61 protein-coding genes (1 of these 61 running past the window's edge) are annotated in these 57,671 nt (G+C 34.7%); 21 read left to right on the forward strand and 40 right to left on the reverse strand.

Going from position 1 to position 57,671, the window contains the following annotated elements; genetic code table 11:
• From ACERII_RS11520 to ACERII_RS11535, 4 genes are all read right to left on the reverse strand, one after another.
• The coding region (locus ACERII_RS11520; RefSeq protein ID WP_373642493.1) for a TOTE conflict system archaeo-eukaryotic primase domain-containing protein at positions 1-1,579 on the reverse strand (1,579 nt) is incomplete at its 3' end.
• A gap of 350 nt (positions 1,580-1,929) precedes the next feature.
• On the reverse strand, positions 1,930-3,108 hold the full coding sequence (locus ACERII_RS11525; protein ID WP_373642495.1) for a hypothetical protein: 1,179 nt from the start codon (positions 3,106-3,108) through the stop codon (positions 1,930-1,932).
• Positions 3,109-3,235: 127 nt separating this feature from the next.
• Positions 3,236-4,918, reverse strand: coding sequence for a hypothetical protein (locus ACERII_RS11530; protein WP_373642496.1), 1,683 nt, complete (start codon positions 4,916-4,918; stop codon positions 3,236-3,238).
• Between the two features lie 1,542 nt (positions 4,919-6,460).
• Complete coding sequence (locus tag ACERII_RS11535; protein WP_373642497.1) at positions 6,461-7,702, reverse strand: hypothetical protein; 1,242 nt, start codon at positions 7,700-7,702, stop codon at positions 6,461-6,463.
• A 231-nt stretch (positions 7,703-7,933) separates the two neighbouring features.
• Here ACERII_RS11535 and ACERII_RS11540 point away from each other — a divergent pair, with 231 nt between their 5' ends.
• Both ACERII_RS11540 and ACERII_RS11545 read left to right on the forward strand, forming a co-directional pair.
• A complete protein-coding gene (locus ACERII_RS11540) occupies positions 7,934-8,269 on the forward strand; it encodes a hypothetical protein (RefSeq protein ID WP_373642499.1) in 336 nt (111 codons plus the stop codon).
• A gap of 102 nt (positions 8,270-8,371) precedes the next feature.
• On the forward strand, positions 8,372-8,572 hold the full coding sequence (locus ACERII_RS11545) for a type II toxin-antitoxin system HicB family antitoxin (RefSeq protein ID WP_373642501.1): 201 nt from the start codon (positions 8,372-8,374) through the stop codon (positions 8,570-8,572).
• Positions 8,573-8,812: 240 nt separating this feature from the next.
• Here ACERII_RS11545 and ACERII_RS11550 read toward each other — a convergent pair whose 3' ends face one another.
• Positions 8,813-9,796, reverse strand: a complete 984-nt coding sequence (locus ACERII_RS11550; protein ID WP_373642502.1) for a class I SAM-dependent methyltransferase — start codon at positions 9,794-9,796, stop codon at positions 8,813-8,815.
• Positions 9,797-10,129: 333 nt separating this feature from the next.
• On the opposite strand from ACERII_RS11550, the gene ACERII_RS11555 reads away from it, so the two are divergent.
• From ACERII_RS11555 to ACERII_RS11565, 3 genes are all read left to right on the forward strand, one after another.
• Positions 10,130-11,176 carry an arabinan endo-1,5-alpha-L-arabinosidase gene (locus ACERII_RS11555; RefSeq protein WP_373642503.1) on the forward strand — a complete coding sequence of 349 codons (1,047 nt, stop codon included), beginning with the start codon at positions 10,130-10,132 and terminating at the stop codon, positions 11,174-11,176.
• 314 nt (positions 11,177-11,490) lie between these two features.
• A complete protein-coding gene (locus ACERII_RS11560) occupies positions 11,491-11,868 on the forward strand; it encodes an SET domain-containing protein (RefSeq protein ID WP_373642505.1) in 378 nt (125 codons plus the stop codon).
• 20 nt (positions 11,869-11,888) lie between these two features.
• Positions 11,889-12,038 (forward strand): hypothetical protein, encoded by a 150-nt coding sequence (locus tag ACERII_RS11565; protein ID WP_373642507.1) that lies wholly within the window; start codon positions 11,889-11,891, stop codon positions 12,036-12,038.
• 15 nt (positions 12,039-12,053) lie between these two features.
• On the opposite strand, the gene ACERII_RS11570 is transcribed toward ACERII_RS11565, so the two are convergent.
• From ACERII_RS11570 to ACERII_RS11590, 5 genes are all read right to left on the reverse strand, one after another.
• Positions 12,054-12,749, reverse strand: a complete 696-nt coding sequence (locus ACERII_RS11570; RefSeq protein ID WP_373642509.1) for a response regulator transcription factor — start codon at positions 12,747-12,749, stop codon at positions 12,054-12,056.
• 44 nt (positions 12,750-12,793) lie between these two features.
• Complete coding sequence (locus ACERII_RS11575; RefSeq protein WP_373642510.1) at positions 12,794-14,251, reverse strand: YncE family protein; 1,458 nt, start codon at positions 14,249-14,251, stop codon at positions 12,794-12,796.
• A 148-nt stretch (positions 14,252-14,399) separates the two neighbouring features.
• Positions 14,400-14,609 (reverse strand): hypothetical protein, encoded by a 210-nt coding sequence (locus ACERII_RS11580; RefSeq protein WP_373642512.1) that lies wholly within the window; start codon positions 14,607-14,609, stop codon positions 14,400-14,402.
• 35 nt (positions 14,610-14,644) lie between these two features.
• Positions 14,645-14,851: a hypothetical protein gene (locus ACERII_RS11585; RefSeq protein ID WP_373642513.1), complete on the reverse strand. Its 207-nt coding sequence runs from the start codon at positions 14,849-14,851 to the stop codon at positions 14,645-14,647.
• A gap of 53 nt (positions 14,852-14,904) precedes the next feature.
• Positions 14,905-15,105: a DUF2933 domain-containing protein gene (locus tag ACERII_RS11590; RefSeq protein WP_373642514.1), complete on the reverse strand. Its 201-nt coding sequence runs from the start codon at positions 15,103-15,105 to the stop codon at positions 14,905-14,907.
• Between the two features lie 352 nt (positions 15,106-15,457).
• Between ACERII_RS11590 and ACERII_RS11595 the strand changes: the two genes are divergently transcribed.
• The gene (locus ACERII_RS11595) at positions 15,458-16,015 is read left to right on the forward strand and encodes a hypothetical protein (protein WP_373642515.1); all 558 of its coding nucleotides are present in this window, start codon (positions 15,458-15,460) and stop codon (positions 16,013-16,015) included.
• A gap of 149 nt (positions 16,016-16,164) precedes the next feature.
• The gene (gene cyoE / locus ACERII_RS11600; RefSeq protein WP_373642516.1) at positions 16,165-17,106 is read left to right on the forward strand and encodes a heme o synthase; all 942 of its coding nucleotides are present in this window, start codon (positions 16,165-16,167) and stop codon (positions 17,104-17,106) included.
• A gap of 75 nt (positions 17,107-17,181) precedes the next feature.
• On the opposite strand, the gene ACERII_RS11605 is transcribed toward cyoE, so the two are convergent.
• Positions 17,182-18,438: an MFS transporter gene (locus ACERII_RS11605; protein ID WP_373642517.1), complete on the reverse strand. Its 1,257-nt coding sequence runs from the start codon at positions 18,436-18,438 to the stop codon at positions 17,182-17,184.
• Positions 18,439-18,729: 291 nt separating this feature from the next.
• Positions 18,730-19,053: a hypothetical protein gene (locus tag ACERII_RS11610; RefSeq protein ID WP_373642518.1), complete on the reverse strand. Its 324-nt coding sequence runs from the start codon at positions 19,051-19,053 to the stop codon at positions 18,730-18,732.
• 348 nt (positions 19,054-19,401) lie between these two features.
• Here ACERII_RS11610 and ACERII_RS11615 point away from each other — a divergent pair, with 348 nt between their 5' ends.
• From ACERII_RS11615 to ACERII_RS11635, 5 genes are all read left to right on the forward strand, one after another.
• On the forward strand, positions 19,402-19,548 hold the full coding sequence (locus ACERII_RS11615; RefSeq protein WP_373642519.1) for a hypothetical protein: 147 nt from the start codon (positions 19,402-19,404) through the stop codon (positions 19,546-19,548).
• Between the two features lie 13 nt (positions 19,549-19,561).
• A complete protein-coding gene (locus ACERII_RS11620) occupies positions 19,562-20,029 on the forward strand; it encodes a cytochrome c oxidase subunit II (protein ID WP_373642520.1) in 468 nt (155 codons plus the stop codon).
• Between the two features lie 12 nt (positions 20,030-20,041).
• The gene (locus tag ACERII_RS11625; protein ID WP_373642521.1) at positions 20,042-21,721 is read left to right on the forward strand and encodes a cbb3-type cytochrome c oxidase subunit I; all 1,680 of its coding nucleotides are present in this window, start codon (positions 20,042-20,044) and stop codon (positions 21,719-21,721) included.
• Between the two features lie 78 nt (positions 21,722-21,799).
• Entirely contained in the window at positions 21,800-22,435 is a 636-nt protein-coding gene (locus ACERII_RS11630) for an SCO family protein (protein WP_373642522.1), read from the forward strand.
• 4 nt (positions 22,436-22,439) lie between these two features.
• The gene (locus tag ACERII_RS11635) at positions 22,440-22,997 is read left to right on the forward strand and encodes a hypothetical protein (RefSeq protein WP_373642523.1); all 558 of its coding nucleotides are present in this window, start codon (positions 22,440-22,442) and stop codon (positions 22,995-22,997) included.
• A gap of 114 nt (positions 22,998-23,111) precedes the next feature.
• Here the strand turns inward: ACERII_RS11635 and ACERII_RS11640 are convergent, their stop codons facing one another.
• From ACERII_RS11640 to ACERII_RS11650, 3 genes are all read right to left on the reverse strand, one after another.
• A complete protein-coding gene (locus ACERII_RS11640; RefSeq protein ID WP_373642524.1) occupies positions 23,112-23,915 on the reverse strand; it encodes a polysaccharide deacetylase family protein in 804 nt (267 codons plus the stop codon).
• Between the two features lie 181 nt (positions 23,916-24,096).
• The gene (locus tag ACERII_RS11645; protein ID WP_373642525.1) at positions 24,097-24,873 is read right to left on the reverse strand and encodes a hypothetical protein; all 777 of its coding nucleotides are present in this window, start codon (positions 24,871-24,873) and stop codon (positions 24,097-24,099) included.
• A 101-nt stretch (positions 24,874-24,974) separates the two neighbouring features.
• Positions 24,975-25,886, reverse strand: a complete 912-nt coding sequence (locus ACERII_RS11650) for a DUF899 family protein (protein WP_373642526.1) — start codon at positions 25,884-25,886, stop codon at positions 24,975-24,977.
• Positions 25,887-26,521: 635 nt separating this feature from the next.
• Here ACERII_RS11650 and ACERII_RS11660 point away from each other — a divergent pair.
• Positions 26,522-27,373 (forward strand): hypothetical protein, encoded by an 852-nt coding sequence (locus tag ACERII_RS11660; protein ID WP_373642528.1) that lies wholly within the window; start codon positions 26,522-26,524, stop codon positions 27,371-27,373.
• Positions 27,374-27,467: 94 nt separating this feature from the next.
• Here ACERII_RS11660 and ACERII_RS11665 read toward each other — a convergent pair whose 3' ends face one another.
• The 11 genes from ACERII_RS11665 to ACERII_RS11715 form a co-directional block, all read right to left on the reverse strand.
• Positions 27,468-28,454, reverse strand: a complete 987-nt coding sequence (locus tag ACERII_RS11665) for an HD domain-containing protein (protein WP_373642529.1) — start codon at positions 28,452-28,454, stop codon at positions 27,468-27,470.
• Between the two features lie 27 nt (positions 28,455-28,481).
• Positions 28,482-28,904: an NUDIX domain-containing protein gene (locus tag ACERII_RS11670; RefSeq protein WP_373642530.1), complete on the reverse strand. Its 423-nt coding sequence runs from the start codon at positions 28,902-28,904 to the stop codon at positions 28,482-28,484.
• Between the two features lie 65 nt (positions 28,905-28,969).
• Positions 28,970-29,293 carry a VOC family protein gene (locus tag ACERII_RS11675; RefSeq protein ID WP_373642531.1) on the reverse strand — a complete coding sequence of 108 codons (324 nt, stop codon included), beginning with the start codon at positions 29,291-29,293 and terminating at the stop codon, positions 28,970-28,972.
• 388 nt (positions 29,294-29,681) lie between these two features.
• Entirely contained in the window at positions 29,682-30,122 is a 441-nt protein-coding gene (locus ACERII_RS11680; RefSeq protein WP_373642532.1) for a GNAT family N-acetyltransferase, read from the reverse strand.
• Between the two features lie 13 nt (positions 30,123-30,135).
• A complete protein-coding gene (locus ACERII_RS11685; RefSeq protein WP_373642533.1) occupies positions 30,136-30,849 on the reverse strand; it encodes a class I SAM-dependent methyltransferase in 714 nt (237 codons plus the stop codon).
• A 70-nt stretch (positions 30,850-30,919) separates the two neighbouring features.
• Positions 30,920-31,420, reverse strand: a complete 501-nt coding sequence (locus tag ACERII_RS11690; protein ID WP_373642534.1) for a hypothetical protein — start codon at positions 31,418-31,420, stop codon at positions 30,920-30,922.
• A gap of 397 nt (positions 31,421-31,817) precedes the next feature.
• Entirely contained in the window at positions 31,818-32,255 is a 438-nt protein-coding gene (locus ACERII_RS11695; RefSeq protein WP_373642535.1) for a hypothetical protein, read from the reverse strand.
• A gap of 25 nt (positions 32,256-32,280) precedes the next feature.
• Positions 32,281-33,252 carry a YbgA family protein gene (locus ACERII_RS11700; RefSeq protein ID WP_373642536.1) on the reverse strand — a complete coding sequence of 324 codons (972 nt, stop codon included), beginning with the start codon at positions 33,250-33,252 and terminating at the stop codon, positions 32,281-32,283.
• Between the two features lie 50 nt (positions 33,253-33,302).
• Complete coding sequence (locus tag ACERII_RS11705; RefSeq protein ID WP_373642537.1) at positions 33,303-34,142, reverse strand: phytoene/squalene synthase family protein; 840 nt, start codon at positions 34,140-34,142, stop codon at positions 33,303-33,305.
• Positions 34,120-35,598, reverse strand: a complete 1,479-nt coding sequence (locus ACERII_RS11710; RefSeq protein ID WP_373642538.1) for a phytoene desaturase family protein — start codon at positions 35,596-35,598, stop codon at positions 34,120-34,122. The genes ACERII_RS11705 and ACERII_RS11710 overlap by 23 nt, the downstream gene beginning before the upstream one ends.
• Positions 35,595-37,094 (reverse strand): phytoene desaturase family protein, encoded by a 1,500-nt coding sequence (locus ACERII_RS11715; protein WP_373642539.1) that lies wholly within the window; start codon positions 37,092-37,094, stop codon positions 35,595-35,597. The genes ACERII_RS11710 and ACERII_RS11715 overlap by 4 nt, the downstream gene beginning before the upstream one ends.
• A gap of 210 nt (positions 37,095-37,304) precedes the next feature.
• Here ACERII_RS11715 and ACERII_RS11720 point away from each other — a divergent pair, with 210 nt between their 5' ends.
• From ACERII_RS11720 to ACERII_RS11735, 4 genes are read left to right on the forward strand one after another with little or no spacing between them, the layout of a single operon-like run.
• Positions 37,305-38,123 carry a carotenoid biosynthesis protein gene (locus ACERII_RS11720; RefSeq protein WP_373642540.1) on the forward strand — a complete coding sequence of 273 codons (819 nt, stop codon included), beginning with the start codon at positions 37,305-37,307 and terminating at the stop codon, positions 38,121-38,123.
• A complete protein-coding gene (locus tag ACERII_RS11725) occupies positions 38,092-38,811 on the forward strand; it encodes a lysophospholipid acyltransferase family protein (RefSeq protein ID WP_373642541.1) in 720 nt (239 codons plus the stop codon). Before ACERII_RS11720 ends, ACERII_RS11725 begins: the two co-directional genes overlap by 32 nt.
• Before the next feature lie 2 nt (positions 38,812-38,813).
• Entirely contained in the window at positions 38,814-39,908 is a 1,095-nt protein-coding gene (locus ACERII_RS11730) for a glycosyltransferase family 2 protein (RefSeq protein WP_373642542.1), read from the forward strand.
• Positions 39,905-41,365, forward strand: a complete 1,461-nt coding sequence (locus tag ACERII_RS11735) for a phytoene desaturase family protein (RefSeq protein ID WP_373642543.1) — start codon at positions 39,905-39,907, stop codon at positions 41,363-41,365. The genes ACERII_RS11730 and ACERII_RS11735 overlap by 4 nt, the downstream gene beginning before the upstream one ends.
• Before the next feature lie 66 nt (positions 41,366-41,431).
• On the opposite strand, the gene ACERII_RS11740 is transcribed toward ACERII_RS11735, so the two are convergent.
• On the reverse strand, positions 41,432-42,460 hold the full coding sequence (locus ACERII_RS11740) for a hypothetical protein (RefSeq protein ID WP_373642544.1): 1,029 nt from the start codon (positions 42,458-42,460) through the stop codon (positions 41,432-41,434).
• On the reverse strand, positions 42,450-42,983 hold the full coding sequence (locus tag ACERII_RS11745; protein ID WP_373642545.1) for an RNA polymerase sigma factor: 534 nt from the start codon (positions 42,981-42,983) through the stop codon (positions 42,450-42,452). Before ACERII_RS11745 ends, ACERII_RS11740 begins: the two co-directional genes overlap by 11 nt.
• 200 nt (positions 42,984-43,183) lie before the next feature.
• Between ACERII_RS11745 and ACERII_RS11750 the strand changes: the two genes are divergently transcribed.
• From ACERII_RS11750 to ACERII_RS11760, 3 genes are all read left to right on the forward strand, one after another.
• Positions 43,184-44,263, forward strand: a complete 1,080-nt coding sequence (locus ACERII_RS11750) for a polysaccharide deacetylase family protein (protein WP_373642546.1) — start codon at positions 43,184-43,186, stop codon at positions 44,261-44,263.
• Positions 44,264-44,683: 420 nt separating this feature from the next.
• Complete coding sequence (gene pepV, locus ACERII_RS11755; protein WP_373642547.1) at positions 44,684-46,108, forward strand: dipeptidase PepV; 1,425 nt, start codon at positions 44,684-44,686, stop codon at positions 46,106-46,108.
• 75 nt (positions 46,109-46,183) lie between these two features.
• Positions 46,184-46,666 (forward strand): YqeG family HAD IIIA-type phosphatase, encoded by a 483-nt coding sequence (locus tag ACERII_RS11760; RefSeq protein ID WP_373642548.1) that lies wholly within the window; start codon positions 46,184-46,186, stop codon positions 46,664-46,666.
• Between the two features lie 66 nt (positions 46,667-46,732).
• Here the strand turns inward: ACERII_RS11760 and ACERII_RS11765 are convergent, their stop codons facing one another.
• Positions 46,733-46,963: a hypothetical protein gene (locus ACERII_RS11765; RefSeq protein ID WP_373642549.1), complete on the reverse strand. Its 231-nt coding sequence runs from the start codon at positions 46,961-46,963 to the stop codon at positions 46,733-46,735.
• 162 nt (positions 46,964-47,125) lie between these two features.
• Positions 47,126-47,344, reverse strand: a complete 219-nt coding sequence (locus ACERII_RS11770) for a YdbC family protein (protein WP_373642550.1) — start codon at positions 47,342-47,344, stop codon at positions 47,126-47,128.
• A 166-nt stretch (positions 47,345-47,510) separates the two neighbouring features.
• Here ACERII_RS11770 and ACERII_RS11775 point away from each other — a divergent pair, with 166 nt between their 5' ends.
• Positions 47,511-47,945, forward strand: a complete 435-nt coding sequence (locus tag ACERII_RS11775) for a DUF2621 domain-containing protein (RefSeq protein WP_373642551.1) — start codon at positions 47,511-47,513, stop codon at positions 47,943-47,945.
• Between the two features lie 329 nt (positions 47,946-48,274).
• On the opposite strand, the gene ACERII_RS11780 is transcribed toward ACERII_RS11775, so the two are convergent.
• The 10 genes from ACERII_RS11780 to tkt all read right to left on the reverse strand — a co-directional run.
• Positions 48,275-48,886, reverse strand: coding sequence for a hypothetical protein (locus ACERII_RS11780; protein ID WP_373642552.1), 612 nt, complete (start codon positions 48,884-48,886; stop codon positions 48,275-48,277).
• Positions 48,887-49,441, reverse strand: coding sequence for a TlpA family protein disulfide reductase (locus ACERII_RS11785; protein WP_373642553.1), 555 nt, complete (start codon positions 49,439-49,441; stop codon positions 48,887-48,889).
• Between the two features lie 299 nt (positions 49,442-49,740).
• A complete protein-coding gene (gene copZ / locus ACERII_RS11790; RefSeq protein ID WP_373642554.1) occupies positions 49,741-49,950 on the reverse strand; it encodes a copper chaperone CopZ in 210 nt (69 codons plus the stop codon).
• Between the two features lie 67 nt (positions 49,951-50,017).
• The gene (locus ACERII_RS11795; protein ID WP_373642555.1) at positions 50,018-50,338 is read right to left on the reverse strand and encodes a metal-sensitive transcriptional regulator; all 321 of its coding nucleotides are present in this window, start codon (positions 50,336-50,338) and stop codon (positions 50,018-50,020) included.
• Between the two features lie 378 nt (positions 50,339-50,716).
• Positions 50,717-51,136: an SRPBCC family protein gene (locus ACERII_RS11800; protein ID WP_373642556.1), complete on the reverse strand. Its 420-nt coding sequence runs from the start codon at positions 51,134-51,136 to the stop codon at positions 50,717-50,719.
• Positions 51,137-51,164: 28 nt separating this feature from the next.
• The gene (locus ACERII_RS11805; protein WP_373642671.1) at positions 51,165-52,961 is read right to left on the reverse strand and encodes an ABC transporter ATP-binding protein; all 1,797 of its coding nucleotides are present in this window, start codon (positions 52,959-52,961) and stop codon (positions 51,165-51,167) included.
• On the reverse strand, positions 52,961-54,718 hold the full coding sequence (locus tag ACERII_RS11810; protein ID WP_373642557.1) for an ABC transporter transmembrane domain-containing protein: 1,758 nt from the start codon (positions 54,716-54,718) through the stop codon (positions 52,961-52,963). Before ACERII_RS11810 ends, ACERII_RS11805 begins: the two co-directional genes overlap by 1 nt.
• Positions 54,719-54,846: 128 nt before the next feature.
• Positions 54,847-55,065: a YneF family protein gene (locus ACERII_RS11815; RefSeq protein WP_373642558.1), complete on the reverse strand. Its 219-nt coding sequence runs from the start codon at positions 55,063-55,065 to the stop codon at positions 54,847-54,849.
• 369 nt (positions 55,066-55,434) lie between these two features.
• On the reverse strand, positions 55,435-55,887 hold the full coding sequence (gene sirA, locus ACERII_RS11820) for a sporulation inhibitor of replication protein SirA (RefSeq protein ID WP_373642559.1): 453 nt from the start codon (positions 55,885-55,887) through the stop codon (positions 55,435-55,437).
• A 334-nt stretch (positions 55,888-56,221) separates the two neighbouring features.
• On the reverse strand, positions 56,222-57,671 hold the 3' portion of the coding sequence (tkt, locus tag ACERII_RS11825) for a transketolase (RefSeq protein ID WP_373642560.1). Its footprint extends 548 nt past the window's final position; 1,450 of the gene's 1,998 nt are visible here — the last part of the coding sequence; its start codon lies beyond the right edge, outside the window; the stop codon is at positions 56,222-56,224.

Raw genomic sequence — 57,671 nt, forward strand, 5'->3', positions numbered from 1 at the left:
CTTCTATATCTTTAACATATTTTAGCCAAAGACTATTCCAATTAATAAAAATATCATTTTTGTTCATATCATAATTTAGCCTATAACTATAGCTATTACTTGAATACTGACCATATAATATTTTATTAATCTCGAACATTGCATATGTGGTTAGAACTCTATCCTTAGCTGAAAGAGAATATAATTTTCTAACTTTTTCCTTATCTTCTTTTCTTAGATATTCAAACATTTCAGCTTCTGGGTATACCCCCTGTTTTATAGAAATAAAGCATTTCAATAATTCTTCTTCATTTAAACAGCCCAACTCATCGTAAATAAAATTAAGTGGAACTTCATCATTCTGAGTAAGATATTTCTTTTCTGAATTTATTACCCATTGGAAAAAAACTCTTTCTTCACAATTCTCCTCAACCGACAAATCTGAATCTTTTAAAAGTTCAAGGACATTATTTATATTATTATCTCTACAATACGAACAGTTTAAGTTGTATTTTTCTTCCAAATACTTTATGCTCGGAGGATATAAATTACCTAGTATATCTAATTTTTTTTCAGTTACTTCTTCATTGTATATTTTGGAATCACTTGAAAAATATTTAGTTAATAAGTCCTTGCCTAACTGGGGATTCTCTGGGTTACTAATTCTTATTAAAGTACCAGTAATCACCGTTCGGTCAAATTCACTTAAGTTTGGGATTCCTTTAGAAAAAATGTAATCATAAATTTCACACTTTGACAGAGAAGAAATTATGTCATCAAGTTCAAGATTCCTATTCGTAAATCCTACAATATCATCATATTCTTTCACTTCAGACAGATTATTAATTTCTAGTATTTCATATAATTCATGTACATTAACTTCCTTAATTGCAAATATTGCCTCTACCTGTTTTTGTAAAAATTCGTCAGATAAATGTGTTATTTTCTCCAATTCATTAATGTCTTGTATAACATAAGAATATGCATTACTTTTCAAATGAAAAGATAGAGGGATTTTAACCCCCAAACCAATTGAGTTACTTTTTGCCTTACCATTTTTAGGATATTTATCTAAAGTTATTGGACTATCTTCTTTGCCTATACATTTAAAATCTATTTTTTTTATTAACCCTTCTATAAGCAAAAAGCCAACATATTTATTAACTTCTTCATTAAGAAATATCCAAATATGAATCCCTCTGTTCCCGGAAAACTCTAATATATAATCTATATTTAATTCCTTTAATACCACTATAGCTTCTTTTACTTCCTCTTCTAGTAATTTCCTATAACTATTATCATTAAAATAATCAAAATCATCATTTATATAGTTTTTTCTAATGTCAAAATCTAAACAAATCCATCTTAATTTTTCAAACTTTTGTTGATATGTCATTAACCCTTGTTTATTTCTAATCATATATCGAATTGTCGTAGCATCAATCTTTTTATAAACGGTATTATATACAACGTTATCTTCTTCATCTACAAGTTGTTTAGCATAGACATCTAAATTGTAATAAAATCTCAGTAAACTTTTGGATATAAGTGTTTCCAACTCTTTGTTTTCTATTTTTGTTGGATAAGCCTGTACTGACATATTACTCATCCTTTCAATAATATTAGTTTATTTTTATTTGAACAACATGGAATCAAACCCAATATTTACTATTATATCGAAAATTCGCACATTTTGTAATACACAAAACCTTTTATTCAAATATTATAGAAAAAAACTGTTATTCGCCTCCAAAGAATGATGGAGGTTTTCTTCCTCCAAGCAATTTTTCAGGGAGTTACACTGTACTATATTACTTTTTCGAGATATGTTGTGTTATCTATCTCAAATATCTTTTCAATGATTTCATCAAGATAATGGGATGTTATCTTGATGAATATTAAGAACTTTAATACCTCAAAGAAAGCTACCAGTGTATATGGTAGCTTTCTTTATAAATTCGGATTATTCTTTAACAGGTCCCTGTGATTCTCTTCAACCCCCTTCCAAAACTCCTTGGTCAAGTAATACCTCATTACATCTATCCTCGAATGGCTAATGCTAACGCTTACTAGTAAGGAAACTAATTCTTTCTTTGTAAATTCCCTTTTAGCTGCATTTTTAGGATTCTTGAATTTATCCCTAATATTCTTGAGAACATTATTGAATTTACTTTTCAGTTTGGGGTCTTGTCCGGCAATCTTATCTAGCTCTTTCTCCAATTCTTTTTTTGTTTTATGTAATAAGTGAAATGCTTCCTCTTGGGCGAAACCTTTACGCGCGCTGTGGCTAGTCACTGGATTATCAAGCTTACCTTCTTCTATTAATGTATCTGAGGCTGTTTTAATTAACTCCGAAATATGGACCCTCATCTTTTCAATTGATTTATCTTGTCCTGCCTTAGTTCCAAGTTGATACTGAATGGTCAATATTGGCGAACCGTCCCTTTTCCCCTCACATAACTTCGAATAATGTTCAATAGCTTCTGAACGCAAGAATCCAAAGTTATCTTTCCCACCATTATCTCCACAAGAAGTCAAAGAACCTTCCTCTTCATTAAAATTTCCTACTTTATGTCGCAACTGAGCATTTATTCTTCTCCCAGTTAAGAACTCCCCCCATAGAGCATCCGCTGCCACAGAGCCAGCTTGTGTTTTCATCTCTCTAAGGTAGGTACAAACAGCTACAACATCTTTTCTACTCGCCGCCATAACAGAAGAATCTTTCGCTTTTCTATATACATTCATCTCATCCATCAAATGTGATAGTTTCTCTTTTTTAGGGAATTTAAGTTTATATTGAAATTCCCCAGCATTTACACAATAATGATTAAAAGCAGCCATAGCATCGTCTAATCCTCTTAAATGATAAGCTACGCTAGTATTACCTTCATGGTATTCTTTAATTCTTTCATCATAATACCTAAAGTAATCCTTTTGTTTTAACTTTGCAAAATCGGTTACACCCCAATGATTTTCCATATAGTTATACATTGTATGAAGCTCATATTTGTACTTACTATTCGTTCCATTTGAAAATCCAGAACCATTATCTTTTTTCTTTTTAGACATACCTGTTACTTTGTTCGCTTTCATCCATTTAAAAACATTATCTAATTTTGTAAAATCCAAAATTACCACCTCCCTAAAAACATCTGGAATATTATAGTTCATATATCAGAAAGATGGTAAATTAATTAAGAATAGTCGGTTTAGGTATACTCGACGAGAGGAAATATCTACGGGTAATGACTTATACTTATTTTTTTATAGCATTGTATCTAAGAATATTTAGCAATACCATACTAATGCATAAAATTATCCATAAAGAAACAGTCCATCTAAGCGGGTGCAAAGCAAAAAAAACTCCAATACCGAACGGTAAATTCACTAAAAAATCTTCTACTAAATATTTAATTCCCCTATAACCTAGTAAAACTGTTAGAATAGATGTCATTATTAGAATATATGTTTCTGATTGCTTTATCGCAAACTCCCTCGTACTATTTACATCCTCGCGTGCGTTAACAAACAATTTTTCTACTTTTTCTACAATTTTTTCTGTACCAGATTTATCTAATAATTTCCCATAAAGGTTCATAGGGCTACCATACGATTTAAAAAGAAGTTGCTGGTCATAATTTATTTTTAGGGAAGTAAATTCATTTCTGGTAGAATTATAATCTTTTAATGATTTTATTGATTTCTTCGATAGTTTATTAAGTAGCCTAAGTGCATAAAATCTCTTTATGAAGGTAAGTTCATAGAATCTTAGAAATTCAAACATTGTAAATAAACATTCCTCTTTATAAATCTCACCTATCACATCGTCATAAAGACCTTCTTTTTTTAATTCCTTTTCTATTTCTGTTAATCTACTTGTAGCATCTCCATGAAATGCAGAGTACGAAAAACTCAGTAAAGAAATAACTTCAGAACAATAAAAATGCATACTCTTATATTTTTCAATAATAGTATTTTTAAGGTATTCATCGATGCTATCATTAGTCATTCTGTCGACATTTTGTTTTTTACCGTTAATAAGATAAGAAACGTATAAACTTTTATTTTTATCTACAAAATCTATGTGATTAGGTCTCTTGTTACGCTCGAAATCACCGAAAACCCAAGCTATTTGTTTTTGGGAATGTATTTTTAATTCTTGTTTCCGACAGATATATTCTAATTGTTTAGTGTAGTAATCAAGGATTTGGTACACCGATACATTCTGTTTCTTATCTCTAATCCAGAAATCCCTTGATGAATAGGAATCCTTTAATGTATAAAATTCAACATCTTCCAGTTTTACTGAATTAGGGGAATCAAAAGGTAACTCTGGTTTATTTTTTGTGAATCCAATTGAAACTTGAACAGTAATTATTCCAGCACTATAAACGTTAGCTATAACAATGGGTTTAACGAAATTCCCTTCATATTTCCCTAAGAAGGGGAGTAATATAAATCTTTGATAATTACTAAATAAGAAGTCATCATTGAGATATTGCCTATTAAGGTTTTCAAAATTATTATCCAAATCTATTGCTGTATTAAAAACACTATATTCAATTGGTTTAACAATATGAGTAGCTATGTAGGAATTGGCATCTTTAAACTGAATATCGTAATCATATTCGAAATCATCTTTTAATCCATGATTCTCCATAAAATGAAAAATCTGTTCCTGACTTATATCGCTTGGCATTATAGTTGAGTAAATTGTTTTGATGTTTGGGTCCTGATTCTTCTTTGGAGCATTTACCGTATATGCTGTTTGCTTTAGAACCACATAATTTTCATACCTTTTATTAATTGTTCCTGTATCATTTTTTGAATCAATATATGATACATATGCTCTAGAGTCTTTAATTAATTTTATAATATTAGAGTAATTAGAAGGTTCGAATGTTATAATTCCAAATAAATTTATGTTCTCATAAAACATTTATTTTCCCACCTTGAAAATCAGATTTTATAGATTAAGTCTATAAACCAAACATCGCTCAATCTGTGCTACTTAAAATTGTGTTTTGTTTTAATAAAATACATTTCTTTATTTATAAAAGTGATAATCCCCTAAATTTTACAATATTTATAACTATTTTAACATGTACAAACCTTAACAATTCTAAATAGCTTTTATGTAACTTCAACACTAGAGGATAAGCTCTAGTAACATAAATTATTTTAAAGCTTAAAACACATTCAAAGCAATGAGAGTAGATTTTGCTCCAAAATCGCGTGGCAAAAACTACCTTGTCGAAGAATGGTTCAGTCAGACTACAGGGTTCCATAAACTTTTCGGAGAACCTTCGGTTTCCTCAAAAGGTTTATTCCACCCTTCCGACTGACAAAACCTTCTTCTCCCAAGTTCAAGAGATCACATCTTCTTCAGGAAGATGTGAAAAGCTGCCCCCTTTTATCCTACCCACTCTCAAGATGTATCGAAATGTAGTTCCGCGTTCTATTACTTGTCCAATAGAACCATCACCATTGCCAGTAGTGTACCTAATCGTTCATACATTGTTCCTACATAGAAACATTTCTACGTACGAAGACTGTATGAATTCCAAGTGAAATACCCTACTGTTGCGATAGCCAATTTTTACTTAAAATGCACATTGACTGAGCCTATAGGTGCACTACGCCTATAACCCTCCCCTACCCTATGCACAGGTTTTCGCGGGGTAAAACGTCTGATTTATTTTTAGAAACCAGCAAAAACTATGAAAATTTTCGAAATGCATCTTTTTATACCGCATCGTATTTTATCGTCTGGACCGACACAGACACTCTAGATAACATTCCGATACATCAAGGTATTGAATTTTTGTTACTCTAATTATCTTCCAAATCTTATATTGCTCTTCCTCACTCTATTGTTCCGAATCTACGTGTGTTCTACAGTTCGATTCCCTTATTAATTTGGTTGAACAACAAAATGACTTAATTGCTACACTCCTATTCTAAAAATCATTTTTTACAAAAATTACTTTAGTTCAGTCGACTAACCTACACCCTCACTCCAGTTTACATGTTTTATGTTTTTGCTAGAGACTGTTTGTTATTGGGGACTAATATCTGAACTATCTTCTCCTAACAGAAATAGTTAATGTTATGTTTATTACATTCTGATAAGGTACTACGCTATTAAAAGAACTTGTGATGCACACAATTGAGCGTCTCTCAATGATGATTCTAATGTCACATTTTTAAGATGTAACAATGTATGAAACTTCTAATCACTTAGGACAGCTAATTTATTAATCGTCTTGACATTTGTCTGCTTCCTCCAATTAAGATGCAATTATGTGGTTTCAATGAAATATCCTCCATTCTATATTGTCGGTTATTTAGTAAGTAAAACTGAAAAAATATAATCGACTAGGTAAAGTCGAGAAAAGAACGGTATGTTCTTATTAATATAATTCATATAAATTGTATGATGAATTACTAAAAAGTGTAAAAAACCACCAAAAGTTGGTGGTTAATTTAATTTCTTATACTCTTCAAGTACTTTGCCAGGTATATTCTCTAGTTCATCCAAAGTTATGGAATATTTGGTAAAGAAACGCATTTTGTTTATACTAGCTGGGGTGAGGTATATCTTCCACTCTGCTTTATTATTACTAGTATCATCTATAAAAAATCCATCAGTAAAGATTATCTTTAATTCTCCTGGAACTTGTTTATCTTTTGGTTCTCGAAAAGGCATTAAAAATCTTAATTGCTTCTCTGCCTCACTTTTAAGATATAGGAAAAGTTTGTTTCCATTCGTCCCCTGTCCTCTCAAATCCTCAGTAACTTCTAATCTCAATTCAGTCTCATCACCTCGTATCAAATCGCTTTTGGTAATAATTAAATTACCATTAATGTGCCTTAGCATTTTCTTTATATGCTCAATTAAAAAATCGTACTCTTCGATTGTAATATGCGATAGACAAACTTTAACTCCCAAACGTTCCTTGATTTTATTTACTATCTTATTGAAGTAAATAAAGAAATTATCGTAATTTTCTATAGTTGGATAACTTTCAGTCTCCTTCCAAAGCTTACGTGATTCCAAATACCAGTCGTAAAGATTATCGGTGAATTCTTCATCCAACTGACGAACTTTCCTTTCCAACTCCCTAATCATCCCTTCCCTTTCATCCAGGATATCCCATCGCGCATCGTCTTTTGTAGTGTTTTTTGGAAGAGGAATGTAATAAACATCTGGACCCTCGCCTTCTTTATTTAATCGTTTACTTTGATGTACTAAGTTGTAGTCATAAATAAACTCTTTCTTATCGATATTCTTAAAATCAGGTTTTAAATTCTCATAGACTACATCATTAAATTTTCTATCCACATTCTTTATCATTGTCTCTATTTTAAAATAGCCAAATGGTTTAGCGACTTTTTCTGTTACTACTTGTAAAAATACATCTTTTGATGGCAGCTTTTTTACTCCAAAATATCTCTTCTTATATCTGTCTCGCTCCATTTCATTATAATAAAAATATTTATATTTACAGTTATGCTGACTACTAAAATCAAAACAATCGGTAATTAGTTCATCATCAATTTTTAAATCCGATTTCGAAATAATTTCATCTGAGACCTTAACAAACTCAATCTCAAATTTTTTCATCGCCCTAATAGAATCAATTGAATAATTAATTAATTCATCGTCAGTCATCTCCTGCATCTGAGAAACACTAACTAATTTAAACTGGTTATTGCTCAAGTTATTCACCTCCAAAAATTTAACATATTATAATACAGAATCTCATTAACAGTTAGAATAATTCCAAAAAAACTCCAATACCCCCTCCAGACTTGTTCCGATTGGAAAGACCATACCGTGAATGAATATATGCTTAATTCCCTCCCATAATTTTGTGCTTTATAATGAAGTAAAGTGGTTATTTCGGTACTATATCTTTCATATATAAGAATCTTTAAGGGAGGATTTAAAATGGGATTTTACATTGAAGCTAAGACGAAGGACGGTCATACATTCGCAAGTAAATCATTTCGTGTTATGGACCCAAACGTAAAACACTTCTATTCTGCATTCGGTTTAGAAGAACCAGGTCCTGATGATTGGAGTGGAGATGGAAGGAAATTAAAGCTGAGCGTAAATCAACTGAAACAAGCACGAGTATATCTTTCAAAAACTGAATTTTACAATAAAGTGGATAATACTAGATTACATCCTCTCGTATCCTTATTCTCTTCTCTGGATTCGTCAGAAATTGATGGTGAAAAGGATAAGGAATTTAGACTTAAATTTCTAGACGAATGTATTTAAATTGCTACCACTGATGGAACTGTTACCTTAATGTTTGGTTAGGAAGGTAAATATATTATGAGTATAAATAAAAATCTGGATTAATACCTTTCTTTAAATTATTTGGACATTATCGAAGAAAAAGATGGATATTGGTACGGAAGAATATTTGAATTAGATGGTTGTCAAACTACTTTCGATACAAAAGAAGATTGTTTGAAGGAACTAGAACAAGTGAAACGGGATTACTTAGAACTAAAGTTGAAACATGGAGACCCAAACCTATTTTCAAAAACGATAATTATGAAAAAGTTGCTAACTTAATAATTTAATAGGATAAATGAAACAAATGGAGAAGAATACCCAAATCTGTTGCATCATTGACTTGATATTGACCATGAATAGCTTGTTTATTAGGATTCTACCCCACATGGACCACAACCACGTTGTCCTATTTTTGGTTCTCCCTGCCAAAAGGATTATATCTACTTTCGTTATATTTTTTAATCTCTTCTCCTTTTCACACCAAATTTTTTTACAATAACTCTTTTTCCCTTTCGTGTTCTAGCAGTTTTCCATCACTACTAAATACCAACTTCCTTCCTTTATTATCGGATCAAACTGCGTTATTTTCATGTGGGTCACTTCGGCAATTTCTTCTAGTTCCCTTTGGTCTGGAAGGGGATGCAGATTAGAGTGGGCATGAAAAAAGCTGTTAAATGCAGAAGAGAATTCTTTTCCGTATTCAGAATTCTTTACAGGAGAAATAAGGACGATTTTCCCTTTATGATGAATCCACCTGGAAATTCTCGATAAAATATCAATCCTTTTCTCAGGTTTTACATAGTGTAGGAGATTATTTAGCATCACAACGTCATTATTTTTCATCGGTGGATTCCAATGATGTACATCCGCATGAATAATTTCAACATTTGCAGCCGATTCACAAGCCACTTTTGCCTTTTCTGCAACACGAGGATGATTATCAATTCCTGTCATTACTAATTCTGGGTGATCATTTGCCAATTTATGAAGATAGCCTCCAGAACCACATCCAACATCAATTACTGCTGTTGCGTTACTTTCTCTAATTACTTTTTTAAGGCTTGGATACGCAACTGGTTCTATTAATCTAGAAGCTTGCGCAACGGTTCCACCATGTTTTTCATGGTTGAAAACAAGCTTGGAGTCTTCTTTCATTAGCTCTGGATAATCAAGTAAGGATGGGATATGTAGTTCCATCATTTCCTTCATAAGTGCCCCTGAATGAGAGCCTTTTTTAGGAAATAACTTCAATCTTTTCACTTGATATGTTCCAGACTTGTTTTGTTTTAAGTGTTTTAGGACCACACCAACCTCCACCCAAGTTTTCAATAAGTTCCTTGAAACGGCAGCCCTATTCGCAGCTTCCTCAACGGACAAAGGTTTCTTAAATATATCAAAAAGGTTCAATTCAGCACCTACATAAGCATGCCAAGAATAAAGAAATGGAACATTCTTTTTTATCCATTTTCGAGCTTTGATCATTTCCAGCCATTCTGAAAACATCTAATTGCCTCCTCTCGATTACAACTTCCATAATCTATTCGTATAACAAAGGTACTTCACGATTTTACATGTAAATTTTGACCAACAATCCCATCAACACTGATAGAAATATCCATTTTTATAGAGAGTTCACTTTATATGCAAAAGTTACCCTTTTAAAAGGACAATAAAACTTTTATAGCACGTGTGTGCAAACCTCTTTTGGTTTGTAATTACATGAATTCTATGGTAAATAATAATGAATAGTTATTATTAATAAATTTTTCACTGGAGGATGATAAAAAAGAATGAAACGAGTACAGACATTCACTTTTGAAAGGAGATATATTTTTAATGAAGAAGAAATACCTTTATTTATTTTCACTTATCATAATAACAGCTCTTACATTAATTGCTTGTACTAATGCACCTAATTCCGATAATGCAAATGATGCCTCTGAAACACCTCCACAAGGGAAATTAGAGATGATTGGAGATTACGGTGATTTTGTTCCAGGACAAATAGACGACCCAACACATGATCCTGCCTTGTTTAACGATGGAGATACATATTACGTTGTTTCAACAGGAATTCTTAATTCCGAAACTCCAGGTGGTATTTACCTCCGCCAATCTAATGGTACTCTTGAAGGCCCTTGGGAGGCAATTGGCGAAATCCCTGTTCCAGAGTGGACTCACGAATATAATCACGAACACCTTTGGGCACCTCAAGTTGCTAGAAATGGAAATACATTTTATATGTATTATGCTGTTTCTTCGTTTGGTTCCAATAATTCGGCCATTGGTGTGATGTCAACAGAAACTCCTGGAGATCTTGACAGTTGGGAAGATCTTGGCCCTGTTATCACTTCTCAATCGGGAATGGACTTCAATGCCATTGATCCCTCTGTTATGGAGGATGAAGGTGAATGGTGGATAACTTTTGGTTCCTATTGGACAGGCATAAAACTTCAAAGGTTAGATGATAGTATGACGGAGCCAATAGGCGAAGTCTACGATCTCGCTTCACGACCAAATGTACTGCATAATCCTATTGAAGCACCTACCATCTTTAAAAAAGATGATTATTACTATCTCATTACTTCATGGGATCGTTGCTGCGCAGGTCTCGATAGTACGTATAAAATTACCATAGGTCGTTCGGAATCTATTACAGGACCTTATTATGATAAGGATGGTGTACCACTTATGGAAGGTGGCGGCACCATCATTCTTGATAGTCATGAAAATGAAACTGGACCTGGTGGCCAGGACTATTTCCATGAATCTGGCATAGATTATATAATTTACCACTACTATGATGGCGATGCCAATGGTGTTATTCGAATGCAGATTCGCAGCATGGAGTGGGAAGATGGTTGGCCTTATTTTACAGAATAGAAGTTTAACCATAATAGCATTAAAGTATTATAACCTTAGTGGACACCCGTACTTGGTGTCCACTTTTTTAGCTTATAACAACCACGTAATTTGCTCTCTTCTCAAGAAATTAAATAAGTATTCAATATATGTTAGAATTTCAATCACCTTATACTAAAACAGCGAGAAATGTAAGTAACTATCTAATTCCATAAACTGAAACCGTGATATGTTCTTTATTTTTAAAACATGATAAAATATTTGTTACGTACCACGAACTGTTTTAATGACAGTAAAATTGAAAACAAAATACAGAAGTATAGGAGATCTATAATATGATTGAGATAAAAACTTCCCCCATTAGCGATGGAGAATTCAAAAGGGGGGTATTTGCAACATGTAATATAGCAAAAGGAGAATTAATACATGAAGCTCCCGTTGTTCCTTACCCGAATGTGGAGCATCAATTAATTGAACATACAGTACTTGCAGATTACGTATATGAATACGGGAAAAACCATGGAGCAATAGTCTTAGGATATGGAATGCTTTTTAATCATTCGTATGAACCTAATGCTACGTATGATATAAATTTTGATAAACATACATTTGACTACTATGCTTATACAGACATCAAAGCAGGAGATGAGATCTTCATCAACTACAATGGGGACGTTGATGACAAGGAACCCCTTTGGTTTCATAAGAAGTAAAATCGGGGTAGGTGAAGTTAATGGGTAAGTTTATACCTTTAATTCCTTATCTAAACAACCTCAAAGCAGTAACAAAAAATGACTATATAAATAAGTATAGTCATTTTTTAACTGGATATTTAACAGAAGTATTACCACTTGGGCCAACTGGATTTCTAAATCAAATGTAAAGTTACATACTATAATCAGTCTGTACCCTCAGGAACTTTATAGCCAATTCCCCAAACCGTCTCTATAATAGTATTTTCGTATCCTACACCTTTTAATTTTTCACGAATATTCTTAACATGTGTGTCTACAGTTCGAGTATCTCCTTCATACTCAATTCCCCATTCTAGTTCCAACAAATGATCCCGACTATAAACCCTCCCCTTGTTAGAAACTAGACGGTAAAATATTTGAAACTCTTTCTTTGTTAATGGTATTGCTTTGTTATTATACGAGACTATATAGTTCTTTGGTTGAAATGAGAGACTCTTAACAACGAAAGATTCTAGTTTTGATTTTGAATGCTTCGCCCGCCGCAATACCGACTCCACTCGAGCAACTAGTTCCTTAGGCTCAAAAGGCTTCACAATATAATCATCCGCACCTATCTTTAATCCCTCAATTATTCGCTCTGTATCTCCTAATGCAGTCAATAAAATTACAGGAATTTGATTATCAAGGTGTTCTCTTAACGTTTTTAACACTTCAAAACCATCTAATTCTGGCATCATAATATCTAATAGAATGAGGTCATAGGACTCAGTAATTATCTTATCTAATACTTCCTCCCCATTTGATGCTTCATCTATTACAAAAGAATAAGGGCTCAGACAAACTCGCAATAACTTTCTCATTTCCTGTTCATCGTCCACAAGTAATATGCGATTACTCATATAAATCCTCTCCATCTCCGTGTCATTCCCTTGAATAAAATATTTTAGTATTGATATAGTTCCACACTGACTTCCTCTTCATTTATAAATGGACGAAATACTAATTTAAAATTAGAATTATCATTAATTAATAAAGGACTCTTATTTATTGTTTTATCAAAAATACCAATGAATTTAGGGTGGTGTGAATCTTCATTAACTAATACCCATTTAACAGCCTCCACCTCAAATCCGTCATTATTCTGTAAAACAATTCTTTCTTTAAAAGGAAGGCTCATCAAATCTCCATAATGTGTTGTCATATCAATGAGAAATGAAAAAGTATCAAATATAGTTACATTTCCTAGTTCTCTGAGTAATTCCTGATTTTTAGTGGAATAAGGGGATAATAATTGAACCTTAATCTCCACACCCTCGGCAAAACTTTCTCCTTTGTATAAGAATTCATCCTTATCAGCGTTTTGGTCCTTATCATTTTCACCCATCCCAGTATTAGCCAACATCCCTTTTAGCGTTAATTCATGTGGTTCCATCCCTAGATCCATTTCGTCTATAACAGAATAATCCGTTGCGCTAATAACAACCAGGTTATTTGATTCTCTATGTGTGACAAAGGCTAAATCACCATTGGGTGAAAAAGAAATATGATTTGCATAGGATCCAGTTTTTATTGTTTCTACTACAGTGAGAGTTTCCACATCAATGACTGTAACATCATTTGATTGATTATTTGCTGTCCACACCTGTTTCCCATCTGGTGTTACAGTCACTCCATGAACTCCTGCTCCCACTTCAATTTCTTTTACAACTTTGTAAGTCTCCATATCTATTACACTAATTGAATTTGATCTTACATTCGCTGAATAAGCATAATCTAGTAACGGACTAACCGCTACTTCATTGGGAACTTCACCAACAGGAATAGTTGCTAACACTTGAAAGGTATAAGCATCAACAACACTGATTGTATTTGCATTCACATTTGCAACCCAAATTTGATAGCCATCGTTGGTTATACTAACATGTGCTGGTCCATCATCTGTTGTAATTCTAGCTATTTCTTCAAAGTTTTTTGTATTAATAACTGCTAATACTCCCCCTTCTTGCCCCAATCCTGCCATTAGAGAGACATATAAATATTCTCCTGAAGGGTGTATATCAATACCATGAACGCCCTGGTCAAATGTGATTTCAAATATTGTTTTTTCTGTATTTACATCTAGAGCTCTTACACTTTTCCCCTGAAAACCAGTTCCATAATAAACAATTTTTTCATCAGGCATTATGGCAATACCGTGTGAAAGCTGAGTTGTGTTTAATGGAATGGATACTACAGGTTCAGGTTTCTCTAGATCCACTTTAGAAATAGTTCCGTCTCCTGCATTTGCTACATAAAAAACAGGGGCACCTAATACTAAATTCCGGTCTTGTTGGATATAAATAACCGTTCCCCCGATTACTAACATGGTAATTAGTAAAAATAGTATAAACTTATTTTTCATTTTTCTATTCCTCCTGTTAATAGCTATTAAATTTGCTTTCATTATCATTTTCGTAGTTAACCATACTAGAAAAATGTGTAAAAACCTTGAAGATAATAAAAAAACAGGTACCTTTTCCGTTCAGGCACCTAATTTTTATGACTTATTATTATTCATTATATTTCTTTAAAGTCTGTAATTGTTTCTGTAATTCTTGATTTTGATCGAGTGCTTTATTCATTCTTTGAGTTAGAATTTCACTTTGTTCTTTTGATAATCTAGTATTTTTTTGTTTACTAGATACAGATATAGCTTTCCAGCAGAAAAATAAACATACTCCTTTTAAAGCAATGATTGCTAACAACAAATAATTATCCAAATCCTCACCCCAAAAGCAAATTTTTTACGTTAATCTCACTTTACTTCATTGATTTTCTTTTTTAGAGTTTCATTTTCCTTCTCTAATTGATCCAACTTAGAAATCAAACCATCTGTACTTGTCTTAGATGTTTCTTTAGGCGCACAACACCCACTATTTTTACCTTTCATACTTTTTCCACACGTAAACATCATAATGACCAACACTATCAATAGAACGATGGTTAATAAAGATGGTTCCATTTACATTAACCCCTTCCATATAAAAGATCATTCTAGTTATCTAAAATATTTGGCTATCGGTATCGCTTCATTGATTCAATTTCTTTTGAAAGTTTTTCATTTTGTTCCATTAACTTCGACATATTTTTTTGTAAGTCAGCAGTATCTGTGGGATGTTCAGAATGACTCTTGTTACTATGCATTCCTTTCATAATGAAAAACATTATAATGAACATTAACGGACATAAAAGTAACGCAAGAAATGATAAATCCATATCTAATCCTCCTTTATTATTTATTAAAACTATTCCATTCCATAAGTGGCCTAATTACATTGTAAAAGGTAAATGTGTTAAAACTGTGAATTTGTCTTTTAATTTTATAGATCATAGTTAAACCACCACATATTATTAAATCTAATGATTGAGATGATATATACAACCTTAACTAGAAATTTTGAAAAAACTGTGGAGAACAAGCTACAGTAATATTACAAACTCATTTCTAATGTTGGACACATTGTTAACTAATACAAAACGGTACGGAACAAAGTTTATGCAAATGCACTTTCTTTCTATATTTGGAATGCTATATTATGGGCAAGATAAGAATGGAGGGGTTTATACTATGATTGTTTATTTTGGAGTCATGAAAAAATTTGAATATGATAAGAAAGAATCAATAGTTCAAAATGTTAATAATGATATTGGTACAATTGGGTTTTGGTTTTCATCTGACTTACACTCAGCTATGTCTTATGCAGTTGGAACGGAGACCGTTTTCGAAAAATCGAAAACGGATTTTTGGGAAGATGGTGAACCTAAGGTAATTCAGATGGACAAGCAAATACTCGGCTTTGTCTACAAAGTCTTTATTCATGAACCAAACCTTAAGATTTATGAATCTGATTCAGATGATTCGTATGATTTGTTTATGAATGATCGCGACAAGTATTGTGAATATTTCCGTGCAAAAAAAGGAAGTCTCACCTGGAAAGATAAGGCTGTTCTTTTAAATACGGAAGAAGCGAATACAAAATTCCGCAACACTCTTATTCGCCAAGGGTACGAAGGATTTTTAATTAGAAACTGTAAGCTAGCGAACGGGCTCACAGACTTATCTTGCTTATTTACTATAGATTCCTTACAGATTTCAGAGATTATCCCAGTAAAAACTAACCAGTAATTCATATAACTACAATGTGGGTTGTTTTTTTCAGGTGACATATATCACCACATTTTCTACTAATACGTGGTATATTAGAAGTATGAAATGAGGTTATGATTTTTCTAAGATTAGAAACAATCCATAACTGGATAGGAGTGTAGAAAAATATGAATAAAGTGGATGTTCCTACTTCATGGCAGTCTAGTGGGCTTCATGCGAAATCTGCGTCAAACACGGTTCTCTTTCTTGGTGATATAGCCAAACTTGTAAAAGCTCCTGTCCTAATTGCGAATGTCCTTCCTGTCTTTGTGGGATTTTGGCTAGCATTATACATGACAAATACTTCTTTCCTTGAACACACTGCTACATTATTACTATTGTTAACAGGAAGCACTTCTGTCATGGCAGGTGCCCTCGTCATAAATAATTGGTTTGATGCTGACATTGATAAAGTGATGGCACGTACCCAAAAGCGCCCAACAGTTACTGGAAATATATCTCTAAAAGCAACTCTTTATATAGGAATCATTTTATCTGTATTAGGGTTTCTGCTTCTTTTATTTACTACCTTAGAAGCAACCCTATACGCCTTTATCGGTTGGTTTACCTATGTCATTCTCTATACCATGTGGTCTAAACGAAAATATACGTTAAATACTGTAGTTGGTAGTGTTTCTGGAGCTGTAACACCACTAATAGGATGGGCTACCATAGAGTCTACATCTCATATAGTTCCGATTATTCTATTCTGTATTCTTTTTATATGGCAAATGCCACATACTTTTGCCATTGCAATAAGAAAATATAACGAGTATCAGGCTGCAAAAGTAGCTATGCTTCCAGTAGTCTATGGAATAAACATTACGAAGCGACAAATCTTCATCTATGTAGCTTGCTTATTACCACTACCCTTTTATTTAAGCGATCTTGGAACAAGTTTCATAGTATTTTCTACAATACTAAACGTAGCTTGGCTAGGTTTATGTATATACGGATTTTTCACAAAAAATATAGCAAAGTGGGCAAAAATACAATTCTTATATTCTGTAAATTATATAATGTTTGTTTTTCTTATTATGATAATCGTTACTTTGCCTACTTGGAATTAACAATACAGGGAATCAGTATTATAGCCCATGAATGAAGATATAGAGCACTGAAAAAAGTTTCGTTCCTCACTTTTTTCAGTGCTCTTTTAGATTCTCCTCTTGAATCTGTCTCTTTTCTCTATATAACATCACACCAATGAAACCGATAACGGAGAAAACAACAGGTGTGAAAAAACCATAGTAAAATCCTTGAATCACACTACCAGAAACAACCTGAACATAATCTAACACTCTTCCAAAAATACTTGGGAGTAATACAGCACTTAGAAATCCACCTGTATTTGCAAACCCTGAAACAATGCCAGATTCACTAATAGGAAACGACTGACGCACTGCAGCGAACGTTAAGGCATTTGCCCCGTATGCAAGACCAATGATAAAGAAAAGGATCGTTACCATGTAATAAGGCGGGTTTCCTTCAAAAACTAAAAAAATAGACCACGTGAATAATAAAATTAGATGAACAACTATATATGGACGTTTTATCATGTCCAAACGACTAGCTACCCAACTAGCTAACGGAGCACCAATTAATGCACCTATGAGACCGAGCATGATAAGCTGACTTGCGGCTGTGCGTGTCATTCCGTAAACATTCATCCCATAAGGTACTCCCCACGAACTAATAAAGCCGATGTACGTTCCCACAATCCCAAAGTGGCATAAAAATAAAGCCCATGCCTGCCGACTTGAAAATACTCTTCGAAGTATCACCGTCATTTTTTCCCGTTGTATTTTCTTTTTTACAAATATAGGTTGTTTTGGTTTTTTTACAAGCACATAGATAAGAAGAATCCCACATAAACATAACAGTAGTCCGGCGGAAAAAAATGCTGGTCTCCAACCAAGGAAATCAATCCAGAAGGCGAAAGGAACAGTAGCCAAAAGGAAACCGAGACTTCCCGTCATTGCCGTAATACCTATTAATTTTGTGAACTCCCTCGCACTAAACCATTGACTCAGAATCAACACCATATTGACCCAAATGGTCGCATCTCCCGTGCCCGTCAGTATTCTTGCAAAAAACAGGATATATTCATGTGTAGCTAAACTATAAATGATGGTTCCAAGACCTGTAAGAACGGCACCTATAATTAGAAAGAAATTGGGTCCAAACCGATCAGCCAAAATCCCCATGGGAATTTGTAATATCGTATACACTAAAAATTGAATACTTGCAAGTAACCCAATAGTAGTTGCTGTTACTTGAAAATCCAACATGATTTGATCCGTAATTAATCCTGGAGCTGTTCGCTGACTCGACATAAATAAATAAGTAAAGAGTACAGAAGCAAACACAAACCACCTAAAACGACTATTATGTCTGTCCACAGATATCTACTCCTGATAGGCTTTTTACTCTCTGTATATGTTCATTCATTTATGTTAGGAACTAGTTTTTCTTAAGTTTTACAAAAGAGTTTTATCTTATATCAATGAATGCTATCATACCAACTTACATCTATGTACCATAACGTGGTTTTTGTTATTATTAATTGTAATGGGCTCTATAAGTCGAATTATTGTGGGAGCACATTTCCCTAAAAAACCTTCCATATATTAATTTGGCAGGTTTTTCCATTTACACCTTACCTCGATTTAAGCAATGAAGTTGAAATAGCGTTATGAGCTTTTCGACATGATTGGTTCCGTCAAGGTCGGTTCAATTCTATACCATATGTTCAAGTCATTGATAATACTTGCTAAAAAGACAATCTTACTATTATGTTGTACCATCGCTTCTACATCATTCTCTGTTAATAACATGTCTGTCTTACGATGCAGTGAATTCTCTAACTCTTTTATTCTATCCGGAATCTTCGCCCGCTCTTTTTCCCAGATAGACAAGATTTCCGATTGTTCTTCCGTTGTATAACCTACCCATTCTTTTTCTAATTTCGGTAAAGAAATTCCTAGACGATCATCTTTGTGGAACAACCCTTTCATGTTGATCTCTCCTTCTCACTATTTTTCCATTTAGATGCTAACCTAAATGATTTATTTTAAAGTGATTCATTTCGTTCCTTAAAAAGAAATTTGAAAAGGGAATTTATCCTAATTCAATACTACAATTTTACCACTCCTTCCCTTTTTTATGTAGATTCGTTCCTCTTACGTTTTATCTTTTTTCTTATGAATTCTCCTGTTAATTTCAATTATTCTTTCTTGACAATTTTATTGAATACTTCAGGGAAAGTTTCTAAAATAAATTTCTTATTGGTGATACACCTCACCTCCTCGAATGATTTTTTCCCTTACTATAAAACTAAGAAAACACAAGGAGGTTGACTCTCAATGGAAAAGCTTAAACCTACAGAAGAGGAAAGAACGGTGGAAAAGTACGGGGCATCCATCGGCACGTGGTTCTCATTAGGAATTGTCCTCGCAGTAATTGTAGCTACAAATCTATTATTCTTTTGGATATATCTAGATAGAGTTTAGGAGGGAAAAAAAGATGAAATTTCACTTAGATGAAAAAATATGGCTCATTGCTAGCTTTGGTGTCATTATCGGTATGATGCTTTTTACAGGATATCAAACATTTGTACTAGGAATGGGACCACCGAGTCACATGGAAACAATTGACCCACAGAAGGTCGATGAGCAAGCACCTTTTGATAATCCAGGCATTTTTGAAATTGGAGAAAACGAATACGAAGTTGTCATGACATTGCAATTATTTAGTTTTACACCAAATAATATTGAAATCCCAGCAGGATCCACTGTGCATTTTATTATGACTTCAAAAGATGTAACTCATGGTTTTCAAGTGGCAGGAACAAATTTGAATGCGATGGTTATGCCGGGACACATTCAAAGAATAACGCAAACATTTCATGATCCTGGTGAGTATTTAGTGTTATGTAATGAATATTGTGGTACCGGTCATCAACATATGGCAACTACCATTACGGTGAAATAAGGGGGGAACAGAATGGATACAGCGTTGAAATCATCATGGAAAGAAAATATAAATAAATCTCTGGGAATAAACCCCGAAGATGCAAAACTATCAAAAACGTATTTATTTGTCTCATTTACTACACTGCTACTCGGAGGAATTTTAGGTTTGCTGCAAGGGTTAAATCGAGCAGGTCTTTTAGAGCTTCCTAGATGGCTGAATTATTACCAAGTACTAACAGCACACGGAATATTGTTAATTCTTGTTTTTACTTCCTTTTTTACAATCGGATACTTTTATGCCGTACATTCTCACACGTTAGGTGGACTTTTGCCTCACGTACGAAAAATGGCATGGGTTGGATTTAGTTTGAAAATACTTGGATTGGTATTAGCGGTCATTCCAATCCTAATGAATGAAGCTTCCGTTATGTTTACCTTTTATCCACCATTAGCTGCTCATCCAGTCTTCTATTTTGGGTTAGTATTCTATGTCGTGGGAATATGGGTATGTGCATTCGGGTCGTTTATTCAAGTAGCTACTTGGAGAAAGAAAAACAAAGGTCAGCATGTCCCAATCTTGTCCTACTTTGGAACTGGTGTATTTGTATTATTATTTTTCAGTAGTATCCCAGTAGCAATTGAAGTATTTATGATTATCCCATGGGTACTCGGTTGGGTTGAGACAATTAATGTTATGCTTTCTAGAACACTATTCTGGGCTTTCGGACATACATTAGTTAACATCTGGTATTTAACAGCTGTATCTGCATGGTACGTTGTTGTACCAAAAGTCATCGGTGGGCGACGCTTTAGTGATACACTCACTCGTGTAGTAATTATCATGCTTGTTATTTTAAACATTCCCGGGGGCTTCCATCATCAAATCATTGACCCAGGAATAACGGAGTCTGTGAAGTTTTTACATGTTTTCATGAGTTTAGCAATCGGATTCCCATCATTAATGACTGCCTATGCTATGTTCGCAGTATTTGAAAGAACTTCACGGAAAAAAGGTGGAAAAGGATTATTCCGTTGGTTTAGTAAATTACCATGGGGAGATGTACGTTTCCTTGCACCAATGGTAGCTATGATTGCCTTCATTCCAGGTGGAGCAGGAGGAATTGCGCAAAGTACAAATCAATTAAACCAAGTAGCTCACAATACGTTATGGGTTGTAGGTCATTTCCACTTAACTCTTGGAACAACAGCAGCCCTAACTTTCTTCGGTGTTAGCTATTGGTTAGTACCTTATTTATCGAAACGAGTTTTAACACCAGCAATAAATAAACTCGGTGTCATTCAAGTTATTTTCTGGTCAGTAGGAATGATCTTTATGGCAGGAGCGATGCATTGGGTTGGGATATTAGGTTCTCCACGTCGGACTTCCTATACTACCTATTTTGAAAACGCAACAGCACTTAGCTGGGATCCATATTTACTGTTCTTAGCTGTGGGAGGAACGTTCCTCATGATAGGTGTGTTAATCCAAGTGTATGCAGTCATGCATCTTATGTTCTTTGCACCAAAAGGAGAAACAGAGTTCCCTATTGCAGAAGTAGAGGATAACGCTACACCTACTCCGTATTGGACGGAACGTTGGGGAATGATTATCGTTATTATGCTACTTGTTGTAGCCATGGGTTACGTCATACCAGTAGTGGATATGATTATCAACGCACCACCTGGATCACCACCTTATAGTCCTTGGTAAGCAACGTTTGGTCGAGAGATAGCTTCTAATTTCTAGCTATCTCTTTTCTATTCATTTTTATATTAGGAAGTGATATTCATGAAGAAAAATAGGCAGACGTTATGGACTGGTGTGGTAGTTATCATCTTTGGATTCGTCTTGTTCTATGTAGGAACGGATGGATTTCGAGCTTATACGGCAGAGACAGCAAGAATGTATAAGCTGGTGGAACAAAAACCGGCTCTTCCTAATGTCACACTTGAAGACAGTAATGGTCGCATCTACCCTATATCTGAATTTGAGGATAAATATTTATTTATTACTTTTATGTATACAACTTGCGGTACAGTTTGCCCCATCTTAGAAATGAATATGGGGCAAGTATATGAGAAGATTCCGCAAAAATATATTGGTGAAGATGTTGTATTCCTAAGTATAAGTTTTGATATAGAGCATGATGATCCTGAAGCATTAGCACAATATCAAGAACACTTTTATCAGGCAGATGGAGAAACATGGAGAATGGCAAGAATAGTAGAGGAACAGGAGATGGAGCAATTACTAGAGACTTTAGGAGTCATCGTTATCCCTGATGGCAAAGGTGACTTTGCTCATAATTCTGCATTCTATTTTGTTGATCGCGATGGAAATCTTATGGATATCATGGACTATACAAAAATAAACGAAGCAGCTGATAGGGTTGTTAATGTATTGAATTTAGAGAAGGAGGAATAAAGAGATGAACCAATTTATATACGGCCTTCTTCTATTCATCGTGCTAGCTCTTCCTCCTGTTTCCAATTTACTAGAATCAATCATGATTGTTCATATGCATATGCAAATGCCATTGTTGATTATAGCTGGATTTATGATGGGAAAATATTTAATTTTACGTTCTCCTCGTTTTTTCGATAAATATAATAACAATGGTGTACCGGGGATTTTGTTATTTTCTATTATCATGATCTATTGGATGATCCCGAGAACAATGGACGAGGCACTGACGATGCAAAGTGTTCAACTGTTTAAATTTATTAGTCTCCCCTTCTTAGCAGGCGTTCCATTGCGAGATAGCTGGATAAAACTAACTTCTGTCAGCAAAAACATTGTCATTACTATCTTTACCGTTATGTTTTTTGCAATGGGATTGTTATATACTTTGTCTCCTGAGCAACTATGCAATAATTATTTAATCGTAGAACAAATCACTCTTGGCTGGGGCTTTATAACAATGGCAATATGTATGGTTATTTATCTTGTATATAAAGCCTTTGTTAATCAAGAGGATTATGAATAAAAGAGTAACAAAAAGAAATAGACGGATTTGAACAAAGAAAATAGACTGATGTCCTTAGTGACACAGTCTATTTTTATAAAACTCAACTCATAGGTGGATAATAGCAACCAAATACTATATATTCAGATTTACGTGACTCCCACCTTTTACTTCCACTATCGCTCCATCAACACTAAGCCAAACAGATTGAAACGATGGGTTATATACAAAATCGCTAGATGCTGAGAATCTCAAGTTTCGAAATGCTCGAAGGTAATCAACGATTTCAATATTCGTAGCATACCAAATATCTTCTCGGTTCCCTATATATTCACAGAAATCTTCGATAAGATTCCAGTTTTGGTCATTATCAAACTCATAACTATGTCCCCATACATACATCATGTACAAATATTGTGACTTATGTAATTCTGTAAAGTCCTTGGCTAGTTTCATTACGTCTCTTTTATGATGACAAGTAGGATTCCATTCGAATAAGTCGTCTGGCATCGCAAAGGTACCTGTACTGTGAACAGTTCTTGCATATTCAAAACCTAGGTGTGGAAGCATATCTTTAATATTCGTAGAAAAAGAACCATTTGGATATGATAATCCACGAACTGTATATTGTACGATGTTCTCCAGCTGCTTACGATCTTCTATAAATTCTTCAATCAATTGTTCCTTAGGAGATCTAGCAATTGTTGGATGCGTCAGTGTATGCGCTGACACTTCGTGACCATCATACAAAGAAGCTATCTCCTCCTTCCCCAATCGTCCTGGGGTATCAAATAGTCCACCATTAATATGAAACGTTCCTTTAATTCCATGTTGATTAAAGATTTCTACTAATCTACGGTCTGCTTCTTTCCCATCATCATAACTCATTGTAAGTACCTTAAATTTTCCTTCTGGAAAGGTTACAACTACTCTTGGCACAAAAATTCCTCCTCTTACTATATATATGTAGTTTTGTACTAATGCTTAATTCCCTCATGAAAAAAAGGGTGTTTTATCTGCTTGGAATAAAAGTCCTGAACTTCTTGAATGTTACTTTCTTGTCGAATATAACAGATCGTGTATGTAAACATGGTGACACTTTTCTTTAACAGTCTATCCATCATGGATATCGTAAAATTTCTTCGTCCAATTTTTGTTCCTTCTTCATATAACTTTCCATATCTTGCTTATACATTTTTAGAGCTTGTTCATAGTTGTCACTTTTTATCTTTTTTGCTTCATTTTTCATGAACTCTTCATTTTGCATTAATTCTGTGAAAAATACTTGTTGATCTCGTTTTAATTCTTTCCAAAGATCTGCTTCTTGCATATTTTTCTTCCATTCTTTTAATACACCCGCGTTGTCTGCAAGTCCTTTTAAAATGAATTCTTGTGTTGTCTGTAATTTTGCTGCAGTATAAATGGCAAGCTTAAGTTCTTCGTCCGTAATAGGAAGATTATCTTCACTTCTTTTCTGAATATGTTGCCAAAAATCCTCATACGTTTTTCGATATGTAAGCTGGTAACCCAAGAAATTTTTTATAAAAGCATAAGCTTCCTCCCATTTTGGACTAGGTTGCTCGTCCATTTTTGCCAAGGGGGCTCTAAATAAATCCAAATTCACTTGTGCTCTCAATTTTCCCTCTTCCTGGATTTTTTCGGATAATCGATAAAATTGGTATAACTTTTGATGTGCTCTTTTCGCATCTTTTTCCACTTCTTCTCCATCAGTACTAATGATGGCAGAGCCTATAGGTTTATGTAATTTAACGTAATCTACTAAATAGTAATGTAGACCAGCTATTACATAAGGATAGGGATATACTGATATCTTTTCTAACCATCGTTTATATCGCCTAGCCTTTCTTTTTACTAAAAATGACGGACTCCTCAACATATAATCACATCCTACCTAGGTTGTTTCTTTTCTAATAGTCTAACATATCTACCAACGAAAATTTGTGTGTTTACTCTGCTTACTACTACTGAGAAAGATTATTATCCATTTTCACTCTTCACTTCAAAAATATGAAACTTGAGACCATATGGATCGGCTAGCATTAGACTTTTATCATTATATTCTTTCGTTATTTTACACCCCTTTTTTAATAACACCTCTTTCATTGCAACTATGTCATCAACAGCAAATTCAAAGAAAGTAGATTTTTGAGGATTGTTTTCCACAAAAAAATAAGTACCGTTTATGAAAAATTTCGTTTCGTTATCATATGAAGTTTTTAATTCGAACCCTAAAGTTTCCTCGTAAAAAGTAATTGCTTTTTCATAATCATGTACTTGCACCGCAATATTATTTGTTAATTGAAATGGGGATTTTTTGTTGATCTTTTTGAGTGGTCGATATTCTTCGTAACCTGAAGGTAATAAGTCGAACAAAGACCAAACATTACAGAATTGATCACCTGGACCAAAATGTGCTTTCGTATGATGACGGATCACTCCGTTTTTTTCTTTTTTAAAAACAGAGACTCCAGGATAGACGAGACCATTCTTCTTAAACCCCATATCTTCTTTGAACGAGTTGTTTATTGTTGATATCAACGGAAAAGCCCATCTTCTCTCTGCCGCAAAGTCTTCTTGAACACTTGGATGATCAGGTGATGTTACGACAAATGCAGCTTTTTCGATAATATGATGATACACACTATTAAATCCATCTGCCCACATTGTGCAATACGAACAGCTTTTTCCCATGTTATGTATGAGTATGAGCTCATTTTTTTCACCAAACAAGTCAAGCAAACTCACTTCTACTTCATTAGAAGTTAAGAATACATAATTCTCTACTTCACTACCTTGTAATTTACTTCTAAGTTTTCTTAAGTAGTCTTTCTTATCCACTATTTCTTTTTCTACTCTTTCTATTTCTTCTAGAAGTTGTTTTTGGTCCATATACATCCCCCTCCTGTAATGATTATAACCCTAATTATATATGTGTTTAAATTAATAATGAAAATGAATGTAGATAAATATTTGCTATACAAAAGGATATTCTTGTATACTGTTAGTAAGAATCTCATACAATAAAAATAACCGAACGCAGGAACGTCCGGTTAATGCAACTACAACCGCTATATGCGGCGACAAAATTTGAGTAGTTTATGAAATAGCCACCTTACTTGCCGGCAGGGTGGCTATTTCTTTTTATTGAAAAAGACAATAACGGATACTACGAACACCAGTAGCGCTATAAAAACTTGTCCAAAAAGCGCTATGAGACTAAGAGATTCATATACCGTCAAAAGCAACACCCCCTTTCAAAAGGGAGATGTGCCGCCACCTTGCATTATGTAGTTGCTTTTACATTATACCAAACATACGTTCTTATTTCTATTAAAAAACAAATGTAAGGTTTGTTTTTTCTTTTGTACAACCATTAATGGGAATCCTAATAGTAAATGCAGTCCTGTCCCTATTTAACTATCGATGAGGTTCTAATCCTAGATTGAAACACGTTTCATCCTCACTATAAGATAAGAATAAATCATGAAATTAGCCACCCCTAAAGCGTTATCATTGTTAAATTTATGATCGTGAAACATTTACTACGAAGCTCTTTATTTGTTCTGTTAATTCTTCTTTTTTCAGGATGTGAAATTGACATAAAAGTCGGTGGACTAGATCAGAATGATAACGAAAATAATGTTGAGAATAATACCAACAGTTTTCCAGACAATCAAAATAATAATGAGAAGACTGACAACATGAATGTACCTGCAAATGAGGAAGATGATTCGAATCTTAGTGAAGATGTTCCAATGAATGATGAAAACGTGAAAGAAACCGAGGATAGCACAAATACAACAACAGAAGGAATGGACCAAACAGATAATGTATCTGTGCGTGACTACTTACCAATGGAAGTTGGCTACGTCCATCGTGTTGGTGGAGATGTACCTGATGGATTCGGTGAGTATGTACACGTTTTTGCTGAAAAAGATAACTATTACTTGGCGGCAGGTGGTTCTACTTCCATGGGCTTTTATCGTCTTTATAAAGTGAGTGATCAAGAGGCTGCTCTTGTATTTGAAACAAATGAAGAACAACAAGAATATTACGATATTGATAGCTTTGTAACCGACCATGAGTATGATCAGGCTATTTCTTATGCAATAGACCATATCAACATGAACTATATCCTCCTGAAAGCTCCTTTAGTAGAAGATACGAGTTGGGAGAATGGGGTTATATTAAATACACATGTTAATGCCCTACAGTCAGATGATTCTATTGTTTTGCATTATTGGTTGATTATGAAGAGTCTGAGGAATTACGATATTTCAAAGAAAGGTGTGGGATTAGTTGGGATAGTTCATTACTCTGCAGATATACAAGACTTATTTGGTGAAGCAGTTTATGCGAAAAATATTGTTCAATAATTAAGAATAGCACAGGCCTACCTCTCATCACCTAAGCGATTAGAAAGATTATTATTACTACTCTATTAACAAGAGGGTCATTTTAGTTCACCCTCTAGTCAGAAAATAGCTTACTGGTATTAACCTCATACTCATAAAAAATGGATGTAGTTAATTCCTTGAACATTTCTTTTGCTTCAAGACAATTGTCTAATAAAGGCTTCCTTTCACATAATGGCGTTTTTTTATATAGTTTTCGAATGCGAATAGGGATTCCAGCTCCCTTTTTATTTTTTTCGATTTTAATCTTATGAGGAGAATCAACTAACAGAGAGATAATATCCTGAGCTTTCTTTGAATGAGATTTCTTTAACATTACAAGGATATCAGAATCTGTTTTCCGAACAATGCTATGTATTCTTTCATCTATTATTCCATCAAAATGACTTACAATAGCTTCAGTTAGTAATCTATCCACCGCAACCAGAAAGGGAGATAAAAATAACAAATGATCGGAAATAATTAATTTTACGAGAAAGATACCTGTATCCTTATCAGTTTCAATACCTTCTGTTGTACATGTAAGCTTGTGTAAAAGATCTTTTGGAAGAATGTTTCCGCTCCCAGACATATACGTATCTCTAAAAAAGCTGTCAAGATGATCCAACCCTAAAATATTGCCCACTCCAGTTAAAGGAGTTGGCCTATTTAATAGGTTGACGATCCTTGTGGGATCCATCTTTGCTTTCTTCAGAATAGAGGATATTTCATTTTCCAGGATGTATTGCTCTGTTAGATGATGGTGATTAAATCCTAATGATTTCTCTACTGCGTGGGAAAAAGGTAGGTGTCCTACGTCATGAAGAATTGCTGCTGTTCGTAGCTCTTTGTTTTCCGGGAAAAAATAAGCTGTTAGTTTCCACACACCGATTGTATGCTCGTATCGTGAATGCACGACAGAAGACACGAGTGATCCTGCACCAAAATGTGCTAACTGCTTCAATCGTCTCACGATATGACTTTGAAATAACTCCACTTCCCACGGGTGTGGTTCTATGTATGGGTATAATGGTTCGTGAAATAATATATTTTCTATTTGCAAAAATAACTCCTCCAAGATGTTGGGAAACTATATTTTAGATCCAGTAAAATGTATATTTTTCTTTGTAATTTCTAACGCCTCAATAGAAAAACAAGCAATTTTATCTGGTAGCTTTTCTAAAGAAAACCACCTTAGATCCCCAATTTTATCTTGTTCCATATTTTCAGGAACTCCATTAACATTTTTCATTTTATATATTAAAGATATATAATGCTCTTTTGTTTTATCATCAACTGTTTCCGCGGTACAAACTAACTCATCTACTTCAACATCGAGGTTTACTTCTTCCTTCACTTCCCTCACTACGCAATCTGTTAAATGCTCATATAACTCCACTTTCCCACCAGGTATGCTCCATTTATTTGCCTCTGGTTCTTTAAGACGATAAACTAACAAAACTTGGTTGAAGTCATTAAGTATAATTGCCCCTGTTGCTATAGTTATGTTCATATTATTAATTTCCCCCTCTATTTTTCGCTTAGATAAGTGTCGTGAACGATTTACTCAACACTTCATTATCTTCTATTTTCGTTTGTGAATTCAACAATTTCGATTTGGTTTCCACTTGGATCTTCTATGATGAAAAAAAATCCTGGTGGACAAGGTTTTGGTTCATCAAAAAGGATAGGTACACCTTGGCTTTTCAATCGTTCAAAGTCCTCCTTGATATTAGTCGATTGAATTCCTAATAATACATGGTTTGTACCTTTATCAAACGTATTTTCTTCCTCAAGCACAATAGGTATGTGATTATGTACTAAGCTTACAATTTTTTCACCATACATTTTTGAAACTTGAAAGTCTAATATTTTTGTATAAAACTCAATGGATTTCTTCATATTGCATACCTTCATTGTTAGTACGCATACTTTATTTAACATAGTTAGCCTCATTTTATCATCTTGATTCATACAACCTTAGTAATTTTATTAACCCTATATATTCGGTATCAAATGGAATAATCCTCCAAAAAATTATAAGTGGATCATTTATATACATATTCCCATCGCTTCCTCTTCTTTTTGGTGTTCTACACATATTGACAACTGAATCATGGAAAAGTTACAAATGATCTAGTTTTTTTTTCTTAGAAGATTCAAGTACGATACGTGAAATATTGTTCTTTCAAGCTTCTTACTAATGTAATGAAAGACATTTATACACTAAAAAACGAGCTGTGAAGGCTCGCTAGTTAGTGTCGTTCACTGAACAATTTTATTAGATGTTTTATAAATTCAATGTATATCTTAAATATGTGTTATCGTTTACGAAATTATTTTTTTCATATAACCTTTGCGCTTGTACGTTGGAAGGTGCTGTTTCTAACGATATTGATTTCGCACCTGTCTTCTCTGCAAAAGTAATACTAGCTTCTAGCAATTTTTGGCCTACTCCTAAATTTCGAGCTCCTTCATCAACGTATAAATCATTTAAAATCCATGTTCTTCTCATTGAGACAGAGGAGAGCATTGGATATAGTTGAACAAAACCTACAGACTTTTCTTCGCTTTTTGCAAGAAAAATTACCGAATCCTTATTTTCAAATCTATCTAAAATAAATTGTTTTGCGCCTTCTAGATCTGACCTTTGTTTATAAAACATTCTATATAAATTAAATAGTTCAGCAACACCGTCTATATCCGCCTTAGATGCCCGGAGTATTTTCATGATTTTTCCTCCTTTATTTGTTTGAAATTGCTTTTATAATGAGAAAATGGGGATTTGTCTGTAAATAATGATAAGCTTCTTCCTTTATTTCTTTCATTTTTTCGTGTGGCTGAGGTTCTAGCATTTTATCTAGCTGAAAAAATGTAGTCGTTTCGTTGATAATATTTTGCATAGATCTTCTAAAAAAGCGAACTTCAATGGAAATCCTCGGTTTCTTCCATGTTTCCTTTAACAGTTTTGTTTCAAAATAGTCGTTACAAGGAAATCTAGTGAAATCCATGAAAGGATGATGAACAGAATATATAAATATTCCTCCTGGCTTAAGAATACGCTGAAATTCCCGGAACGTTTTTGTCCAACTTTCTATGTAGTGAAGTGTTAAGGAACTTACGATGATATCAAAGGTATTATCTGGAAAGGGCAAGGACTCCCCTAAATCATGACAATGGAAGGTCGCTTTATCCCCTACTCGTTCTCGAGCTACTTGGATCATATCAGTGCTAACATCTATCCCCGTTAGATCTGCTCCTTTGTTCGCTAACTGTTCTGTATACCACCCTGCTGCACAACCGGCATCAAGAATCTTCATTTTGTGTAAATCCTCTGGCAAAGCAGACATCATCGCTGGTCGCTCATAATATGCATTATATGGACTTTCCTCATCTACATCGTATTTATATGTATTTGCCAACTGGTTGAAAATATGTTGAGTATCATTCTTTTTCATAAAGACCTCCTTGGATGTATTTTAGAGCTTCCTTCACTTCGCAACCAAGCTATTTTATATTAGCATTGTTTTACAACAGAAAGAATACAGTGAAAAACAATACTAGTGTCCACATGTACGATATAACGAGTGTTTTTTCCGTTTTTTGTTCGAACCTTTTTCTCTTGTGTTCGAAAGAAAACATAAATAAAAATAGTAAAAAAAGAAAATAAACAAGAAAAACATAAATAAGAGAACGCCATTGTTCTACCCAAATCATGATAGGTCCCATTGTTCCACCTAATAAAAATAAGATTATGGATAAAACACCAACAATCCCACACAATTTAGGAATAATATTCCAAACGCTGTGTTCAAAAAAGCTGTTTCTTTTTTTAGACTCAAAAATAAAAATGAGAAAGAAACAAGTTATAACCAATACAATGATGAAAAAAGTGGTGTTTGATGAATTTGTAGCAGTCCATTCTCCAGTTGAAGGTAGATGATTTCTAGTTTTACTTAAGTATTCTATGGACCACATATTTATAAAGATAAGGCTAGCTGTTATTAACTGTAATATAGTCCATTTCACGATATATCACTTCCTTTATACATATACGCAGGAGAATTTTATAAGTTTCGCTTCTAATTTAAGTAGTCTTATATGCGGAGTTTTGCTGTGATCATCATTCTACCATACATTTCTACTATCCTACATTCCATAGGCACTCCTTAACGATTTCCTCTTGATCGTTAAGTTCACAAGAGGAACATGGCTCAACTCATGATTCGTCCTGTGGTATTTCCTTGTAAAACAAAAAAACATGAGCTTATGAATAAAACTCATGGCATATATATAAGAAAGACGTCTTCATTTCGATACTCGTCCAATAGAGCCCTCACAATAATAATAAACACCCTTAAGTCACTTCGTCATAAAAAGCACTTCTCAGAAAGAATCAAAATCACTATTTAATTCTAGCATCCTCTCAATCTATCTTCTTTCTCAGTAACAACCGAGATAATACATAACCATATAGAACATGCCCCAATAGCCAACAAATCCAAGCCTCTACTTGAGTAATAGGTGGTGTTCTTGTAGAGAGAGCGGTGGTTGGAAAAAGAATAAGTCCGATCAAAAAACAAAGAAAAACAATAAAGTTTATATAAGCCTTATACGACATCTCTTTTCGAAATAGAACCGCACGAATCATGCAACTTAATAAGACTGAAACGATCATATGAAAACTAAATTCTATCACTTCGGGAAAAGGAATGTCCTTAATAATAGGAAAATAATCGATGTTGAGAAGAAGTGTGTACACCTTTATGCTCCACACCTCTTCCATGACCTTAAATAATAACCCAAGAATAATGCCAGCAATAACTCCTGCTATGATTGCTTGCCTATGAAAGAATCTTAACAATCTCACTCCCCCTTACAAGAATATATTACGCAAAATTACGCCCTTTCCCCGAATCAGTTATCTCAATCAACTGCTCTGGATAAGGCATAAAGTATGTTTGTGAAGCTAAATAAGAATTGCTAAAGCGAGCATTCCAAGCCTTTAGTACTCCAAGGGGACTACTAAGTGGTACAACATTTTCTCGATATTGCTCCAACAAAGAAAGAAAAAATCTCTTCTCATCAGAGCTAATATTGTTTGAAAAATACCCAAATATATGCTGAAGTACGTTTATATGCGATTGAAAACTAGGTTCTTTACTTAATAGTTCATAAAGTACTTTTTCATACGAAGTATATAACTCTTCTACGGGTTTCTTCTCTACATTCGCAACGATTCGACCTAATTCCTTTTGCTTCATTTGATGATATGCCATCAATAAATACTTATTTTCCGTTTGAAATGCCAACAAATCATTATATACATAGTTCTTTTTTATTTCTGAAAAACGAGCAATAGTAAATAGTTTTGTTAAGAAGTGTTCTCTTATCGTGAAATTTTTTAATCGTCCTTCGTCCTCGATTGCTAAGTGTGAAAACTTCTGTAGCACAGCATCACCAAAAAAACCTGCAGACTTCCCTATTGTTGGCGCCTTTTCTAATCCACTCATTATTTTCGCATCAGAAATAGCGCAACTCGGAGACCGATTCTTTAAAATAAATCCATGTACTTCCTCTAAAGATTTTATAAAGTTACTTGAAAAATCCAACATGTCCTTAGTCACATCAAGATTGGTAGCTGGTTGGATTAGTTTATACTCGTCTCCATCTGAAACAATTCGTATCGGCTTCCGTGGAGTTCCTAAACCAATTTCTACTTCCGGACAAACAGTAATAAAAGTTACGTATTTTGATAATTTTTCGATAAAGGAATCATGAATTTTATCACCATTAAATCGACAAGCATCAAATCCTAAGCACTTACTGATTACAACAATAGGTTTATTCCATTTCTTCATGTTCAATCTCCTTTACCTCTACAAAATCATATATTTCCCTTATTATTACATTATCCTTTACCAACCATACTCAAAATTTGCTCTTTTTGTTTGGAAGTGACAAATGCTCTTTTTCCGAAAACATCGTACTTGTTTTCGCGAATAGAAGTTAATATACCTCTGTAATAGTAACCTGCTAATCTAACAGGCAATCTTGAGGATTGAGGATACAGCTCCATATTAACTAAACCTTTATTGTAGTATTCCTCCGCTAACTCCGTTAACTCTTCACACATACCAACAAATGCAGCATTTACTTCTTTATTCGATAACATCTCATCCGTATAACCATATTTCTCTCGTAATTCTTTCGGAATATAAATACGATCTCGTTGTAAATCCTCCCCAATATCTCGAATAATATTGGTTATTTGCATGCCTAACCCTAAACTTATGGCACTAGAACGAAGTTTCTCTTTGTTTTCTGGGGATAGAATCGGCAATAACATCAAACCAACGGTACTTGCAACATAATAGGCATATTGCTCCATTTCTGCAATAGTACTGTACCTTGACTTATATAAGTCCATTTCTTGGCCTTTCACCATATCAAGGAAAGGTTGAATCTCAAAATCAAATTTCGTAAAAGTATCCTGTAATGCGACCCAAAGAAACGAGTTTTCATCAACAACTCCATTCCTGAATAATTCAAAATCCCTTTTGAAATCGTTCAGTTCTTTAACTGGATTTGCTCCTTCATCTACGATATCATCTATGGTACGGCAAAATGCATAAATAGCCCAAACTGCTTGCCGTTTTTTCAATGGCAAGAATTGGAACGCTTTTGAAAAGGATTTTGAGTGTACTTCCATTACTTGTTGACACAGTTTATACGCTTCGTTTACTTTCATAGTCCGTTCCTCTCCTTGCAAATGAATTTTCTTCCTCTAATACCTTCGCTAACAGTCTAGCACCTTGCATGACAATGGGAATTCCTCCCCCTGGATGAATCGACGCCCCTACTGCGTAAGCATTTTCATAAGGAAATGGTTTCACTTGAGGTCGGAACACTCCTGATTGAAACAGAGTTGGTGCAATCCCAAAACTTCCTCCTCCAAATAAACCATCTGCCTTTGCTTCATGAGGAGTTCTCATTTTTTTCCACAACAACTTTTCTAACAAGTTATCGTTTAATCTCTCTGATAAAACGTCAAGAATTTTCTCTGCGAATTTATCGTAATCATCTCGAGAAATGCTTGTATTTGAAGGCACAGGAACAAGAATATAAGCTACACTTTTTCCACTAGGTGCTAAAGAAGCATCATATTTTGATGGAGTAAACAAATAAATCGAAGGATCTTCTGGAAGTACTTGTTTATCAAAAATATCGTCCATCAGAGAATCTAAATCATTCCCCATGAAGAACTGATGCATATGTTCTGTAGGTAAATGACCATCAAACCCTAAATAAAGTAACAACGTTCCAGAGGAAGGTGTATACGATCGCGTTGACTTTTTCATTACCATTTTCTCTATCAATGGAAAATCTCCATTAAAGATAAACTTATCAAATGAATACTGTTTTTCTCGGACAGTGATAGACTCTACTCTGTTCTCCTTCACGGTTACATTTGTTACTTCACTTTCATATTGAGTCGTTATCCCTCGCTTTTCTACTTCCTCCGTCAGAAGTGAAACCAATCGTGCATATCCCCCTTTCAAATACCATATTCCGTGTTCATGCTCACTAAATGGAATTAATGAATAAAGAGCTGGTGTCTGCTTTGGTGAACCCCCAATATATAATGTTTGAAAAGCAAAGGCTTCTCTTAATTGCTTTGATTTAAAATAAACTCCTGTTTGTGCTTTGACTGTTTGGTATGCCTTCAACTTTAGTAACGTTTTCATATTTTCCTTCGTCCAAAACGATCTTTTTTTACTAAAGTCTTTTTGAAGAAAGGCCTTTTCTCCTTTTTCAAACCGATCTCTCATATCAGCTACATATGTTTCAAAAGATTCTTCTTCTCCTGGAAAATGATGTTCTATTTCCTCCTTTTGTCGCCTCCTATCACTCCACTTAAGAAACGTGGTACCGTCAGGAAAATGCAAAGGATACATAGGATCAATTTGGATCATTTCTAAAGGGCTCGCGTCCACCCCTGTTTCAGCTAATATTTCCATTATGATTTGTGGCAATAAAATAATGGTTGGTCCTTCATCAATTTTAAAATCATCGTATTCCACAAACGTTAGTCTTCCTCCAAGTTTGTTGCTTTTTTCAAAAATGGTAACGTCTGCCCCTAATTTAGATAAGTATAGCGCTGAAATAAGTCCTCCAACACCACCACCGATAATTGCCGTTTTCATTGAAGAACCTCCCTTTGTTCCTTGTTTTCCATCAACAATTTTGTTGTGATTCTAGCAGATTCAAATATTGTTGGAAGGCCACTTCCAGGATGTGTACCTCCACCTACAAGCCACAAACCCTTTATTTCCTTCACTTGATTATGCGGACGATAATACATCATTTGCTTTAGATTGTGTGCAAGATTAAAGGTTGCTCCTCGGAAAACATGTTTTTTCTGTTCCCAATCGTTTGGAGTTAGTATTTTTTCCACTTCCATACTTTTTCGCAAATCAGAAATTCCAGTCTTTTTTTCAATTTGATCCCAAATTAGATCTCGAAAGGCTTCCTTTTCTGTATCCCAATGTATGTTACTAGCATTATTAGGAACAGGAGCTAATATATAAAGAGCTGATTTCCCAGGAGGCGCTAGGGTTGAATCCGTTACAGCGGCATTTTGAATATAGATAGAAGGATCTTCGGATAGCTCCATTGATTCTGTTATTTGTTCTACGTTTTTCTTATAGTCATTGGAAAACAGAATCGTATGATGATCTAAATTGACAGCTTGATTCACACCTGCATAAATCATAAATGTAGAACAAGAATAGTCTTTTTTATGTAGTTTTATGTTTTTATACTTCTTCCGCTTATCATCTTCTATAAGTGTTGTCATTCCATGTGCAACGTCTGCATTCATGACAACATCATCCCCGTCTATACGTTCACCGTTAGAAAGCTGTACACCACAAATTTGATTATTTTCAACGATTATTTTTTCCACACCTGTTCCTGTATATATTTTTCCACCATGTTCTTGAACAACTCTAGCCATCGCCTTTGTTAGTGCATTTACGCCGCCTAAAGGGTGAAAAATACCATATTCATATTCCATAAACGATAAAATACTGAATGCACCAGGACATTTCCACGGAGACATTCCTAAATATTTCGATTGAAAGGTAAAGGAAAGCAATAATCTTTCATCTTCAAAATATCGAGATAACACATCATATAAACTCTTCCCTAGATCTAATGAAGGAAGTGCGCGAAGGCTCTTTAGAGAAAGGTAATCACCATAACTGTCGTGTTTGTTTTGTAGAATAGGCATTAACATACTCATCTTTTTTCTCGTATCATTCATAAATTTTTCATATCGAGATCCATATCCTGGAAAGTTCCGCTCAATAGTGTTTATCATACTATGTTTATCCCTTGTTGCTTGAATTGTCACATCTTGAAATGCAAGGGAGTACATGGGATCCAATTCCTTCAATCTCACATAATCATGAAGGTTGCGATTGGTAGATTGAAAGATTTCCTCCAAAATATGTGGCATGCTGAAAAATGTTGGACCTAAATCAAAGGAATATTCACCTAAGGAAAACGAAGAAGTCCTCCCTCCGATATAATCCTGTTTTTCAAAAACTTGTACATCATATCCTTTTGCAGAAAGGATCATTGCTGCAGCTAATCCTCCCGGGCCTGCACCCACGACTATGATTTTTTTACCTTTCATTTTGCACACCCCTTCATCACAACTTACTCCTCAGCTTGATCATTTAATTCCTTTATTAAGTTATACAAATTATATACAAATTTAAGGTTATCTGCCACTATTATGTTTTACATTTCAAAAAATCCTTGTAATTCAATACATTACAAGAGATTTTATTGTATAACTATTGTATAATTAGTGAAATACCATTTGAGAATGGAGTGCATTTATATGTTATTTTCTACCTTTGATTCATTATTATTTCGTTTTTTCATTATTTGGTATATCTGTGGTGTTTTCCTGTTAACCTTTGACTTGTTACCTCCGTGGCTAGAATGGGCTAACGTTGTGTTCTTGCTAGTAGCAGGAATTCTTGCCATGGTATATTTTGTTCGTTCCTTTCATCTTACAAGAGGATTATTCTTGATTTTTTTTGTGTTCTTCCTTTCCATGATCATGGAGAGTATTGGTGTGAGAACTGGATTATTTTTTGGTGATTATACATATGAATCAGATTTTGGACCAAAATTGTTGGGAGTACCTATTACAATAGGTTTTGCTTGGGTAATGGTTATTGCCACTTCTCATACATTGGCAAGTTCCATTACAAACAAAGTAACTCGCATGAAGGGATTTGTATATGCTCTATATGCTTCCTTTATTGCAACAGCATTGGATTTCATTATTGATCCAGTAGCTTTTCAAGTGAAGCAATATTGGATATGGAATGAGCCTGGACTGTACTATGGAATTCCTGCTTCCAATTTTTATGGATGGTTTATCTTATCGTTTGTTATCCACTACAGCTTTTACTTATTTATGTATAAGAATGGCAAATGGATCAGTGAGCGTACTGATTGGGATTTTCGTATGAAAATTCTTTATGTACTAATGACTTGTATGTTTCTAATCATTGCTATTGTGAACAGACTTTTCCTTGCTTCCTTCCTATCTGTTCTGTTTCTTCTGACAATCTATCTCACTTATTACATAGCAGATGTTAGGAGGACTGATTTTAATGATAAAAGCGAAAAAAAGCACATCATTTGAAATTGTCTTTTCGGTCTATAACAAACGTCTGTTAAGAAGACACTTTCATAGGATTTGTCTCATGAAGCATTGGGATAAACCAACCAATCCAGCAATATTTTTGGTCAATCATAGTTCCTGGTGGGATCCACTTGTTTTATTTTACTTAAATACTAGTTTCCTAGAGACAGATGCAATAGCAATGATGTCAGAGGAAGGATTAACTCGCTTTCCTTTTTTCCGAAAAATTGGAGCCTTTTCTATAAGTCAGACCTCCAGAAAATCTATTATCAGATCTTTGAACTATGCTTCTGAACAAATAAGTGAAGGGAAAAGTGTATTTATATTTCCTCAAGGAAAGGAAATACACCTTGAAAAACGCCCATTATCTTTTTTTTCAGGTGCAGCATATTTATCCGAAAAGCATCCAACGATACCTGTTATCCCAATTACTTTTTATCACTCTCTTTGCCATTACCAGCTTCCTGAATGGTACATTACTATAGGCGAAGCAATAAGAGTACCTAATTTCAGGAATAGAAAAGAAGGAACAAATGAATTTGAAAAGAGGATGGAATCCCAGCTTGATGAACTGCGAGTTCTAGTTATAGAGGAAAAAAAGGATACATTCACTACTATCCTACAAGGAAAAACCGGAGTTAGTGTTAAGCTAGAAAAATTTAAACAACTGTTTAAAAGGAGGGGGTAAGATTGTTAGAATTTTATATAGTAATTCATCTTTTCTTTCTGTTATGGGTAATGTTTAATAGTTTCTGTTTACCAACACTCCCATCTATATCCTTACTATCATCTTCACCTCTCATTTCTGTTCTAATACCAATGCGGAATGAAGAACGAAACGTAGAACGGATCATAAATGTTGTAAAGTCTTTAACATATCACAACTTTGAAGTGATCATCCTAGACGATCACTCAAAAGATAATACGAAGTCGCTTGTACAACAAGCAATTAGAAATGACAAGCGGTTCAAGCTCATAGAAGGCAAACCGCTTCCAAATGACTGGGTTGGAAAAGTATTTGCATGTCATCAATTATCGCTTGAAGCAAAAGGAGATTTCTTGCTTTTTCTGGATGCAGATGTATCTCTTCATCCAAATAGTTTGGAGCATTGTATCAGCTCGTTTGATACTGATACTGGTCTTATTACCGGTTTTCCAAAGTGCCCTACAAACAATATCTTAAGTCGTTTACTTGTTCCTATGCAGCACTTTATCGTTCATTTTCATTTGCCAATTATCATCGCAAATAAAACAAAGATATCAGCATTCACTGCTGCTCATGGTGCCTTTATGATGTTTCAACGAGAAGCATATGAAGCGGTGGATGGACATCGTTCAGTGAAAGATTCACTTGTAGAAGACATCCATATTGCAAGACAAGTGAAAAAAGCAAATTATTATGTGAAACTTATGAATATCTCGCAGTATATTTCTTGTTATATGTACGAAAGTAGTAAAGAAGTATGGGGTGGATTCTCGAAGAATATTTTTCCTGGATTAGGTCGAAACCCGCTACTCGCACTATTTTTATCATTATTTTATGCTGTTGTTTTTGTATATCCTTTTATCATTAGTCTATTTTACAGCTTCACCTACCTAAGTTTTGTTCTTATCGGCCTAGTACTTGCACAAAAATGGACGGTGGATGTAACTACAAAGCAAACTAGTTGGAACTTTCTCTTATTTCCATTTTCCGTAATAGTAACACTTCTAGTATTATTTTATTCTATGTTTTTACAGGTATCAAAAAGAGGATTCTCTTGGAAAGGACGAACATACTTATGAAAAAACATGCTGTGATTATCGGTGGTGGATTAGGAGGGCTTAGTGCAGCTATCAAACTTCAGTCTAGTGGATGGCAGGTTACTTTAATAGAAAAGAACAATCATGTTGGAGGAAAGCTTCATGAAGTTTCCCTTGGAAGTCACCGATTTGACTTCGGGCCTAATACAATTACCATGCCCCATGTTTTTCGTAATGTTATTTTTGAAGCTGGAGAGAATCCAGATGATTACTTTACATTCGAAAAACTAGAAACCCATACGAAAAATGTATTTGCTGATAACACATCCTTTTATTTTTCCTCCCATAAAGAGAGAATGAAAGAAGAGTTGTTAAAGCTAGATTCCTTTGCTGCAGATAAGTACGATGAATATTTAGCTGAAGTAGAGAAGATATACACCCTTTCACAGAACCATTTCTTTCACCGAACGTTTTCATCGTGGAAAGATTATCTCTCCCTTCCTTTAGTTAAAGCAATGACAAAAGTAAGGCCTCTAACAACATTAGATGCCTTTCATCAACAGTTTTTTAAAGATCCCAGGGTGAGATTTGCCTTTAATCGTTATGCGACCTATATAGGCTCTTCTCCATATACGACCCCTGCTACCTTTGGGTTAATTGGACACCTAGAATTAGTAGATGGGGTGTATTTTACTCGAGGTGGAAACAGTCAAATAGCTCTTGGCTTCGAGAAACTAGCTAGAAAATTAGGTGTATCTATTCTTTTAAATACAGAAATAACAAAAATGGAGGTAAAAGATAATAACATTTCTGCCGTCATTACGGACAGTGACCAGCGTTTCGAAGGGAATGTGTTTATCTTAAATGGAGATTTGCTAACTCAATATCCAAGACTCGTAGAAAAGCAGCACCGCCCAAACTTTTCTCTAAACCATATACAACCATCTATCTCTGCCTTTGTCATATTAGCTGCAATGAAAACGAGATTCGATTTACATCACCATCATGTTTTTTTCAGTGCAAATCCGAAAAAAGAATTTACTACATTGTTTGAACATCAACAGTTTGGTGTTGATCCTACGATCTATATTTGTACTTCTTCCAAAACAGATACTACTCTCTCACCTGATGGTGATAACTTATTTATTTTGGTAAATGCCCCTCCCCTTTCATCAGATGGAAAGGGAGATGATTCTTTGTTGATGAAGGAAAACATTTATGATTCCTTAGAAAAGCGAGGATTAGCAATACGCGATAATTTACTTGAGGATATAACAGTTGACCCAAGTAGAATTGCAAACAAGTTTCTTGCATTTCGTGGTTCCTTATATGGGTTAGCATCCAATCGCAAACGAGATACATTTTTACGACCTTTTAACACATCAAAAGATATTCCTAATTTATATTTCGTTGGTGGCAGTACTCATCCTGGTGGTGGCTCTCCTATGGTTGTGTTAAGTGGAAGAAATGTGGCAAGGAAACTACATGATACTTGGTAGAAGAGAAAGAACAGTTGATGGTGACTCATAGAGAAAGTGTCACCATCAACTGTTCTTTTCTGACATTTAGTTTGAAGTATTCGTCTTTATTAACTTCTCATCTAAGAATAGATATGCTCTTTCATACTCCATACTTTCATGAAAGAGTGTTACGTCAATTACAATTGAATCATTCTCTTTACGATACGTGGACGAAAAAAGCATATTCTCATCTATATTAACACTCTGCTTTTGAAAAGATGATGGCACATCAGCTACTACAAAATTCCCTTCACCCCACGATAAAATAGATACATTTGGTGGTTGAAGACCTTTCCCTTCAAATTGCATTAGTACCTCTTTCTTCTCATGAATATCTATTAATTCGGGTTTGCCCCAATGATGATAACTATACCAATTATCCTCATTTTCTTCATAAAATATATACTCATATCCTAATGTAGGAGATCCAACTACACCAATGAGATAAATGACTTCATCTTCACCGTAACTAGATGAAACAACCTCTATTCCAATAGACTCCATATCATGAACATAACCGATATTATGGATAGTAAAAGTTTCCGTGTTGTAAGTAATTACCCCGTGCACTATTTCCATATCATCGTTTCCTGCATACAATTCAATGATAATTTCATACCCATATAAATGACCTAATAAACGTTCTTCAAGTTTTACCCAATCTAATAGATCATCTTTTTTAAGTGTTTCCCACTCCAACTCCTTGTAAGTAAGTTCGACACTTTCTGGAAAAGTTGGTAATTGATCTTCCTCTATCTCCTCTATTTCCGGAACCTCTAGGTAATTATCACTTTCATCTACGTCACCGTAATTAGGAGTATTGTTGCCTAATAAACTGTTCAAGTTATTCTTTAGTAATTCATTCCCTGAGGGAGAAACTAGCCAGATGAGTAGTATGAGAGAGATCGTTGTTAAACTTACAATGTTTCCAATTTTTATATACCTTTTTTTCCTTTCTACTTTCTCTACTCTTTGCCTTAATTCGTGTTTCAATCGTTTTTTAAACGACAGGCTTGGTTCTTTTTGAGGATGATTTCGTAACAAAGAGAGCAATTCTTTTGTCTTATCGTCCATGATGAAAATACCCCCTCTCAGGCATAGATAACTTTGTATGAAGCTGCTTTATTGCCCTATGAAACGTCACTCTAACCTTTGTTTCATTACACCCTAATATTTCTGCTGTTTCTTTATTACTTAATTCTTGTATCCCTTTGAGTATAATCACATTTCGGTATAATGGTTTTAATGAAATAAGTGCAATTTCTACTTCCTGCCACTCTTCCTTCACTCTATAAACCTCATCAGGTACACCTGACTCTGTCATTCTTTCATTTATAAATATTTCAGGAAGAAATTTTATGATTTTCTTTCTTCGATAATGATCGATCGCAGTGTTTTTGGCAATCGATAGAATCCATGTTTTTACTTTAGCACGATGATGAAAATGAGATAATCCGTTTAAAACTTTCACAAACGTTTCTTGCGTTAAATCCTCTGCATCATTTTTATTATTTGTAAAATAAAGACAAAACTGATACACATCTCTGTAATACGCCTCACAAAGAACATCAATATCTCGAACAACGTCTTCTTCCATTCGTCACTTCCTCTCTTTTTTCACTATTTAGATCTGTCTACTATATATGTCGAATGAAACGCTCTGTTGTTTCAATAAGTTCTTACTTTTTTAAAAATAAAATAATCTAAAGAAACTCCTGAAGATACTTGGTAATAATTTTCTGTAACTCTACACAGTTTATCTATTATAATCTAAATTTCATAAAGGAGCATGATATGATGAATAGGATTTGGAAGCACAAACGGACTTGCTCGTACCTTGTTATCCTTATTATTTTTATAACAACCTTTCCTTTACCTAGTAACGCTCAAGAATCTAGTTTACCGGTAGCACCGATTATTATTGATAATGTTCCAATAAATACAAAGTATATGATGAGAGATGGACAAATTCATGTACCTGCGATATTTTTCAAGCATACCGGTGCTCAAGTAGATTGGAATGAAATATACCGCTCCGTCGTTTTTCAGGCAAAGGATAAAAAGGTGGCATTCCCAGTTGGAAAAAACTATACGGATGAATATGATAGAGTAACTCGTTCGTGGAATAGAGGCATCCTTTCATCGGAGACTATCGAATTTCAAAATGAAGTATTTGTTCCTTTAATGGAAGTTGCAAAGAAGTTAGACATGGATATCTCTTATGATCACAAGGCGAAAAGAACATTAATTTCAACAAATTTATATGTTAAATCTAATGGTATGAATAAACGAGCCACATCGAGAAAACTTGTAGCTTTAACTTTTGATGATGGACCAGAAGATTATTACACTCCTAAGATTCTTGATATTCTAAAAGAAAAAGGAGTACTAGCTACATTTTTTGTTGTAGGATATGAAATAAATTCCTACCCAGATATGATGAAAAGAATAGTGAATGAAGGTCACGGGATTGGAAATCATACCACAACTCATCCTGATCTAAGGACAAAATGGTCAGTAGACGTAAGAAAAGAAATAGTTACAACACAAGAAATACTGCTGAAAACTATTGGAAGAAAATCCGATTTATTCCGACCGCCATTTGGAGCTATTACGAAAGCGGATATTGCCATACTTAATGAAATTGGCATGAGAAACATCTTGTGGTCTGTAGATACCCTAGATTGGAGCGGTTTATCAGGAAGAGAAATAGTGAACATTGTCCTCCGAGATGTTTCACCTGGGGGGATTATTCTACAACACAATTTTCAACATGAACGATTGTTAGATGGAACTGTGGAAGCATTGCCAGTTATTATCGATGAATTACATGAACAGGGATATACCTTTGTTACGGTACAAACATTGTTAGAATAATCTCTATCTGTTCCAAAAGTTTATAGTTGAAAGAACTACCCTGAAAATTAGCGTGTCAATAAGTAGTCAAACTATCTATTATTCCAAATATTGTTGGTAGTTAGTCTATTTGGTTCAGCCTGCTCGCGTTCCTGTGGGTAACTGGCGATCCTTCTACTCTCCTTTATCGCATCAACTTATAATACAAACTCTTCATTCCCTTTGGGAAATGAGGAGTTTTTTTCATGAAACTATTTCCCAGGCAAGCGCATAATTAGACATTACCAATGAAAAATGTCGTTTTTTGAATAATGTGACAAAACAAAAATTTACCTTATAATACGAAAGAATAATACATATTTTAATGAATCATAACGTTTTGGTATAATAATGGTGGAAGAAACATGCAATCTACTATTGAGAGGGTTAGGAGCTGAAAAAATGGATTTATATCGTGAAGTGTTAGCTCGAAAAAATGATCTCCTTTTAGATTTGAACAACTTATTAAAAATGGAAAGCACAAAAGATATACTCTCCACTACTGATGAAAAACCAATGGGAAAAAAAGTGGCAGAAGCTTTAGAGTTTATGCTGAATTTATGTCAAAAACAGGGGTATCAAACAAAAAATCACCATGGGTATTATGGATATGCTGAGTATGGAAAATCCCAAAGTGACGATCATATAGCAATTTTATGCCACATTGATGTTGTTCCTGCAACAGGGGAATGGACATCTCCTCCTTTCGAACCAACCATTCGTGATGGGAAACTTTATGCTCGTGGCTCCATCGATGACAAAGGCCCAACAATGGCAGCTTTTTATGCTGTAAAGCTTTTACAAGAATTAGATTTGCCTATAAAGCGAAAAATACGTATTATTTTTGGCACCGACGAAGAAAGTGGAATGAGCTGCTTGAGAAAATATCGAGAAATAGAGCAACCTCCCACAGCTGGTTTTGCTCCTGATGCCACATTCCCCATTATAAATGCGGAAAAAGGCCAGATAAACGCACGGTTACAGTTTCGATCTTCTAATGAGCAAACATATTCTTCTCACGAGTATGATTTAGTATCCTTCTCATCAGGAACGCGCGCAAATATGGTTCCAGAGACAGCTACCGCTGTGCTAAAAGGCGATGTCTCCACATTAGAAAAAAAGTTTAACGAATACATACTAAATCAAGACCTACAAGGCACTATGGATAAAAATGATGGGAAAGCTATCTTAACGTTAAAAGGAACTTCTGCCCATAGCATGGTTCCATTTAAAGGGAAAAATGCTGCTGTAGCTCTAATTCATTTTCTGTATTCCCTCTCTTTAAATAATCAGGCTAAAGGTTATGTAACATTTGTTCAGGATCTATTATATGAAGAACATTATGGAGTGAAATTAGGAATAGACCATACGGATGACATAACTGGACCATTAACAGTAAACCCAGCGATTTTTTCCTATGAAAACAATGAGGGGTTTGTACATCTGAATATTCGCTATCCTGTAACAGCACAATTTGAAACAATTGAAAAACAGCTACAGAAAATCATTTCTATATACAATGTCTCGATTGGGGAAATACGTAATAAGAACCCCCACCATGTGGACAAGGAAGCACCAATGATCGCTGCACTTCAAAAAGCATATGAAGAGGAAACGGGTGATGAACCTACCCTTTTATCTAGTGGCGGAAACACGTATGCTAGCTTACTTCCTAATTGTGTGGCTTATGGAGCTGTTTTTCCTGGAAAAGAGATGACCGCACATCAAAAGGATGAATATATCGAGGTAGATGATTTACTAAAGGCTACAAGCATTTATGCAAAAGCACTTTATTATTTAGCCAATATGGAGGAAACAAAGAAATAACGAATAGAATTTAAAACACTGATTTATTATACTAGTAGTAGTTATTAAGTATGGAACGAAGAAAGGATGCACTTCATGATTTATTTTAAGCCAGATTATTTATTTGAACATTATTCAGATATAACAGGGAAGTGGTTAGATGACAACGGTATTACACACATATTTTCAGATCTTGATAGTACATTAGCAGCGCATGATCAAGGTGGGGACGAGCAATTTGAAAAATGGTTACAGCTTCTTCATGACCATAACGTGCAGCTTGTCATCCTTTCAAATAATAATCAAGGAAGAGTAGATCGTTTTACAAAGCCTTATGATTTGAGGGGCTATGGTATGGCGAACAAACCTGCTACAACAAAGATAAAAGGAATTATGAGAGAGGTACAAGCGAAACCCAATTCCAGTCTGTTTTTAGGGGACCAGCTTTTTACAGATGTTTGGTGTGGTAAACGTTTAGGAATGAAAACAGTACTAGTACATCCTATTGGACCTGAACATGAACCATGGAATATCTCACTAAAACGCAAGGTAGAATCTTTTGTGAGAAAACAATGGTGATAGAAAAATAAGCCTTATGAAATAAGACTTACAAGTCTCCATCAAATTTGATGGGGACTCTTCCTTCTATTCTCCCCCACCAAAATCCGAACTATCACTACTAGAACTATCCTTTTCGCCTTTTGCTGTAGTGCCCATTTTTTTGTCTGCTTCTTTCATTCCAGCCTCTTTTATAATAAAACTGCTAAACGTATAAGGTTCTGTAAAAGGTTCTCTGAAACGTGTGCTTAGAAATGCCAAAATCGATAACCCAGTTACAAAAATGAAAAATTTAACGGTAAACACCTCATTTTTCAAAAGTTTATTACTACCATTCTATTTACAAGTCCATATATTATGCATACTTAAACTCGAGTACTGCTCAAAAAAAGCATTTCTATTCAAAAATACCTCTTATGATCTTTACAACTAACCGGAAGAAATCATTCTCCCGGTTCAAATCATGTATGTATTGTAATATTATTTCAGTTCTTCCAGAACGTCCTTCAGTTTACTAAGTTCTTCTTTTGAAAAAGTGAGACCTTTGCCCATTTTTTCGTGATTCGGTGACCAATCGCGAATATCGTATTTAGGTTCACGTCCGTTCCAACTTACTAAATTCAGTTCTCTATTCCACCCTTTTGGTGATTGTGATAAAACTGCAAGCGTTTCTACTATTTCATATTTAATCTCTGCCATTCTAATCTATCCCTTCCTATAAAATCACTTTAATGTAACTATACTAATTATCGTCCTCCTCCTACAAGTTTTTATGATGAAAACGGAAAAATATAATAGCTCTCTCTTTTCAGAACTTGAAGAATAGCGTACAATATAGAACAGGAAAAGGAAGAGGTGATGTCTGATGCCGAACGATTGGTTTATGTGGATGATCGTCCTTTGGTCAATCTTTTTATCCGTGACCATGGGTATCGGAGGATATTTTATGTTTCGTAAGTTTTTAAAGAAAATGCCAAAGGAAGATGGTAAATCCATTCTCGATTGGCAAGAACATTACATAAATGAAACATTACATTTATGGACAGACGAGAAAAAAGCATTTTTAAATGAATTGGTAGAGCCTGTTCCTGAGTTGTTTCGTGATGTAGCAAAAGGAAAAATAGCAGGTAAAATAGGAGAATTGGCATTAGAGGAAAAAGCAGTTCAAATGACAGATGAATTAATCATTAAAGGCTATATCATCGCAACCCCGAAAAGAGATCATAAGTTTTTAATCAAAAAATTAAAAGAAAAAGAAATTGATATTCAACAGTATGAAGCTTATTTTTCTGCAAAATAATGCAATACTTAAAATAAAATCCCCTAAGAAAAAGTATAAATAGTTCCGTTTAGAGGGAGAAAACTAAAAATTACACAGTAAAAACGAGACCTTTTCACATAGTGAATTTGTCTCGTTTTTCATCATAAAGAACACAGTTAATTTCATCTAATTCAACACCATAGTAGATAGGTAAATAGCAGCTACTTTCGTATAAATTCGATTGAACAAAGCCAAAAATGCCATGATTAAAGCGAAGATACTTACGACTATTTCTATCATGGGAATGTCCTCTTCTATCTATCATTCTTCTCCATTATTATATCGCACAAATAAAGTAGAATCCCCTATTACGAGAACGGAGCTAGTAAATAGGTAATGAATAGTATACCAATAAAAAGAAAAATGGTTCTAGCAAACCTTTTTTCTTTTGATATTAGTAATAAACAAGAAATTATTAGTATTAGGTAAGACCAACTTTTATAAATATTTATAGGATGATATACTTCCCCATCCAATTTGAAACCTAAAGAAAATGGTGTTACTTGCCCGTATTCTCGTACAAAGAATGAAAGCACAAATAGGGAAATCACCACTCCAAAAGCTAGACTATCAAAAGTCTGATACGACCATTTTTTCCGTAATGATTGGATAAAAAAATAAAGTAGTGACACTCCTACGGAAACTTGTAATGCATATGGTCCTCCCATAAAATAAAGAAGATTGCTTGGAGACGTTAGTAAGCTTGGTTGAAGAATAAATGGCCATAGCTTATAAATACCAATAGCAATAATTAAGGAAACAAAAACATGATTTTCAACTTCCTTGTAATTACCTTTATCTGCTTTCTTCAAATAGGTTACGAAAAATACATAACTTAAGAATATCCCAATGATGAGAAATAAAAGTTGAATAGATATTGTAAACGGCCCTAGGGAAAAGGTTTCAAACGGATGAAACATTTAATTACCCCTTTTCATTTGAGCGATCGATTGCTCAATTTCTATTACTGTTATAGCACCAACTTTACGATGAGTAATGATTCCTTCACTGTTAATGAAGATCGTTGCAGGAATTGGTGGAACATAATAAGAGCCAGAAACGGTTCCCTCTATATCCATTACATTTTCGAAGTGAATTTGGTGCTTCTCAAGAAACTTTGTTGCTTCTGATATGGAGTCTTGCTTTGTTACATTTATCCCAACGAAATGGATTTCGTCTCCATAGGTTTGAAAGGAATGTTGTAATGCTTCCATGGAGGCACTACAGAAAGGACACCAGGACGTCCAAAAATACAAAATGACACCATTTTTTTCTGTAAGGGTAAGGTCCGATAATGTAATAGTTTCCATTGGGTAACTTATTTTATTTAGTTGAAAATTCGGTGCTGTATACCCTGGTTGTGGGATTGTTGCTACAGAACCTAAATTCATCCTTTTCTGTTGCTGATCCATCCATAAAAATAGAGAGACAGTTAAGATTATCAGCAGAATAACAACACGTTTTATGTATAGCATAGAAACATTGCCCCTTCCATCATTAAACAAAAAACAAAGATGCCGTTTTATAAGAAAATCGTAAGGCGCCCTTTCATGACCGAAATGCAAATGTTCTGGACGAACGAAAAGCTTAATCCGCTTGCATATCTGCGAAGAAAAATGTTCTTTCAGTTGAAAAGTACTTTTTACTTTTCATCGTCCAGGTTATTTGACACGAGGTCATGGCGCCTGGAGCAAGACAACTTTCTAAGTCCAAAAATGTTATACTTTCTTTTAAGAAAAAAACGCTGGGAACACCCAACGTTTTCATAAACCTATTAAGATACTACATCAAAACCTTGTTCTTCTATTTCTTCCTTAAGTTTATCTACCGTTACTGTATCAGCATCAAATTCAACCGAAACATTTTTATCTTCTAGACTTACTTCTGCTGCAGTAACTCCAGCTAATTTCTTCAATGCACCTTCCACTGAAGATTTACAGTGTCCACACGTCATACCGTCTACTTGAATGATTTCTTTTTTCATATAGCACACTCCTAAAAGTAAATTATTTATATTTTTAAGCTCTCCAAAGAAAGCAGAAGACAAACAATTATTTTGAGAATTGTTGAATCACTTTCATTAGTTCATTGATGGCTTCGTCACCTTCACCATTCGAAACCGCATGTGAAACGCAACCACGAGTATGATCTTCCAGTAAGTTATACCCTACTTTTTTCAACGCCGCTGTTATAGCAGACAATTGTACTAAAATATCTACGCAATACCGGTCTTCTTCCACCATTCGTTGAATACCTCTTACTTGTCCTTCCACTCTTCTTAGACGTTGAATCAACTCTTTTTTCTCATCATCTGTTCTCATTGCTGCAGGTTTTTTGTTCACTGATAATGGAATATTCAGTTCCTTGTCCATATGAATCACCTCGTTATTTATACCATACCCCTGGTAAGTATCCTTTGTCAATCATCTTACATTCACTTGTCATAAAATTTTCATATTCGAATTGTAAGAAGAGGTTGGGACAAAAGTGTTTTCAGCAAAGAGAAATCCCAACGAAATGATTCTTGGTACTATTTGCTGCACAAATATACTTCGCTTTCCGCGGGCGGCTGGTGAGCCGCCGAGCGCTTAAGCACTCTTGTGGTCTGACCCTTGCCTTTTGATCCCGCCGGAGTCTTCTTATATTTCCTCCGCTAAGGTACCCTATCGGTCGTCTTGCATGTTACACTTTCCTTATGTCCCAGCCTATTCTCATCTAAAACTCCGTCATAAAAAAGGCTTATGAAAGAACTACGACTCCATTACTTTTTTTACAGATGTTAAATGGTCTCCTTCTTCTCGTTTTAACATCTTTACTAATAGTGGCCGGAGTAACTTTGTACGGATTGTGTCTGTTTGAACTGTTCCTTCAAATGTCACTCTCGTAGAGCCATCATCTATCGAACTAACCTTATATACATACTGGACATTTAAACCATTGGATTCACTTTTCAAAACTACTTTCTTATTTTCCACCACTTCCAGTAATTTCAATGTGGAACTCACTTTCCGATTTGAAAATTGTCTTATTTCTTCGTAAACAGTATCCTCCTTCTTTACAACTTCCACAACATTAACATACATTTCTGTTCTATTTTCTGGATTTGCTAAAAAGGAAAACACTGCATCTAACGGCTGTTCTATCGTAATACGCTCCTGTAAATCTCCCATCTTCCCCCACCTTTCACAATAATTTTATTTAGTCACCTATCATTTCCTCTAATTTTTCCGCTCCCTGTTGAAGAAGATACATTTTATGATATAAACCCTCTTCTTGTAATAACTCCTGATGAGTACCCCGTTCTACGATTTCACCTTGATGGAGAACTAAGATTTGATCTGCATCCTTTATAGTCGATAAACGGTGGGCAATAGCGATTGTTGTTCTCCCTCGTCTCATCTTCTCCAATGCAACCTGAATTTCTGTTTCCGTTTCGGTATCCACACTTGCTGTCGCTTCATCTAAAACAAGAATTTTAGGTTTCTTCGCCATCGTTCTGGCAAAAGAAAGGAGCTGACGCTGTCCACTAGAAAACGTAGAACCTCTTTCTCCAACCGGTGTTTTATATCCCTTTGGTAATCGTTCAATATAAGGGTGTGCGTGCACGAATTTTGCAGCTTCTATTACATCCTCTTGAGACAGAGAGTCATCAAATAGACGAATATTATGTTCAATATCCCCAACAAATAGGAATGGATCTTGAAGTACTAACCCCATTTTTTCACGAAGTTCTTCATCTGAAAAGTGTTCAATTTTTTCTCCATCAATAAGAATTTCGCCATGTTTTATGGAATAAAAACGCATGAGCAAATTGATTATCGAGCTTTTTCCACTCCCCGTATGACCAACAAGTGCTAATGTTTCCCCTTCTTTTACTTTGAAGTTAATGTTCTTTAACACATCTTGTTTTCCATCATAAGAGAACGTAACATCCTTGAACTCAATTTCACCCTTTGAAACTTGAGGAGTGTTATCCCCTTGTTTTTTAGGTGCTATTTCGTCGTGATCCATTAACCGGAATACACGTCCAGCAGAAATCATTGCCTGTTGGAAAATTGATAAACGTTGCATCACTTGGTTCACAGGTTCAAAGAAACGATCTAAGTAACTTACAAAAGCATATAATACCCCAATTTCTACAGGACTATTTAGAGATGTGATTCCAAAAAAGCTTAAAACCAATACGAGGGCCATAATGGATAAGAAATCAACGGCAGGACGAAGCAAAAGTCCATCTAGTTTAATGCTTTTAAACCACGCTTCGTGATGCTCTTGGTTTGTTTTTTGAAATTCACGATTCATTCTTCGTTCTTGGCGAAAAATCTGAACAATTGCCATCCCTTGAATGGACTCATTTAGTCTTGCATTCAATTGGCTGAGCTTTTCACTCATTTCTGCATAGTATCTAGAACTGAATTTTCGATAAAGCTTCATTAAAATAAACAACATTGGTATAAGAACAAGACAGAACAAAGCTAATTGAACATTCAAGATGAACATTGCAACAAAAACACCAATAAGAAACACAATGTTTTGGACGAAAATTGCCAATACACTTACGTATAGTTCCTTTACTTGTTCGGTGTCATTTGTTATTCGAGATACAAGTCCTCCAGTGGGAAATTGATCAAAAAATGATAGGCCTAACCTTTCGACTTTTTCAAATACATCGATCCGTATTTGTTGGATAATTTCTAATGCTGTTTTTTGAAACAATAAAGATTGAAAGTAATTCATCATTGCTGCTGCAAAATATAATACAAGATAACCTACCCCTAGCATTAATAAAGGCTGAAAGTCAAAAACCCTTGGTGTTAAATAGTCATCGATAAATACCTTTATTAATATTGGACCTAGTATCTGTGCGCTTGTACCACCAACTAATAACACAAATGCGACGGTGAGCCATTTCCAATGGATTTTGGCATAGCTCATTAATTGTTTGAATACAGTTCCTTGTGGTAAAGGGATCAACAAATGTTTATGTCGTTCCATCATGATGACATCCCTCCTTTTTCCACTAACGTTTCTAACTGCTGATGATCATACATTTGACGGTACCACCCATTTTGCTCCATTAATGTCGCATGGTCTCCACGTTCCAATATTTCTCCTTGATCTAATACTAAGATTAAATCTGCATGTTTAATAGCACTTAATCTATGGGCAGTAATAAATGTAGTTTTTCCTCGACGAATTTGTCGTAATGCATTTAGTATAAGCTCTTCTGTTTTTGCATCTACTGCCGAAAGCGAGTCATCTAAAATAAGTACTTCTGGATTTGCCAACAATGCTCGGGCGATAGAAATACGTTGCTTTTGTCCTCCAGACAAGGTTACACCACGTTCTCCGACAATCGTTTCATACCCTTCATCAAAGCGGATAATATCTTCATGTATGGAAGCTAATTTTGCTGCTTCAATAATTTCCTGATAGGTAGCATCAGGTTTAGCAAAAGCAATGTTGTCCGCTATTGTTGCTGAAAAAAGGAAATGATCTTGTGGAACATAGCCTATAGAAGCACGAAGACCATTTAATGTATAGTCATCTAACCGTTTACCGTCAAATAAAACATGTCCATGCTTTATTTCAAAATCCCGCATAAGTGTTTTAATGAGTGTTGTTTTTCCACTACCAGTTCTACCAGCAACTCCTAACGTTTCTCCACGTTTCAAGTGGAAATGAATATCCTTTAAAGCTGGCTGCTCTTCTTTTTTGTATGAAAAGGATTGAATCTGAAACTCTAAGTCTCCTTTTGGTTGTTTATCAATTGCATTTGGTTTATCTACGATATCTTGTTCCACTTTTAATAGTTGTGATACTCGGTCATACGATGCTCTCCCACGTTCCACAATATTAAACAACCACCCAAATGCAAGCATTGGCCAGATTAGAAGCCCTAAATAGACTGTAAAACTAGTAAGCTGACCGATGGACATGTCACCTGCTACCACATACCGAGCACCAAAAACAAGCGATAAGAAAAACGAAATTCCTACAATGATTTGAATAGTTGGATCGAATAATGCATCTACTTTCGCAACAGACACATTTTTTTTCACTACATCTTCCGATTCTTTCGTAAACGAGGCAACTTCTTGCTTCTCATATCCAAACGTTTTTGTAACACGAATTCCTGACATACTCTCTTGTACTTTATCGTTTAAAGTAGAGAAAGCAGCTTGCGCCTTCGAAAAACGCTTATGTAGCATCGAGCCATATTTGTTAACAGCTAGTGCCATAAAAGGCATAGGTATGAGGGCAATGAGTGTAAGCTCCCAACTGATTGTAACTGCCATCGTAATAATAACAAAGCTTCCCATTGTAATGGAATCTACTAGCGTTAATACCCCTGCACCAGCTGTCTGCTCGATAGCTCGGATATCATTTGTGGAATGAGCCATTAAATCGCCTGTACGTCTTTTTTGAAAAAACGATGCTGACATTTTTGAAAAATGCTCAAACAGCTGATTTCGCAATAGTCTAGCTAATCGAATCGCTGGACCAAAAATTAAAATTCTCCACAAGTACCGTAATATATAAACAATTACTGCTAAGGCAAATAATACGAGCATCCACTGGAACAAAATGGTTTCCGTTAGTGTTCCCTTATCAATATGGTCCACTATAACCCCAATAATATATGGTGGTAATAAGGAAAATAACGAAACAAGCGCAAGAACAAGAATTCCTCCACCATAGTTCCATTTTTCTTGCTTAAAATACCAAGCTAAATCTTTAAATACACGCATCACAGCACCCCAATTTTCTATACATCAATTTTTACAAAGACCCTTTCCATCATATCAGAAATGGAAAAGTTGGAAAAGATAGAAAAGTTATATGAATATAAAAAACACTCCGGTTTGGAGTGTTTCTATTACTTCATATTGCTTTGCATTGCTTTCATCATTTGATTTACTTTCTTTTGTGACGGGTTCATACCCATTTGCATCATCATTACACGAAGCATTTTTTCGTTAATTGGTGGATTCTTTTTCATATAGCTCATCATATATTGTCTTGCGATAAAAAATCCTGCAGCAACACCGCCTAAAAGGCAAAGTACTCCAATAAGAATTACCCAACCTATTGCCATGTTTGTGTACCCCCTTCTTCTCTATGCTGTCTTGGAGACATGTCCAATATTATTTCAAACCTAGTTCATTATAACTCATTGGCTCGTACAATTAAAGTGATTGATGAAGAAATCGTTATGTCAATTCGACAATAATCATTTTTACGTGTTATTTCTTTTAATCTACCCTGAAAATACGTATGCTCGTTTGTGGTTAACTTATCAAGTATTATTACTTTGGTGGTAAGAATTCTATTCGGAAGTTGATGTTTCTAAAGCATCTTATAACGTTTTTCATTCTTCATGGTGCCAATTTCCCGTCGCTCTAAGTAGTCTAATTCCTCTATGATGGCTGAAATTCTGTCCATGCTAAGTGGGATAAAAGATCTTCTAATTAATCTGTTGTACATAGTCTATTGATTTTAATGGTTTTAACCAACCATATCTTTGTTGTTCAAACTCCATTGCGATAAAGTAGGAATGATAATAGCGTAGTATTTCAAAAAAGCATGCCTCTGCATCATACGTACCTTCAGAAAACAACGTGAGGTAATTATCATCCAGATATAAACCAGCTTGACTATTTTTATCTGGCAATCGAATAAAGTGCTTGTTACTGTCCGCAGAATAGCCAACTGATTTTTGTAAGCGGGATACAATAATATCTTCTAATTTTGCAATGTTTATTGGTTCCACTATAAAGTTTATTTGTTTATCTGTTACATCCTTTAATTTACCTTTAGCAAAACGATTTTCTTGAAATAAATTAAAAAGTTTTCCTTCTAATCCAAAATACTCGATAGCAATTTCATCTTTAATGATGTAAATTTCATATTCTCGCATTATAATCCCTCCAAGGAAAATACCTTCACACTATTATAGCGGAGAGGTTGTCCAAGATTTGTCGCTCTATGAAGGGATACTTGACTTTTTTTGTAGAAGGCTGTTTTTGCTAAAAGTATATAAAAGGGATTTATTTACAAAGGTGATAGAAGATCATTCAGAAAAGTCATACCTATAGAAATGTATTCGTTAATGCTGGTTTAAGATTAGAAGTTTCAAATCAGAACTTACTTCATTTGATGTCAACATAAACAATCTTGGTAAAAAGAGCCTTGTAGAAAAAAAGGTGTAAGAAAGGCATTTACACCGTTCTTACACCATATAAAAAATAAATCTATTTTTCTAATAGTTGTTTGAATTGAGCAACGACATTTTCTACTGAGAAGCCGTATTCTTTTACGACAACTCCACCTTCACCTGAAGCACCGAATCCATTGATTCCTAGCACTGATCCATGATCTCCTGTGTAACGTTCCCATCCTAAAGGAACTGCCATCTCAATACCTAGACGAGCTTTTACATTTGATGGAATAACTGACTCTTTGTATTCTTTTGATTGTTTTTCAAAACGATCCCAGCTCGGCATACTTACTACTGAAACAAAGATTCCGTCCTTTTCCAATACTTTTTGTGCTTCTACAGCAAGATGGACCTCTGATCCAGTCGCTAAAAGGATACCGTCTTTATCACCATTCGCTTCAGAAATAACGTATGCTCCTTTTTTTACACCTTCGTAAGCTGATTCTTTCGTTCCGTCAATTGTAGGCAAGCCTTGACGAGTAAGAACCAGAGCTGTTGGCTCATCTTTACTTTCTAAAGCTAATTGCCATGCTGCAACTGTTTCATTTGCATCACCTGGTCTGATCACAGAAACTCCAGGCATTGCTCTTAAGGCTGGTAATTGCTCTACAGGCTCATGTGTAGGTCCGTCTTCACCTACCGCAATACTGTCATGTGTAAATACATACGTAACAGGTACTCCCATTAATGCAGATAGTCTTACTGCAGGACGAAGATAGTCTGAGAACACGAAGAATGTTGCTGCATACGGCTTAATTCCGCCATGTAATGCCATACCGTTTACAGCACAAGCCATCGCAAATTCTCTTACACCAAACCATACGTTTCGTCCAGCGTAATTATCTCTTGAAAAATCTTCTTCTCCTTTTAGCATCGAGTTATTCGATGACGCAAGGTCTGCAGAACCACCAAATAGATATGGCACTTTTTTCGCAATAGCATTCAATGCTTCGCCACTTGATTGGCGTGTTGCAAGCTTGCTACCTGACTCATAGGTTGGTAAGTCTTGATTCCAGCCTTCAGGTAATTCACCAGTAATCGCAGCTTGGAATTGCTGAGCTAATTCTGGGTGTGCTTGTTTATATTTTTCAAAAAGCTCGTTCCATTCAGCTTCTTGCTTTGCGCCTTGTTGTGCTAAAGCATTATAATGTTCTCTCACTTCCGACGGAACATGGAAATCCTCTTCGAACACCCACTTATATGCTTCTTTTGTCATTTTTGCTTCTTCTTCACCTAGTGGCTTACCATGGGACTCGTTAGAACCACTTCTGTTAGGCGAACCGTATCCAATAACTGTTTTCACCTCAACTAATGTAGGTCGATCATCTGTTTTTGCTAATTCGATCGCGCGAGAAATCTCTTCTACATCATTACCATCTTCCACACGAATTACTTGCCATCCATAAGCCTCAAAGCGCTTTTCCACACTTTCAGAAAAAGATTGATGTAAATCTCCATCTAAAGAAATATCATTTGAATCATAA

It is taken from the genome of Evansella sp. AB-rgal1 (assembly GCF_041820985.1).
In the GTDB taxonomy this organism is placed as follows: domain Bacteria; phylum Bacillota; class Bacilli; order Bacillales; family Salisediminibacteriaceae; genus Evansella.

Excerpts from the sequence above, each read along its gene's own strand:
- ACERII_RS11540 (WP_373642499.1), top strand. The coding sequence starts at position 7,934 with ATGGGATTTTACATTGAAGCTAAGACGAAGGACGGTCATACATTCGCA.
- ACERII_RS11555 (WP_373642503.1), top strand. The coding sequence starts at position 10,130 with ATGAAGAAGAAATACCTTTATTTATTTTCACTTATCATAATAACAGCT.
- ACERII_RS11570 (WP_373642509.1), bottom strand. The coding sequence starts at position 12,749 with ATGAGTAATCGCATATTACTTGTGGACGATGAACAGGAAATGAGAAAG.
- ACERII_RS11630 (WP_373642522.1), top strand. The coding sequence starts at position 21,800 with ATGAAGAAAAATAGGCAGACGTTATGGACTGGTGTGGTAGTTATCATC.
- ACERII_RS11645 (WP_373642525.1), bottom strand. The coding sequence starts at position 24,873 with ATGTTGAGGAGTCCGTCATTTTTAGTAAAAAGAAAGGCTAGGCGATAT.
- ACERII_RS11680 (WP_373642532.1), bottom strand. The coding sequence starts at position 30,122 with ATGAAAATACTCCGGGCATCTAAGGCGGATATAGACGGTGTTGCTGAA.
- copZ (WP_373642554.1), bottom strand. The coding sequence starts at position 49,950 with ATGAAAAAAGAAATCATTCAAGTAGACGGTATGACGTGTGGACACTGT.
- ACERII_RS11650 (WP_373642526.1), bottom strand. The coding sequence starts at position 25,886 with ATGGACCAAAAACAACTTCTAGAAGAAATAGAAAGAGTAGAAAAAGAA.
- ACERII_RS11735 (WP_373642543.1), top strand. The coding sequence starts at position 39,905 with ATGAAAAAACATGCTGTGATTATCGGTGGTGGATTAGGAGGGCTTAGT.
- ACERII_RS11550 (WP_373642502.1), bottom strand. The coding sequence starts at position 9,796 with ATGTTTTCAGAATGGCTGGAAATGATCAAAGCTCGAAAATGGATAAAA.
- ACERII_RS11595 (WP_373642515.1), top strand. The coding sequence starts at position 15,458 with ATGATTGTTTATTTTGGAGTCATGAAAAAATTTGAATATGATAAGAAA.
- ACERII_RS11670 (WP_373642530.1), bottom strand. The coding sequence starts at position 28,904 with ATGAACATAACTATAGCAACAGGGGCAATTATACTTAATGACTTCAAC.
- cyoE (WP_373642516.1), top strand. The coding sequence starts at position 16,165 with ATGAATAAAGTGGATGTTCCTACTTCATGGCAGTCTAGTGGGCTTCAT.
- ACERII_RS11720 (WP_373642540.1), top strand. The coding sequence starts at position 37,305 with ATGTTATTTTCTACCTTTGATTCATTATTATTTCGTTTTTTCATTATT.
- ACERII_RS11590 (WP_373642514.1), bottom strand. The coding sequence starts at position 15,105 with ATGGATTTATCATTTCTTGCGTTACTTTTATGTCCGTTAATGTTCATT.
- ACERII_RS11575 (WP_373642510.1), bottom strand. The coding sequence starts at position 14,251 with ATGAAAAATAAGTTTATACTATTTTTACTAATTACCATGTTAGTAATC.
- ACERII_RS11785 (WP_373642553.1), bottom strand. The coding sequence starts at position 49,441 with ATGCTATACATAAAACGTGTTGTTATTCTGCTGATAATCTTAACTGTC.
- ACERII_RS11775 (WP_373642551.1), top strand. The coding sequence starts at position 47,511 with ATGCCGAACGATTGGTTTATGTGGATGATCGTCCTTTGGTCAATCTTT.
- ACERII_RS11700 (WP_373642536.1), bottom strand. The coding sequence starts at position 33,252 with ATGAAGAAATGGAATAAACCTATTGTTGTAATCAGTAAGTGCTTAGGA.
- ACERII_RS11585 (WP_373642513.1), bottom strand. The coding sequence starts at position 14,851 with ATGGAACCATCTTTATTAACCATCGTTCTATTGATAGTGTTGGTCATT.
- ACERII_RS11740 (WP_373642544.1), bottom strand. The coding sequence starts at position 42,460 with ATGGACGATAAGACAAAAGAATTGCTCTCTTTGTTACGAAATCATCCT.
- ACERII_RS11685 (WP_373642533.1), bottom strand. The coding sequence starts at position 30,849 with ATGAAAAAGAATGATACTCAACATATTTTCAACCAGTTGGCAAATACA.
- ACERII_RS11800 (WP_373642556.1), bottom strand. The coding sequence starts at position 51,136 with ATGGGAGATTTACAGGAGCGTATTACGATAGAACAGCCGTTAGATGCA.
- ACERII_RS11710 (WP_373642538.1), bottom strand. The coding sequence starts at position 35,598 with ATGAAAACGGCAATTATCGGTGGTGGTGTTGGAGGACTTATTTCAGCG.
- ACERII_RS11805 (WP_373642671.1), bottom strand. The coding sequence starts at position 52,961 with ATGGAACGACATAAACATTTGTTGATCCCTTTACCACAAGGAACTGTA.
- ACERII_RS11745 (WP_373642545.1), bottom strand. The coding sequence starts at position 42,983 with ATGGAAGAAGACGTTGTTCGAGATATTGATGTTCTTTGTGAGGCGTAT.
- ACERII_RS11795 (WP_373642555.1), bottom strand. The coding sequence starts at position 50,338 with ATGGACAAGGAACTGAATATTCCATTATCAGTGAACAAAAAACCTGCA.
- ACERII_RS11705 (WP_373642537.1), bottom strand. The coding sequence starts at position 34,142 with ATGAAAGTAAACGAAGCGTATAAACTGTGTCAACAAGTAATGGAAGTA.
- ACERII_RS11780 (WP_373642552.1), bottom strand. The coding sequence starts at position 48,886 with ATGTTTCATCCGTTTGAAACCTTTTCCCTAGGGCCGTTTACAATATCT.
- ACERII_RS11530 (WP_373642496.1), bottom strand. The coding sequence starts at position 4,918 with ATGTTTTATGAGAACATAAATTTATTTGGAATTATAACATTCGAACCT.
- ACERII_RS11715 (WP_373642539.1), bottom strand. The coding sequence starts at position 37,094 with ATGAAAGGTAAAAAAATCATAGTCGTGGGTGCAGGCCCGGGAGGATTA.
- ACERII_RS11615 (WP_373642519.1), top strand. The coding sequence starts at position 19,402 with ATGGAAAAGCTTAAACCTACAGAAGAGGAAAGAACGGTGGAAAAGTAC.
- ACERII_RS11810 (WP_373642557.1), bottom strand. The coding sequence starts at position 54,718 with ATGCGTGTATTTAAAGATTTAGCTTGGTATTTTAAGCAAGAAAAATGG.
- ACERII_RS11725 (WP_373642541.1), top strand. The coding sequence starts at position 38,092 with ATGATAAAAGCGAAAAAAAGCACATCATTTGAAATTGTCTTTTCGGTC.
- ACERII_RS11815 (WP_373642558.1), bottom strand. The coding sequence starts at position 55,065 with ATGGCAATAGGTTGGGTAATTCTTATTGGAGTACTTTGCCTTTTAGGC.
- ACERII_RS11560 (WP_373642505.1), top strand. The coding sequence starts at position 11,491 with ATGATTGAGATAAAAACTTCCCCCATTAGCGATGGAGAATTCAAAAGG.
- ACERII_RS11635 (WP_373642523.1), top strand. The coding sequence starts at position 22,440 with ATGAACCAATTTATATACGGCCTTCTTCTATTCATCGTGCTAGCTCTT.
- ACERII_RS11760 (WP_373642548.1), top strand. The coding sequence starts at position 46,184 with ATGATTTATTTTAAGCCAGATTATTTATTTGAACATTATTCAGATATA.
- ACERII_RS11565 (WP_373642507.1), top strand. The coding sequence starts at position 11,889 with ATGGGTAAGTTTATACCTTTAATTCCTTATCTAAACAACCTCAAAGCA.
- ACERII_RS11620 (WP_373642520.1), top strand. The coding sequence starts at position 19,562 with ATGAAATTTCACTTAGATGAAAAAATATGGCTCATTGCTAGCTTTGGT.
- ACERII_RS11770 (WP_373642550.1), bottom strand. The coding sequence starts at position 47,344 with ATGGCAGAGATTAAATATGAAATAGTAGAAACGCTTGCAGTTTTATCA.
- ACERII_RS11610 (WP_373642518.1), bottom strand. The coding sequence starts at position 19,053 with ATGAAAGGGTTGTTCCACAAAGATGATCGTCTAGGAATTTCTTTACCG.
- ACERII_RS11675 (WP_373642531.1), bottom strand. The coding sequence starts at position 29,293 with ATGAAGAAATCCATTGAGTTTTATACAAAAATATTAGACTTTCAAGTT.
- ACERII_RS11625 (WP_373642521.1), top strand. The coding sequence starts at position 20,042 with ATGGATACAGCGTTGAAATCATCATGGAAAGAAAATATAAATAAATCT.
- sirA (WP_373642559.1), bottom strand. The coding sequence starts at position 55,887 with ATGCGAGAATATGAAATTTACATCATTAAAGATGAAATTGCTATCGAG.
- ACERII_RS11660 (WP_373642528.1), top strand. The coding sequence starts at position 26,522 with ATGATCGTGAAACATTTACTACGAAGCTCTTTATTTGTTCTGTTAATT.
- ACERII_RS11750 (WP_373642546.1), top strand. The coding sequence starts at position 43,184 with ATGAATAGGATTTGGAAGCACAAACGGACTTGCTCGTACCTTGTTATC.
- pepV (WP_373642547.1), top strand. The coding sequence starts at position 44,684 with ATGGATTTATATCGTGAAGTGTTAGCTCGAAAAAATGATCTCCTTTTA.